Origin of the sequence: Micromonospora sp. NPDC047187 (assembly GCF_040643355.1) — a bacterium.
In the GTDB taxonomy this organism is placed as follows: Bacteria; Actinomycetota; Actinomycetes; order Mycobacteriales; family Micromonosporaceae; genus Micromonospora; species Micromonospora salmantinae.
Genome location: NZ_JBEYUF010000005.1, coordinates 160,793 through 214,795, shown reverse-complemented (window position 1 = coordinate 214,795; position 54,003 = coordinate 160,793). Strand labels below are relative to the sequence as shown.

At 70.5% G+C, this 54,003-nt stretch carries 59 protein-coding genes and 1 pseudogene (2 of these 60 only partly in view); 28 read left to right on the top strand and 32 right to left on the bottom strand.

Features of this window, described 5'->3' with window-relative positions:
* Positions 1-701: the end of an aldehyde dehydrogenase family protein gene (locus ABZ794_RS12035; RefSeq protein WP_357515489.1), read on the top strand. 733 nt of this gene lie to the left of the window's left edge; 701 of the gene's 1,434 nt are visible here — the last part of the coding sequence; the start codon falls outside the window, past its left edge; it ends in the stop codon at positions 699-701.
* Between the two features lie 70 nt (positions 702-771).
* Here the strand turns inward: ABZ794_RS12035 and ABZ794_RS12030 are convergent, their stop codons facing one another.
* Entirely contained in the window at positions 772-1,173 is a 402-nt protein-coding gene (locus ABZ794_RS12030) for a ChaB family protein (RefSeq protein ID WP_210785235.1), read from the bottom strand.
* A gap of 176 nt (positions 1,174-1,349) precedes the next feature.
* Here ABZ794_RS12030 and ABZ794_RS12025 point away from each other — a divergent pair, with 176 nt between their 5' ends.
* The 4 genes from ABZ794_RS12025 to ABZ794_RS12010 all read left to right on the top strand — a co-directional run bounded on the left by ABZ794_RS12025 (position 1,350) and on the right by ABZ794_RS12010 (position 3,721).
* Positions 1,350-2,336 carry a YihY/virulence factor BrkB family protein gene (locus ABZ794_RS12025; RefSeq protein WP_357515488.1) on the top strand — a complete coding sequence of 329 codons (987 nt, stop codon included), beginning with the start codon at positions 1,350-1,352 and terminating at the stop codon, positions 2,334-2,336.
* A gap of 99 nt (positions 2,337-2,435) precedes the next feature.
* Positions 2,436-2,852 (top strand): DUF2795 domain-containing protein, encoded by a 417-nt coding sequence (locus tag ABZ794_RS12020; RefSeq protein WP_088947320.1) that lies wholly within the window; start codon positions 2,436-2,438, stop codon positions 2,850-2,852.
* Positions 2,853-2,904: 52 nt separating this feature from the next.
* Complete coding sequence (locus ABZ794_RS12015; RefSeq protein WP_030334984.1) at positions 2,905-3,366, top strand: SRPBCC family protein; 462 nt, start codon at positions 2,905-2,907, stop codon at positions 3,364-3,366.
* 94 nt (positions 3,367-3,460) lie between these two features.
* Positions 3,461-3,721, top strand: coding sequence for a hypothetical protein (locus ABZ794_RS12010; protein WP_210787341.1), 261 nt, complete (start codon positions 3,461-3,463; stop codon positions 3,719-3,721).
* Here the strand turns inward: ABZ794_RS12010 and ABZ794_RS12005 are convergent.
* Positions 3,679-4,986, bottom strand: a complete 1,308-nt coding sequence (locus tag ABZ794_RS12005; RefSeq protein WP_210787343.1) for an MFS transporter — start codon at positions 4,984-4,986, stop codon at positions 3,679-3,681. The two genes, ABZ794_RS12010 and ABZ794_RS12005, sit on opposite strands and share 43 nt — an antisense overlap.
* 119 nt (positions 4,987-5,105) lie before the next feature.
* Between ABZ794_RS12005 and ABZ794_RS12000 the strand changes: the two genes are divergently transcribed.
* Positions 5,106-5,354 carry a hypothetical protein gene (locus tag ABZ794_RS12000; protein ID WP_357515485.1) on the top strand — a complete coding sequence of 83 codons (249 nt, stop codon included), beginning with the start codon at positions 5,106-5,108 and terminating at the stop codon, positions 5,352-5,354.
* Here the strand turns inward: ABZ794_RS12000 and ABZ794_RS11995 are convergent.
* Positions 5,351-5,800, bottom strand: a complete 450-nt coding sequence (locus ABZ794_RS11995) for a hypothetical protein (protein ID WP_210787348.1) — start codon at positions 5,798-5,800, stop codon at positions 5,351-5,353. The two genes, ABZ794_RS12000 and ABZ794_RS11995, sit on opposite strands and share 4 nt — an antisense overlap.
* Before the next feature lie 162 nt (positions 5,801-5,962).
* On the opposite strand from ABZ794_RS11995, the gene ABZ794_RS11990 reads away from it, so the two are divergent.
* A complete protein-coding gene (locus ABZ794_RS11990; protein ID WP_210787351.1) occupies positions 5,963-6,316 on the top strand; it encodes a DUF6401 family natural product biosynthesis protein in 354 nt (117 codons plus the stop codon).
* A 67-nt stretch (positions 6,317-6,383) separates the two neighbouring features.
* On the opposite strand, the gene ABZ794_RS11985 is transcribed toward ABZ794_RS11990, so the two are convergent.
* Positions 6,384-7,193, bottom strand: coding sequence for a hypothetical protein (locus tag ABZ794_RS11985; protein ID WP_210787353.1), 810 nt, complete (start codon positions 7,191-7,193; stop codon positions 6,384-6,386).
* Positions 7,194-7,391: 198 nt separating this feature from the next.
* Between ABZ794_RS11985 and ABZ794_RS11980 the strand changes: the two genes are divergently transcribed.
* From ABZ794_RS11980 to ABZ794_RS11970, 3 genes are all read left to right on the top strand, one after another.
* Positions 7,392-9,530, top strand: coding sequence for a SpoIIE family protein phosphatase (locus ABZ794_RS11980; RefSeq protein ID WP_357515481.1), 2,139 nt, complete (start codon positions 7,392-7,394; stop codon positions 9,528-9,530).
* Between the two features lie 25 nt (positions 9,531-9,555).
* Positions 9,556-10,233, top strand: coding sequence for an HAD family hydrolase (locus ABZ794_RS11975; protein WP_210787359.1), 678 nt, complete (start codon positions 9,556-9,558; stop codon positions 10,231-10,233).
* Positions 10,234-10,340: 107 nt separating this feature from the next.
* On the top strand, positions 10,341-11,636 hold the full coding sequence (locus ABZ794_RS11970; protein WP_210787360.1) for a cation:proton antiporter: 1,296 nt from the start codon (positions 10,341-10,343) through the stop codon (positions 11,634-11,636).
* A gap of 9 nt (positions 11,637-11,645) precedes the next feature.
* On the opposite strand, the gene ABZ794_RS11965 is transcribed toward ABZ794_RS11970, so the two are convergent.
* On the bottom strand, positions 11,646-12,584 hold the full coding sequence (locus ABZ794_RS11965; protein WP_210787362.1) for an FAD-dependent oxidoreductase: 939 nt from the start codon (positions 12,582-12,584) through the stop codon (positions 11,646-11,648).
* A 107-nt stretch (positions 12,585-12,691) separates the two neighbouring features.
* Between ABZ794_RS11965 and ABZ794_RS11960 the strand changes: the two genes are divergently transcribed.
* Positions 12,692-12,907, top strand: coding sequence for a DUF3072 domain-containing protein (locus ABZ794_RS11960; protein ID WP_210787361.1), 216 nt, complete (start codon positions 12,692-12,694; stop codon positions 12,905-12,907).
* Positions 12,908-13,032: 125 nt separating this feature from the next.
* Here the strand turns inward: ABZ794_RS11960 and ABZ794_RS11955 are convergent, their stop codons facing one another.
* The 3 genes from ABZ794_RS11955 to ABZ794_RS11945 all read right to left on the bottom strand — a co-directional run bounded on the left by ABZ794_RS11955 (position 13,033) and on the right by ABZ794_RS11945 (position 18,524).
* Positions 13,033-13,533 carry a YfcE family phosphodiesterase gene (locus tag ABZ794_RS11955; RefSeq protein WP_357515478.1) on the bottom strand — a complete coding sequence of 167 codons (501 nt, stop codon included), beginning with the start codon at positions 13,531-13,533 and terminating at the stop codon, positions 13,033-13,035.
* A gap of 128 nt (positions 13,534-13,661) precedes the next feature.
* Positions 13,662-16,538 (bottom strand): ricin-type beta-trefoil lectin domain protein, encoded by a 2,877-nt coding sequence (locus ABZ794_RS11950; protein ID WP_210781395.1) that lies wholly within the window; start codon positions 16,536-16,538, stop codon positions 13,662-13,664.
* A 153-nt stretch (positions 16,539-16,691) separates the two neighbouring features.
* Positions 16,692-18,524, bottom strand: a complete 1,833-nt coding sequence (locus ABZ794_RS11945; RefSeq protein ID WP_357515476.1) for a glycoside hydrolase family 15 protein — start codon at positions 18,522-18,524, stop codon at positions 16,692-16,694.
* A gap of 111 nt (positions 18,525-18,635) precedes the next feature.
* Here ABZ794_RS11945 and ABZ794_RS11940 point away from each other — a divergent pair, with 111 nt between their 5' ends.
* Complete coding sequence (locus tag ABZ794_RS11940; RefSeq protein ID WP_357515475.1) at positions 18,636-19,223, top strand: general stress protein; 588 nt, start codon at positions 18,636-18,638, stop codon at positions 19,221-19,223.
* 55 nt (positions 19,224-19,278) lie between these two features.
* Here ABZ794_RS11940 and ABZ794_RS11935 read toward each other — a convergent pair whose 3' ends face one another.
* On the bottom strand, positions 19,279-19,866 hold the full coding sequence (locus tag ABZ794_RS11935; RefSeq protein ID WP_357515473.1) for a DUF1684 domain-containing protein: 588 nt from the start codon (positions 19,864-19,866) through the stop codon (positions 19,279-19,281).
* Between the two features lie 33 nt (positions 19,867-19,899).
* The gene (locus ABZ794_RS11930; RefSeq protein WP_112678031.1) at positions 19,900-20,469 is read right to left on the bottom strand and encodes a TetR/AcrR family transcriptional regulator; all 570 of its coding nucleotides are present in this window, start codon (positions 20,467-20,469) and stop codon (positions 19,900-19,902) included.
* Positions 20,470-20,529: 60 nt separating this feature from the next.
* On the opposite strand from ABZ794_RS11930, the gene ABZ794_RS11925 reads away from it, so the two are divergent.
* Entirely contained in the window at positions 20,530-21,018 is a 489-nt protein-coding gene (locus tag ABZ794_RS11925) for an FBP domain-containing protein (protein ID WP_210781391.1), read from the top strand.
* Between the two features lie 61 nt (positions 21,019-21,079).
* Here ABZ794_RS11925 and ABZ794_RS11920 read toward each other — a convergent pair whose 3' ends face one another.
* On the bottom strand, positions 21,080-21,613 hold the full coding sequence (locus ABZ794_RS11920; RefSeq protein WP_238688448.1) for a GNAT family protein: 534 nt from the start codon (positions 21,611-21,613) through the stop codon (positions 21,080-21,082).
* 156 nt (positions 21,614-21,769) lie between these two features.
* On the opposite strand from ABZ794_RS11920, the gene ABZ794_RS11915 reads away from it, so the two are divergent.
* Both ABZ794_RS11915 and ABZ794_RS11910 read left to right on the top strand, forming a co-directional pair.
* Positions 21,770-22,252, top strand: coding sequence for a MarR family transcriptional regulator (locus ABZ794_RS11915; protein WP_112583452.1), 483 nt, complete (start codon positions 21,770-21,772; stop codon positions 22,250-22,252).
* 10 nt (positions 22,253-22,262) lie between these two features.
* Positions 22,263-23,249, top strand: a complete 987-nt coding sequence (locus ABZ794_RS11910) for a pirin family protein (RefSeq protein WP_210781389.1) — start codon at positions 22,263-22,265, stop codon at positions 23,247-23,249.
* A 64-nt stretch (positions 23,250-23,313) separates the two neighbouring features.
* Here ABZ794_RS11910 and ABZ794_RS11905 read toward each other — a convergent pair whose 3' ends face one another.
* Entirely contained in the window at positions 23,314-23,442 is a 129-nt protein-coding gene (locus ABZ794_RS11905; protein WP_255750115.1) for a hypothetical protein, read from the bottom strand.
* Between the two features lie 134 nt (positions 23,443-23,576).
* Here ABZ794_RS11905 and ABZ794_RS11900 point away from each other — a divergent pair, with 134 nt between their 5' ends.
* Positions 23,577-25,166 (top strand): phospholipase D-like domain-containing protein, encoded by a 1,590-nt coding sequence (locus ABZ794_RS11900; protein ID WP_357515468.1) that lies wholly within the window; start codon positions 23,577-23,579, stop codon positions 25,164-25,166.
* Here the strand turns inward: ABZ794_RS11900 and ABZ794_RS11895 are convergent.
* Positions 25,115-25,864, bottom strand: coding sequence for a hypothetical protein (locus ABZ794_RS11895; RefSeq protein WP_357515466.1), 750 nt, complete (start codon positions 25,862-25,864; stop codon positions 25,115-25,117). The genes ABZ794_RS11900 and ABZ794_RS11895 overlap by 52 nt on opposite strands.
* A 377-nt stretch (positions 25,865-26,241) precedes the next feature.
* Here ABZ794_RS11895 and ABZ794_RS11890 point away from each other — a divergent pair, with 377 nt between their 5' ends.
* Entirely contained in the window at positions 26,242-27,066 is an 825-nt protein-coding gene (locus ABZ794_RS11890) for a SigB/SigF/SigG family RNA polymerase sigma factor (protein WP_210781386.1), read from the top strand.
* Positions 27,067-27,172: 106 nt separating this feature from the next.
* Here the strand turns inward: ABZ794_RS11890 and ABZ794_RS11885 are convergent, their stop codons facing one another.
* From ABZ794_RS11885 to ABZ794_RS11875, 3 genes are read right to left on the bottom strand one after another with little or no spacing between them, the layout of a single operon-like run.
* Complete coding sequence (locus ABZ794_RS11885) at positions 27,173-27,763, bottom strand: GNAT family N-acetyltransferase (protein WP_210781385.1); 591 nt, start codon at positions 27,761-27,763, stop codon at positions 27,173-27,175.
* Positions 27,760-29,271 carry an APC family permease gene (locus ABZ794_RS11880; RefSeq protein ID WP_210781384.1) on the bottom strand — a complete coding sequence of 504 codons (1,512 nt, stop codon included), beginning with the start codon at positions 29,269-29,271 and terminating at the stop codon, positions 27,760-27,762. Before ABZ794_RS11880 ends, ABZ794_RS11885 begins: the two co-directional genes overlap by 4 nt.
* A gap of 49 nt (positions 29,272-29,320) precedes the next feature.
* Positions 29,321-29,947 carry a GPP34 family phosphoprotein gene (locus ABZ794_RS11875; protein ID WP_210781383.1) on the bottom strand — a complete coding sequence of 209 codons (627 nt, stop codon included), beginning with the start codon at positions 29,945-29,947 and terminating at the stop codon, positions 29,321-29,323.
* Between the two features lie 183 nt (positions 29,948-30,130).
* Here ABZ794_RS11875 and ABZ794_RS11870 point away from each other — a divergent pair, with 183 nt between their 5' ends.
* From ABZ794_RS11870 to hrpB, 3 genes are read left to right on the top strand one after another with little or no spacing between them, the layout of a single operon-like run.
* Positions 30,131-30,955, top strand: a complete 825-nt coding sequence (locus tag ABZ794_RS11870; RefSeq protein ID WP_307850448.1) for a helix-turn-helix transcriptional regulator — start codon at positions 30,131-30,133, stop codon at positions 30,953-30,955.
* A gap of 41 nt (positions 30,956-30,996) precedes the next feature.
* A complete protein-coding gene (locus ABZ794_RS11865; RefSeq protein WP_210781382.1) occupies positions 30,997-31,197 on the top strand; it encodes a DUF397 domain-containing protein in 201 nt (66 codons plus the stop codon).
* 28 nt (positions 31,198-31,225) lie between these two features.
* The gene (gene hrpB / locus ABZ794_RS11860; RefSeq protein WP_238688092.1) at positions 31,226-33,766 is read left to right on the top strand and encodes an ATP-dependent helicase HrpB; all 2,541 of its coding nucleotides are present in this window, start codon (positions 31,226-31,228) and stop codon (positions 33,764-33,766) included.
* 8 nt (positions 33,767-33,774) lie between these two features.
* Here the strand turns inward: hrpB and ABZ794_RS11855 are convergent, their stop codons facing one another.
* The gene (locus ABZ794_RS11855) at positions 33,775-34,500 is read right to left on the bottom strand and encodes a protein phosphatase 2C domain-containing protein (protein WP_210781380.1); all 726 of its coding nucleotides are present in this window, start codon (positions 34,498-34,500) and stop codon (positions 33,775-33,777) included.
* Between the two features lie 275 nt (positions 34,501-34,775).
* On the opposite strand from ABZ794_RS11855, the gene ABZ794_RS11850 reads away from it, so the two are divergent.
* Entirely contained in the window at positions 34,776-37,385 is a 2,610-nt protein-coding gene (locus ABZ794_RS11850; RefSeq protein WP_357515462.1) for a glycoside hydrolase family 9 protein, read from the top strand.
* Positions 37,386-37,451: 66 nt separating this feature from the next.
* Here ABZ794_RS11850 and ABZ794_RS11845 read toward each other — a convergent pair whose 3' ends face one another.
* Entirely contained in the window at positions 37,452-38,108 is a 657-nt protein-coding gene (locus tag ABZ794_RS11845; RefSeq protein ID WP_357515460.1) for an HAD family hydrolase, read from the bottom strand.
* A 272-nt stretch (positions 38,109-38,380) separates the two neighbouring features.
* Here ABZ794_RS11845 and ABZ794_RS11840 point away from each other — a divergent pair, with 272 nt between their 5' ends.
* Complete coding sequence (locus tag ABZ794_RS11840; RefSeq protein ID WP_357515459.1) at positions 38,381-39,295, top strand: hypothetical protein; 915 nt, start codon at positions 38,381-38,383, stop codon at positions 39,293-39,295.
* Between the two features lie 114 nt (positions 39,296-39,409).
* Here ABZ794_RS11840 and ABZ794_RS11835 read toward each other — a convergent pair whose 3' ends face one another.
* Genes ABZ794_RS11835 through ABZ794_RS11815 form a run of 5 tightly spaced genes read right to left on the bottom strand, consistent with a single transcriptional unit; the run spans position 39,410 to position 43,976 of the window.
* A complete protein-coding gene (locus ABZ794_RS11835; protein WP_091401591.1) occupies positions 39,410-39,667 on the bottom strand; it encodes a UBP-type zinc finger domain-containing protein in 258 nt (85 codons plus the stop codon).
* Positions 39,664-41,235, bottom strand: a complete 1,572-nt coding sequence (locus ABZ794_RS11830; protein ID WP_357515457.1) for a Na+/H+ antiporter — start codon at positions 41,233-41,235, stop codon at positions 39,664-39,666. The genes ABZ794_RS11835 and ABZ794_RS11830 overlap by 4 nt, the downstream gene beginning before the upstream one ends.
* A gap of 31 nt (positions 41,236-41,266) precedes the next feature.
* Positions 41,267-42,232: a TIGR03885 family FMN-dependent LLM class oxidoreductase gene (locus tag ABZ794_RS11825; RefSeq protein WP_210781375.1), complete on the bottom strand. Its 966-nt coding sequence runs from the start codon at positions 42,230-42,232 to the stop codon at positions 41,267-41,269.
* A 52-nt stretch (positions 42,233-42,284) separates the two neighbouring features.
* A complete protein-coding gene (locus tag ABZ794_RS11820; protein ID WP_357515455.1) occupies positions 42,285-43,700 on the bottom strand; it encodes an NADP-dependent succinic semialdehyde dehydrogenase in 1,416 nt (471 codons plus the stop codon).
* A gap of 12 nt (positions 43,701-43,712) precedes the next feature.
* Positions 43,713-43,976 carry a DUF6343 family protein gene (locus tag ABZ794_RS11815; protein ID WP_091401582.1) on the bottom strand — a complete coding sequence of 88 codons (264 nt, stop codon included), beginning with the start codon at positions 43,974-43,976 and terminating at the stop codon, positions 43,713-43,715.
* A gap of 122 nt (positions 43,977-44,098) precedes the next feature.
* Between ABZ794_RS11815 and ABZ794_RS11810 the strand changes: the two genes are divergently transcribed.
* A complete protein-coding gene (locus tag ABZ794_RS11810) occupies positions 44,099-44,692 on the top strand; it encodes an antibiotic biosynthesis monooxygenase (RefSeq protein ID WP_210781373.1) in 594 nt (197 codons plus the stop codon).
* A 120-nt stretch (positions 44,693-44,812) separates the two neighbouring features.
* Positions 44,813-45,664 carry a GDSL-type esterase/lipase family protein gene (locus ABZ794_RS11805; protein ID WP_357515452.1) on the top strand — a complete coding sequence of 284 codons (852 nt, stop codon included), beginning with the start codon at positions 44,813-44,815 and terminating at the stop codon, positions 45,662-45,664.
* A gap of 18 nt (positions 45,665-45,682) precedes the next feature.
* Here ABZ794_RS11805 and ABZ794_RS11800 read toward each other — a convergent pair whose 3' ends face one another.
* From ABZ794_RS11800 to ABZ794_RS11790, 3 genes are all read right to left on the bottom strand, one after another.
* Positions 45,683-46,438, bottom strand: a complete 756-nt coding sequence (locus ABZ794_RS11800; RefSeq protein ID WP_357515450.1) for an EcsC family protein — start codon at positions 46,436-46,438, stop codon at positions 45,683-45,685.
* Between the two features lie 49 nt (positions 46,439-46,487).
* On the bottom strand, positions 46,488-46,634 hold the full coding sequence (locus ABZ794_RS11795) for a hypothetical protein (protein ID WP_167493040.1): 147 nt from the start codon (positions 46,632-46,634) through the stop codon (positions 46,488-46,490).
* A 106-nt stretch (positions 46,635-46,740) separates the two neighbouring features.
* Entirely contained in the window at positions 46,741-47,601 is an 861-nt protein-coding gene (locus tag ABZ794_RS11790) for a peptidase M23 (protein ID WP_210781370.1), read from the bottom strand.
* Positions 47,602-48,021: 420 nt separating this feature from the next.
* On the opposite strand from ABZ794_RS11790, the gene ABZ794_RS11785 reads away from it, so the two are divergent.
* The 4 genes and pseudogenes from ABZ794_RS11785 (at position 48,022) to ABZ794_RS11770 (ending at position 51,156) form a co-directional block, all read left to right on the top strand.
* A complete protein-coding gene (locus tag ABZ794_RS11785; protein ID WP_210781369.1) occupies positions 48,022-48,942 on the top strand; it encodes a PAC2 family protein in 921 nt (306 codons plus the stop codon).
* Between the two features lie 37 nt (positions 48,943-48,979).
* Complete coding sequence (locus tag ABZ794_RS11780; RefSeq protein ID WP_238688090.1) at positions 48,980-49,777, top strand: exodeoxyribonuclease III; 798 nt, start codon at positions 48,980-48,982, stop codon at positions 49,775-49,777.
* A gap of 17 nt (positions 49,778-49,794) precedes the next feature.
* Positions 49,795-49,968, top strand: a pseudogene (locus ABZ794_RS11775) (antibiotic biosynthesis monooxygenase); the annotation flags it as partial.
* A gap of 948 nt (positions 49,969-50,916) precedes the next feature.
* The gene (locus ABZ794_RS11770) at positions 50,917-51,156 is read left to right on the top strand and encodes a winged helix-turn-helix domain-containing protein (protein ID WP_357515446.1); all 240 of its coding nucleotides are present in this window, start codon (positions 50,917-50,919) and stop codon (positions 51,154-51,156) included.
* Positions 51,157-51,226: 70 nt separating this feature from the next.
* Here ABZ794_RS11770 and ABZ794_RS11765 read toward each other — a convergent pair whose 3' ends face one another.
* The 6 genes from ABZ794_RS11765 to ABZ794_RS11740 form a co-directional block, all read right to left on the bottom strand.
* Positions 51,227-52,573, bottom strand: a complete 1,347-nt coding sequence (locus ABZ794_RS11765; protein WP_357515444.1) for a pentapeptide repeat-containing protein — start codon at positions 52,571-52,573, stop codon at positions 51,227-51,229.
* Between the two features lie 33 nt (positions 52,574-52,606).
* Positions 52,607-52,822 (bottom strand): hypothetical protein, encoded by a 216-nt coding sequence (locus ABZ794_RS11760; protein ID WP_357515442.1) that lies wholly within the window; start codon positions 52,820-52,822, stop codon positions 52,607-52,609.
* Positions 52,819-53,103: a hypothetical protein gene (locus ABZ794_RS11755; protein WP_357515440.1), complete on the bottom strand. Its 285-nt coding sequence runs from the start codon at positions 53,101-53,103 to the stop codon at positions 52,819-52,821. The genes ABZ794_RS11760 and ABZ794_RS11755 overlap by 4 nt, the downstream gene beginning before the upstream one ends.
* A 123-nt stretch (positions 53,104-53,226) precedes the next feature.
* Positions 53,227-53,634, bottom strand: a complete 408-nt coding sequence (locus tag ABZ794_RS11750; RefSeq protein ID WP_357515438.1) for a hypothetical protein — start codon at positions 53,632-53,634, stop codon at positions 53,227-53,229.
* A complete protein-coding gene (locus ABZ794_RS11745) occupies positions 53,631-53,783 on the bottom strand; it encodes a sigma factor-like helix-turn-helix DNA-binding protein (protein ID WP_357515436.1) in 153 nt (50 codons plus the stop codon). Before ABZ794_RS11745 ends, ABZ794_RS11750 begins: the two co-directional genes overlap by 4 nt.
* Positions 53,783-54,003, bottom strand: partial view of an AAA family ATPase gene (locus tag ABZ794_RS11740; RefSeq protein WP_357515434.1) — the end only. 718 nt of this gene lie beyond the right edge of the window; the window shows 221 of its 939 coding nt (coding positions 719-939); the start codon falls outside the window, past its right edge — the gene reads right to left on this strand; the stop codon is at positions 53,783-53,785. Before ABZ794_RS11740 ends, ABZ794_RS11745 begins: the two co-directional genes overlap by 1 nt.

Here is a 54,003-nt window from a genome sequence, read left to right as displayed (position 1 = left end):
ACGGCGGCAGTGACCCGTTGATCGTGGACGCGGGCGTGGACCCGGAGTGGGCGGCGGAGCAGGCCGCGCTCGGCGCGTTCGCCAACGCCGGGCAGATCTGCGTGGCGGTGGAGCGGCTCTACGTGCACCGGGAGGTGGCCGACGACTTCGTGGCCGCGCTGGTGAGGCGCGCCGGAGCACTGCGGGTCGGGCCGGGTCGGGACCCGGGCACCGAGCTGGGCCCGCTGGTCGACCGGCGGCACCGGGACCACGTGCACGGGCAGGTGGCGGCCGCGGTGGCGGACGGCGCGCGGATTCGGGTGGGCGGCGAGGTGCCGGACGGGCCGGGGGCGTTCTACCCGGCCACCGTTGTCACCGACTGCCGCCACGACATGCCGCTGGTGCGGGAGGAGACCTTCGGGCCGGTCGCCCCGGTGGTGGTCGTCGACTCGTTCGACGAGGCGCTGCGCTGCGCTGCGGACTCCCCGTACGGGCTGGCCGCCACGGTGTTGACCTCGTCGATGAGTCACGCGCAGCGGGCGTGGCGGGAGCTGCCGGTAGGCACGGTCAAGGTCAACGCGGTGTTCGGGGGGGCGCCGGGGGGTGCCGCGCATCCGCGCCGGGGCAGCGGGCAGGGCTTCGGGTACGGCCCGGAGTTGCTGGACGAGTTCACCGCCACGAAGGCGGTGCACATCGAGGCGCCGGGGGGCGGGCACTGGTGAACGGCGCGGGCGGACGCAGGGGTGGCGCGCCCGCCCGTACCGCGTCGGTTGTGCTCCGGTGCGGCAGCGGTCAGTCGCCGCGGGCCTTGCGGGTGGCGCGGTCGTTGGCCTTCTCGATGGCCGTGACCAGCTCCGGTTTGGTCATGCTGGACCGCCCGGGCACGTCGAGTTTGCGGGCCACCGACATCAGGTGGTCCTTTGTGGCGTTGGCGTCCACGCCACCAGCGGTGGGAGCCCGTCGCTCCGGCCCGCCACCGGCGGCCTGCTGGTCGCTGGGGCCCTTGCGGCCCTTCGGCTCCCAGTGGTCGCCCACCTTCTCGAACTGATGTTTCACGGCGGCGAAGGCGGTACGGTGCGACCGCTCCCCCTCGCCGTAGGTCTCGACTGCCGAGTCGTGCGTCTTCTCCCAGGTGCGCTGCGCCTTCTCCGGGGAGCGTCGCAGCGTGCTGGGCAGGTCTTCGCGCCCGGGCATCTCGTCCTCCTCCGTGTCGACACTGTCACTGTGTCGGTTCCCCGGTGACCGGGCGGCAAACCATAGCGATGCCGGCCGGGCAACGGGTGGGTTTGTCGATTTCACCATCCGGGTACCGCCGGGCCAGGCCAGACCGGACGACCGGTCATCCGGTGGCCGGGGCGCAGGGAGCGGGCATGACGACCACGGAGCCCGGTACGACGCTCGACGGCACACCGGGCACCCGGGTGCCCCGACGGATGCGGCAGTTGAGCTGGCGGACCTGGCGCGGGGTGCTGGTCCGCAGCGTGCAGAACTTCGTCAACGACAACTGCGCCGACTGGGCTGCCGCGCTGACCTACTACGGGGTGCTGGCGCTCTTTCCGTCCGCCATCGTGGTGGTGGCGCTGGTCGGTCTGGTCTCCGACGGGGAGCGGACCCTCGACACGGTGGTCGACCTGGCCAACCAGGTGGGCGCCGGTTCGGTGCTGACCAACGACGAGGGCGGCGTGGTCGGGGTGATCCGGACCGTGGTGCTCGACCAGAGCAACCCCAAGCTGCTGCTGAGCTTCGGCCTGCTCGGCGCGCTGTGGTCCGCGTCGGGTTTCATCGGCGCGTTCACCCGCGCCTCCAATGCCGTCTACGGGGTGACCGAGGGCCGCCCGGTATGGAAGCTTCGGCCGCTACAGATCGGCCTGGCGGCGGTCACCCTGGTGCTGCTCGCGGTGGTCGCCCTCGGCCTGATCGTCAGTGGGCCGGTCACCGATGCGGTCGGCGACCTGATCAACGCCGGCGGCCTGGCCCGCACGACGTGGAGCGTGGCGAAGTGGCCAGTCCTCGCCATGATCATGATGGTGCTGCTGTCCCTGCTGTTCTGGATCGCGCCGAACGTGCGCCAGCCCCGGTTCCGCTGGCTCACGCCGGGCGGCGCGGTGGCCCTGATCTCCTGGGCGGCGGCCTCCTTCGGCTTCGGCCTCTACGTGGCCAACTTCGGCTCGTACAACACCACCTACGGCAGCCTCGGGGCGGCCATCGCGTTCCTGGTCTGGCTCTACCTGTCCAACTCGGCGCTGATGCTGGGTGTGCAGATCAACTCCGAGGTGCAACGCGGGCGGCAGTTGCAGGCCGGCGACCCGGACCCGGACGAGCCGGTGCTACCGCCCCGCAAGCCCGCCGACGAGTGAGCCCCGTTCGGCCGCGGTGTCCGGTTCGCCGCCGGGCCGAGGGCCGGTTCGTGGCCCGGTGCCGGTTTATCGGGTGGGGTGCCGGGTAGCGCAGAAGGCATGGAGCGTGGCAACAGCAAGCACGGACCGAGGATCGACGAACAGATGAGTCAGGAGGTCAGCGGTCTCGTACAGGGGCCGGGGACCGGTGGCTCTCGGGTCGACGAGTCGCGGGTGCCGGAACCGGCTGGCGAGGACCAGCCGGAGACGACCACCGCCCCGGCCGGCGACCTGCGCACCGGCACCCCGCAGGGCATGAGCTCTACGGACGTCGAGCAGCGCAGCCGGCTCGGCCGGTTCATCTCGATGAGCGCGCTGCCGGGCGACCGTCTGGTGCTCATTGCCAGCGCCCGTGAGAACGAGGCGCCGGACGACATCGTGGCGGCGCTGGAACGGCTGCCCGAGGGCACCGTCTACCAGACGGTCTCCGAGGTGTGGGCGGCGCTGGGCAACAAGAACGAGACAACTCGCTGGTGACCAGGATCGCCCCCGATCCGGCAATCCACCGGCGGCTGAAGGAGGTTCCCCGATGAGTGGCGTTACCGAACATGTGGACGTGTCCGTACCCGTACGCACCGCGTACGACCAGTGGACGCAGTTCGAGGAGTTCCCCGAGTTCATGGAGGGTGTGCAGGAGGTCCGGCAGCTCTCCGACACGATGACCCACTGGACGGTGGACATCGCCGGGGTGAAGCGCGAGTTCGACGCCGAGATCACCGAACAGCTCCCCGACGAGCGGGTCGCCTGGCGCTCCACCGGCGGCACCCAGCAGGCCGGCGTGGTGACCTTCCACCGGCTCGACGAGGACAAGACCCGGGTCACCCTGCAGCTCGAGTTCGAGCCGCACGGCGTGGTCGAGCAGGCCGGCGACAAGCTCGGCATCGTCGACCGACGGGCCAAGGGCGACCTGGAGCGGTTCAAGACCTACATCGAGCGGCGTGGTCAGGAGACCGGCGCCTGGCGCGGGCAGGTGGACCGTCCGCAGCCCTGACCTGAGCAGTGACACCGATGGCCGCCGGAATCCCGGCGGCCATCGCCGTATCCGAGCCCGTTTGCGATCATCACGCCCGGGTACGGCTGAAGGTATGACCGACGACAACATCAGGGTGTGGCGGGACGAGGAGCGGCTTCCGTTGGAGGAGTTGGAGCGCGCGGTGTCGGGCTCCAGCCTCGACGGGCAGGCCGACGACGTGACGGGTAACGACGCCGGCGAGGAGGCCGCGTTCGGGCACGGACCGGCCGCGTCGGACCGAGACGGTACGGTCCGGGGCAACAGCCGGGAGGACACCGACCCGCAGCGCGCCTACCGCCCGTCCACCACCGGCCGTACCGGGCCCGACGTCTGAGGATCGCTTCCGGGCTGGGCGGGCACCGCCGGCACGGGAGGCGTGGCAGCCGGCCGGCGCGCGCCCCACTCGTAGAGCGCGATCAGCGCCAGCGCGAGCACCAGCAGGGCCGAGCCCAGCACCTGCACCGACGTGTTGCCGATCAGCACGCCCAGCCCGGCCGGGACGAGCGCCGCGCCGACCCCTGCGGCACCGATCTGGAGGCCGATGGCGCGGTCCGCGTGCGCCGCGCCGACCCGGTCGGCGGTGGTGAGGGTGAGCAGCGGAAAAACCGGTGCGGCGGCGAACCCGACAACGACCAGGCCGAGCACCGCCAGGACGGCCGGCCCGGGAACGGCGATCAGGGCCGCGCCGACGGCCATTCCGGCCAGGCTCGCGCGCAACACCAACCCCGCTCCCAGGCGCTCGGCCACCAGACCCTGCACGACCCGACCGACGAACAGACTGCCCCAGTACGCGGAGACGCAGCCGCCGGCCAACGCCGCACTGAGCCCGCGCCCCTCGGTCAGCAGCAGGAACGCCCACAGCCCGGCGGACACCTCGATCGCCACGTACAGCACGAAGGCGAGCGTCCCCGACCAGACCGCCGGCAGCCGCAGCGTGTCCCGAACCGGAACCTGGACTGTCGACGCCGGCCCGGAATCCGTGGCGGCGGGCATGCCCTGGACAGCCGCACCCGCCTCGGTGCCGGCCGGCGCGGCACGGCGCCAGGCCCGAACGGTGAGCGCGAACGCGGCGGCGAGGACGAGTTGGGCGGCGGCCACGATGCCGTACCCCCAGCGCCAGGCGAGCCCGGCGCTCAGCACCGCGGTCATGATCAGCGGACCGATGGCCACGCCGAGGCCGAAGAAGGCGTGCAACCAGTTCATGTGGCGGGGCCCGAAGGCCCCGGCGGCGTACGCGTTGAGCCCGGAGTCGACAGCGCCGGAGCCGAGCCCGAGCAGCAGCGCACAGCCCACCAGCACCGCCAGCACGGGGCTCACCGAGTAACCGGTCAACGCCAGGCTGGCCAGCAGGGTGCTGCCGGCGAGCAGGGCGCCCACGCCGACCCGGGCCAGCGTGAAGCCGGCCAGCACGCTGGAGGTGAGATAGCCGACGGTGCCGGCGGTGAGCACCCACCCGACGGCCTCGGTCGGTACGTCGAAGTCGCCCCGGATCGAGGGCCAGCTGACGCCGAGCAGGCCGTCGGGCAGGCCGAGACTGACGAACGCGAGGTAGGACAGCAGGAGCAGTGCGGCGCGGGGACGCGCGGGCGCGGTGGACACGAGACACCATCCTGCCGCAGGGGCACCCTAGCGCCGTCGGCACCCGATCGCTCGCGGCGTGAAGAAGTCGTGTCCGTACGGTCGAGAAAACGGACAGCTCATCCAGAATCGGCCGATCGGTGGACGGCAAGCCGGCCGGTTCGCGTAAGAATTTCGGGATGCATCAAGGCTCCGGAATCCTCTCCACGCGTCAGCGCAAACTCGCCTGGCTCGGCTTCCTGCTCGCCGCGCTTCAGGCACCCGTGTCCGCCTGGCTCGTCGCCGACGAGTCGTGGCTGTTCAGCCTGTGCGTCGCGTTGATGGTGGCCACCGTGATCATCGCTGACGACGCGGCACGGCGTCGCCCGGCCGACGCGACAAGCGACTAGCCTCCGCCGCCCGGCCGGGCCTCGTGGCCCGGCCGGCCCCGGCTCCGGCGGCGTTCCTTCATCTCGGCCTCGTAGAGGTGGCGCCGCCCACCCACCAACTCGTCGCGGGCCTGCTGGTCCAACTCCCGGAACAGCGCGTGGTAGCCGTCGTCGAAGTCCTCGACGATCTGAAACGTCCACCGTCCGGCGATGACGTTGCGGCCGCGCAGCTCCGTGGCGATCCGGTCGGCGAGGTGCGGATGCCCGGCGGCGCGAAACTGCTCCACCGCGTCGTCGAGCATCAGGTCGGCGTGGCCGATCAACTGGTGCATCGAGTAGAGGTGCCCCCGGGCCCGCTCCACACACTCCAGCGCCTCGCTGAGCTTGCCGAGCGCGGCGACCGTCGCGCCGCTGACGCCGTCCGGCCGCCGGTGCCGCTCGTCGGGTCCGTCCGCCTGCTGTCCCATCCGTGCCTCCGTGCCGGGTGCCGTCATTCCTGGGTGTTCTCCTGCTGCCCAGTCTGTGCCGGATCAATCCCCCGGGTCAGCGGCAACCGCCCCAGTGGCGCAGCCGACATCCGCCGAGCGGACGAGGTCGACACGGTCACTGGTCGGTTAGCCTCGGTCACCATGCGTGTGCCGTTCAACCGGGTCGCCTCCCGTACCGCCGTCGACTCGGCGCGGTCCACCCTGGCCGCCCTCACCGTCTCCGTGGGCACTGTCGGGCTCGCCGCCGCCGCCGCGCGACCCGGGCTGCTGGCCCTCGTCGACCAGCACGCGGCGGCCGTCCGGGACAGCCTCGACGGGGACCGCACGCCGCTGAGCGCCGCGGCGCTCGCCGGCTACGCCGAGGGGGTGCGCGCCGCCGCCCTGGAGCACGGGTGGACGCCGCCCAGCGGGCCGGTGGACTGGAGCCACCCGGAGTGGCTGCTCACCCGGCTGGTAGCGGTCTGCGCGCTGGCTCGCGCACTCGACCGGCACTGACACGCGAGGGGAGGGCACCCCGCGTCGTACGCGGAACACCCTCCCACCCGTCGTGCCGTTCCGCCCGCTACGAGCGGTACTGCTGGGGTTCGTCCACCCGAGGCATGGCCTGGGTGCGGTCACCCCCGCGGTCGGCCATCTGCCGCTCCACGTCGCTACGCCCGGCCGACGCGGCCTGACGTTGCTGCTGCACCGCCCGGGCCTCCTGGGCCGCCCGCTGCAGCCAGCCGTCCCAGCGGTTCTGCATCGGCTTCACGAGACCACCGCCGACGCCGACGATCAGGATGCCGGCCACCGTGGCGAGCACCGCGATCAGCACCGGAGTGGTCACCGTGGTGGCGATACCCACCTGGTTCAGGGCGGCGATCACACCGAGCGCGATGATGAAGATCGCCGTCAGGTCGGCCAGGACCTTGCCGTACGAGAGCCCTCCCAGCGCCCCGGTGACCAGATCCCGGACAGCGTTGGCGATCGCGGCCGCCACCACCACGATGACGATCGCGATGAACGCACGCGGCAGCCAGGCCACCACGCCGCTGATCAGGTCACTGATCGCGTTGGGCCCCCAGACTCCGAAGGCGAACTGCAGCGTGAACAGCAGTACGGCGTAGTACGCCAGTCTGGCCAGAATGTCGCTGGCGTCGTACTTCGTTCTCTCCAGGGCCCGTTTGATGCCACCGCGTTCGACCGCCTGGTCGAAACGCACCCGTTCCAGCACCGTATCCACGATCTTGAGGACGGCTCTGGCGATGAGCCAGCCGACCACGAGGATGACGATGAAGGCCACTGCCTTCGGGATGAAGAGCAGCACCGACCTCCAGGTGTCGGCGATGGCATCGCCGATGTCGGCCTGCCGGACCGCGAGGGTTTTCAGCATGATGTCCCTCCTGTCGCATGGACTGCGCCGGGCGCATACCCGGCAACCGGTCCGGCACTCCGCGCAGCGCGCGGCGTTTTTCCCGACAGACCTCCGGACAGGGGCTCTGAACTGCCCGAACGGCCACCGCGACGGACTCGGCGACGGCCCGCCGCCGTGGTCGGATGTCTTTTCCGGTCGGCCGACTAGGCTGCGAACATGCCAGGAACGGTCGGGCGGGTCCCCACGCCAGCAACTCCGGGCCCGGGCGCACCCACCGGGTCCGGCCCGGCCGTCGGCGTGCTCGCCCACGACTGGGCCAACACCCCGCTGGGCCCGGCCGACGACTGGGACGTCGCCCTCCAAGCCGTGGTGGAGCTGGTCCTCGCCTCGCCGATGCCGATGGCCCTGGCGTACGGCGACGATCTCGTCCTGCTCTACAACGCCGGCTATGCCGAGCTGCTGGGCACCAAGCACCCCAGCGCCCTCGGCCGCCCGGCCGCCGAGGTGTTCGCGGAGATCTGGGCGCTGCCCGGCGTCGGTGCGGTGATCGAGCGCTGCTACCGGCAGGGCGAGCCCTTCCTGGAGAAGGAGTCCACCCTGCCGCTGGTCCGTGGGCACTCCGCGACGGTGGAGCAGGCGGTCTTCACCCGGGGCTACTCACCGGTGCGCGACAGCGCCGGGCAGATCGTCGGCGTGCTGACGGTCGCGGCCGAGACCACCCACGTCACCGAGCAGTTGCAGAGCCTCAGCGAGGTGGCCGCGGCGCTCGCCGGCACCCTCACCCTCGACGACGTCGCCCGGGTGGCGCTGCGGTACGCGATCACCACGTTCGACCCCGACCAGGCCTCGTTCGCCGTCGACGAGGGCGGCGGCGGCTGGCGCATGGTGCGTCGGGTCCGTGGCGAGTTGTTGGACGAGGCCGACGAGCGGCTTCCCCCGCTCTGGCGGCGCGCGCCGGCGGACTGGTCGGCCCCGGTGGTGCAGGCGGCCCGCTCCGGCGGCCCGTCGTTCACCCGCGACGGGCAGCCGCTGCGGGACACCGCCGTGGACCGCCACGACCAAAAGGTCCGCGCGATGGCGGCCCTGCCGCTGGGCACCTCGGTGGTCCGCGGCGGGCTGGCGGTCGGCTACCAGGTTCCGCACACCTGGTCTCCCGCCGAGCGGGCGTTGCTGGCCGCCTCGGCCGAGCTGATCGGCCAGGCCGCCGAGCGGGCCCGCCGGTTCGAGACCCAGCACGGCACTGCCCAACTGCTGCAACGCAGCATGTTGCCGGAGCACCTGCCGGATCTGCCCCGGTTGCGGATCGCGGCCCGCTACGACCCGGGCGTGGACGGCAACGCGGCCGGCGGTGACTTCTACGACGCGTTCCTGCTGCCCAACGGCTCGCTCGGCGTGGTGCTGGGCGACGTCGCCGGGCACGACGTGCAGGCCGCCGCGCGGATGGGGCAGGTCCGGGCCGCGCTGCGCGCTCTGGCCCTGGCCGACCCGACGCCCGCCGCGGTCCTGGGCGGCCTGGACCGGCTGGTGACCAGCCTCGGCGTGGAGGCTGGCACCCACGAGCTGTTCGTCACAGTGGCGTTCGGGGTGATCGACGCGGAGCGGCGGGAGCTGACCCTGTCCAGCGCCGGTCACCCCGCGCCGTTGATCCGCCGCGGCGACCCGGATGGTCGGTTCCACGCCGAGTACGTCGACGTCCCGGCCGGGCCGCCGCTGGGGCTGGGCGGCCGGCCGGGCACCACGACCGTCCCGTTCCGCCGCGGTGACACCCTGCTGCTGTTCAGCGACGGGGTGGTGGAGCGCCGCCGGCAGAGCCTGAGCGCCGGGCTGGCCACCCTGAGCGACGCCATTGCCAAGGCCGGCAGCGGCGACCCCCGCGCGCTCTGCGCGGTGGCCACCGCGGCGGTCCCGGGTGGCACGGAGGACGACGTGGCCGTGCTGGCGGTCGAGCACGCGCTCAAACCGAGTCGTTCGGCGAGCATGGAGGTGCCCGCCGAGCCGACCGCGCCAAGCCGGGTCCGGCACTGGCTGACCGGCCAGCTCACCGAGTGGCAGGTGCCCGAGTCGGTGATCGGGGCGGCGGTGCTCTGCACCAGCGAGCTGACCACCAACGCGTTGCTGCACGCCGGCACGGCCGCCCGGGTGGAGATCGACCTCAGCGCCGAGCGGCTGCTCGTCTCGGTAGCGGATTCCGGCACCCGGGGCACCGTGACCCGGGCCCGTACCGACACGTTGAGCAGTCGCGGGCGCGGCCTCGGCCTGATCGAGGAGCTCAGCGACGCCTGGGGCACCGACCCGTCGGTCCGGGGCTCCACGGTCTGGTTCGAGATCCTCACGCCGCCGGCCGCGCATCCCTGAGCCGCCCGAGGGTAGGAGGACGCCCATGGCTACCGACCGGCCCGCCGGGGTCCTCTTCGATGTCGACGGCACCCTGGTCGACACCACCTACCTGCACACGGTGAGCTGGTGGGAGGCATTACGCCAGACCGATCAGCCGGTGCCGATGGCGGTGGTGCACCGTTCGATCGGGATGGGGTCGGACAAACTCCTGGATCATCTCCTCGGCCCGGAGCGGGACCGCGACGCCGACTCGAAGCTGCGCGACGCGCACGACACCCTCTACGCCGAGTACTGGGAACGGCTCACGCCGCTACCCCGGGCGGCCGACCTGTTGCGGGCCTGCGCCGAGCGGGGGTTGCGGGTCGTGCTGGCCACCTCCGCCTCGGAACCCGAGGTGGGCGCGCTTCGTCGGGCGCTGGCCGCCGACGACGTGATCGACACGGTCACCTCCTCCGCGGACGCCCAGCAGAGCAAGCCGGCACCGGACATCCTGGTCGCCGCGTTGGAGCAGTCCGGGTTGACCGCCGAGCGGGTGGTCTTCGTCGGCGACTCGGTGTGGGACGTCGCCGCGGCCGGGAAGTTGAACATCCCGTGTGTGGGCCTGACCTGCGGTGGCACCAGCCGCGGCGAGCTCGCCGGCGCGGGTGCCGTGGCGGTGTACGACGACCCGGCCGCGCTGTTGCACGAGTTGGCGAACTCGCCGCTCACCCGGCCCCGCTGAGGATCACTCGGGTCCACCGGCACGGATGCGCATAGCCGGAGCCCTTGCGGGGCAAGGACTGTCACCACCTGCCCGCACCTCGCGGGTGCGGGCAGAAGGGTGGTGCCGTGGAGCCGGTAGATGTGGCGTTCGCGCTGGTGGGCCTGGGCGCGCTGCTCGCGGGCATCCTGCCGCGGGTGCTGGAGCGGCGCCCGCTGTCCATGCCGATCGCCTTCCTCGCCCTCGGCATGCTGGTGTTCCTGCTGCCGGTCGGGCTGCCGTCACCGGACCCCCTGGCCCACCCGGAGCTGACCACCCACCTCACCGAGATCGGGGTGATCGTCGCGCTGATGGGTGCCGGGCTGAAGATCGACCGACCGTTGAGTTGGCGGCGGTGGTCGTCCACCTGGCGGCTGCTGGCGATCGCTATGCCCCTGTGCATCGCGGCGGTGGCCCTGCTCGGCTGGTGGTGGGCGGGGCTGGTGCCGGCCGCCGCGCTGTTGTTGGGCGCCGCGCTCGCGCCCACCGACCCGGTGCTCGCCGCCGACGTGCAGGTCGGCGAGCCCACCGACGTGGAGGATTCCGAGGACGAGGTCCGATTCGCGTTGACCTCCGAGGCCGGCCTGAACGACGGGCTGGCGTTCCCGTTCGTCTACGCGGCCATCGCGATCGCCTCGACCAGCCTCGCGCCGAGCGACTGGGTGGCCGAGTGGTTCACGGTGGACGTGCTCTGGAAGATCAGCGTCGGCGTCGGCGGTGGCCTGCTCATCGGATGGCTGCTCGGCAAGCTGTTCTTCCGCGCTCCCAGCGAGCTGCGGCTGGCCCGGCACGCCGAGGGCTTCCTGGTACTGGCCGCCACGTTCCTGGCGTACGGGCTGGTGGAGGTGGTCGGCGGGTACGGCTTCCTGGCGGTGTTCGTGGCCGCCCGGGCCATTCGGGCCGCCGAACGGACCCACGAGTTCCACTCGGTGCTGCACGACTTCGCCGAGCAGGTCGAACGGCTGCTCACCCTGGTGCTGTTGCTGCTGCTCGGCGGCGCGATCGTGGGTGGTCTGCTGGGCCCGCTGACCTGGCCGGCGGCCGCCGTCGGGCTGGCGCTGGTGTTCCTGGTACGGCCGCTGATCGGCTGGTTGTCGTTGCGCGGCGCTCCCGGACGCCCGGCCGAGCACTGGGTCATCTCGTTGTTCGGCATCCGCGGCGTCGGCTCGTTCTACTACCTCGCCTACGCCACCACCAAGGCCGACTTTCCGCAGGCCGAGCTGCTCTGGGCGACCGTCGGGCTGGTGGTGCTCGTCTCCGTGGTGGTGCACGGCATCACCGCGACCCCGGTCATGCAGTTGCTGGACCGGGAGGGAGAGCGGACCTCCGACCCGGCCGAGCGGGACGCCGACGCTCGGCCCGTCGCGGCAGCCGGTCACGCCTGAGCGGATGGCTCAGGCCAGCCTGGCGGCCAGCGCACGGCCCAGGTCCCGGCCGGAGCGCCAGGCGCTCTGCACCCGGGGCTTGCCGAACGCGTCGCCGGCCAGCCCGATCCCGTCGGCGTCGAGGTGGTGGGTGGCGCCGCCGGCGTCGCTGGTCGGCTTCGCGTACGTCCAGCGGTGCACGTGCACGTCGACGGCCTGCTCGGGAAGCCCGAGCAGGTCCCGGACGGCCTGTTCGATCGCCGGGCCGGCCCCGGTGGGTTGGGCCAGGTGCCCGGCCGCGAACTCCGGCACGGTGTGCGCGACCAGCACCGGCGCGCCGTCACCGCGCCGGTCGCCGTCGTCGCAGACGAGGTTGAGGACCGGGTGCTCGTTGACGAACGCGCCCCGAAAGTCCGGCCAGCGCCGGGTCGGGAAGCGCAGTACCGCGGCCAGCGACGGCGACCAGCGTTGCGCCTGCACGACCCGGGTGGCGTCGGTCAGGGCCGGGTCGAGCAGAAGGGCGGCCTGCGGACCCGGCATGGCCAGGGCGACCGCCGCACACGGCTGCCCGTCGACGACCGGGCCGGGTTCCACTGTGAGCACCAGCCGGTCGACTGTCACCGGCACCTCGCCTGCCAGGTGCTCGACCAACGAACGCAGCCCACGGGGGGCGGCGAAGCGCATCGGCCCGGGCACCTCGTGGTTCCCACTCCGGTCGTACGCCTGGAAGGTGTCTGTCCATTCGCGGACCAGCCCGGCGGCGCGCCACTGCTCGACCAGCGCGGCGAAGTCCGGGTCGGTGGCGGTGAAGTAGGCGGCGCCGATGTCCGCGGGCCGGCCCTGGAAGCGTTTGCTGGCCATCCGGCCACCGCGGACGTGCCCCCGCTCCCGGACCTGCACCGGCACCCCGGCCCGGGTCAACTCGACAGCACAGGCCACCCCGGCGATGCCCGCCCCGACCACCACCACGCTCGACCGGTCCTCCGTCATCCGATGATCGTAGGTGGCGGCGTTCGGGCATGAACCACCGACGATCGGGGTACTGGCACACCTGTTCGAAAGAAAGGGTGATGAGGATGACTGACCGCCGCACCGAGCAGGCCGACCAGAATGCCGCGATCAAGGACCCGGACGAGTGGGTCACCGGGGACGAGCCGCCGACGGCGGCGCAGGAGTCCTACCTGAACACGCTGGCCCGGGAGGCCCACACCGACCTCCCGGACGACCTGACCAAGGCCGAGGCGTCCAAGCGCATCGACGAACTCCAGGCCGAAACGGGCCGAGGCCAGTAGCCCCAACCCCCTCCGCGCGATCTTGCACTTTCTGTCGCGACAAAAGAACACACAAGGCGCAAATCAACGACAGCAAGTGCAAGATCGCGGTGAAGGGGGCGGGGCAGGGCGGGTGGGGTGGGGCGTCAGGGGCGGGGCAGGTGGTGTAGGTGGACCTTGGTGAGGGCGCCGGTGTGCACCTCGGCGGTGAGGTAGGTGGCGTGGGGTTGGGAGCGGCGGTCGGTGGGTGAGCCGGGGTTGAGCAGGCGCAGCCCAGAGGCCGCCTCGGTGTCCCAGGGGATGTGCGAATGCCCGAACACCAGCAGGTCGACGTCGGGAAAGCGGGCCGCGCACCGCTTCTCACGGCCGGTCCGTTGACCGGTCTCGTGCACCACCGCCATCCGCAGGCCGTCGAGCTCGACCCGGGCCACCTCCGGCAGCCGGGCGCGCAGCGCCGGGCCGTCGTTGTTGCCGTACACCCCGATCAGTCGGCGTGACCGCGCGGTCATGGCGTCGAGCAGGGCCTCGTCCACCCAGTCGCCGGCGTGCACCACCACGTCGGCCGCCTCGATGGCCGCCCAGAGGGGCCCGGGTAGGTCCCGGGCCCGCTTCGGTACGTGGGTGTCCGCCGTGAGCACCAGCCGCATCCCGACATCCTCCCCCAACCTCACGATCACTTGATGCTGAGTAGCTGTTGGAGCCTTCCCACAACTACTCAGCATCAAGTGATCAAGGAGCAACGTGCCGCGGCATCTCCGAGCCGGTCAGGGGGCGGTCACGGCAGGGTCCAGCGTTGCGCCCCGGTGCCGTTGCAGGTCCAGATCCGCAGTTGCCGACCGTCGGTGAGGTCCGAGTTGGGGATGTCCAGGCACCGCCCGGACTGGGGGTTGCGCAGGCTGCCGTCCGACTGGGCGGCCCACTGCTGGGCCCCGCTGCCGTTGCAGTCGTAGAGCTGCACGAGGGTGCCGTCGGTGGTCCCGCTCGCCTTCACGTCCAGGCACTTGGCGAGCCCCCGCACCGTGCCGTCGCCGGGCAGGCTCCACCGCTGGGCTGCGGTGCCGTTGCAGGTCCAGGTCTGCACCTTGGTGCCGTTCGCGGTCTGGCTGGAGGCGATGTCCGCGCACTTGCCGAGGGCCTTGACCTCACCGGTGCGCGCCCCGCCGGTGCCGACGCCCGGGCCGGTGAAGGTGTAGCTGTCCACGTCCAGCAACGCCCCGCTGCCGCCGGTGACGACCAGGTACAGGTCGTGGGTGCCGTCGTCGGGCTTGGTCACCGTGGCGCTCAGCTCGGTGTAGTTGTCCCAGCCGCCGGTGTTCGGCACCGCGATCCGGGCGACCTCGGTGCCGGTCGGTGAGTCGTACCGGAAGGAGAGGGTGCCGCCGGGGCCGCCGGAGGAGACCCGGGCCCGGACGCCGGTGATCCCCTTGAGGCTCACCGCGTGGTGCCGCACGCTCTCGCCGTTCTGGACGTCGCCCAGCCGCTTGCCACCCTCGGCCGCCGCCTGGTCGATCACCTTGGGGCCGTTGAGCTGGACGAAGTGCTCAGCCTGCCACTGTTTCGGGTAGAGGCTGATCTCCTGCTCACCGGTGAGCGCGGCCGAGCCGGTCGCGCCGCGATCGGTGTAGCTGCCCCGCAGGACGAAGAACAGCACCGAGTCGGGGCCGGCGTGCACCGGGCCGGTGTTGAAGGTCGCGCCGCAGCCGGTCCCCTCCCCCTCCTCGTGGGCGTGCTCCTGGTGGCCCAGCGCGGCCCGGACGACCACCGCCGAGCAGGCCGGCGTGCCGTCCTGCGGGTCACTGGCCGTGGCGCCCACCGCCAGGTCCTGCCCCCAGTCGAAGAGCCCGCCGGCGGGCAGGCCGGTCAACGTGACAGTCGGCCGGTTGTTGCCGACCACCACCGACACCACTGTGGTGGCGCTGCGGCCGGTGCCGTCGTTGACTGTGAGCCGGGCGCTGTAGGTGCCGTTGGCGGAGTACGTGAAGGACGGGTTCGCGGCTGTCGAGTCGGTGCTGCCGTTGTTGGTGAAGTCCCACGCGTACGTCAGCGGGTCGCCGTCCGGGTCCGAGCTGCCGGCGCTGGAGAAGGTCACCGAGAGGGGGGCCAGGCCGTTGTCCCGGTTGACGGTGGCCTTGGCTTCCGGCGACCGGCCACCCTGGACATAGTTGATTTTGTAGAGACCGGCGTCTACCGCGCCGGAGAAGTAGCCGCTGCCGTACTCCAGCAGGTAGAGCGAACCGTCCGGGCCGAACTGCCAGTCGATCGGATGGACGAGCTTCATGCCGGCGAGCACCGGCTCGATGACGGTCGGCGTGCCGGTGGACGGGTTGCCGTTGTCGAACTGGACCTCCTTGATCCAGTTGCGGCAGTACTCGGAGATCAACCACTTGTTGTCGTAGTAGGCCGGCCACTTCACGTCCGAGACGAGATTCGGGTCGTAGTGGTAGACCTCGACGTGGTTGGGCGACCCGCACCCACCCGGGTTGTCCAGCGCCGGCCAGTCCTCACTGCCGCCGTGCTGTTCCCAGACCAGTGCCGGTTTCGTCGGCGGAAGCTGCTGGACACCCGTGTTGCGGGGTGAGTTGTTGACCGGGCCGGTCGAGCCGCCGCAGGGGAACCAGCCGCGCGGTGTGGCGGTGGCGAAGTCCCAGTCGTTGTAGGCGACGTTGGGGCCGCCACAGTACGGCCAACCGTAGTTGCCGGGCCCGTTGGCCCGGTTGAACTCGTCGTAGGCCGCCGGGCCACGGTTGGCGAGGTCGGCGCCGGCATCCGGGCCGACCTCACCCCAGTAGAGGGTGTTGTTGGCCTTGCGGTCCACCCAGATCCGGTACGGGTTGCGCACGCCCATCACGTAGATCTCCGGGCGCGTTCGGGCGGTGCCGGCGGCGAAGATGTTGCCGGCGGGGACGGTGTAGCTGCCGTCGTTCTCCGGGTGGATCCGGTTGATCTTGCCGCGCAGGTCGTTGGTGTTGCCAGAGGTGCGTTGGGCGTCGTACTGCGCGTTGCGGTTCGTCCGCTCGTCGATCGGGGCCATTCCGGCGGAGTCGCCGCCGGAGTTGGTGTTGTCGCCGACGGCGAAGTACAGGTTGCCGGCGGTGTCCCAGCTCATCGAACCGGCCGAGTGGCAGCAGAGATCGCGTTCGGTGGGCCACTCGATCAGCACGTCCTCGCTGCCCGGGTCGAGCAGCAGCGTGGACGGGTTGAAGGTGAACCGGCTGATCCGGTTGACCAGTGGGGTGACCTTCGGCGAGTAGAAGAGGTAGACCCAGCGGTTGCTCGCGAAGCTCGGGTGCAGGGTGATGCCGATCAGGCCGTCCTCGAAGCGGGCGTCCAGCGCCAGGGTGAGGGCCACGGTGGTGGACCTGGTCGCCGGGTTGTAGAGGCGGACCTGGCCACCGGCGCTGCTGGTGCCCCGGTTGATGTAGAAGACCTTGCCGTCGGGTGCGACGGCCAGTTCGATCGGTTCGCCCATGGAGAGGCCACCGTCGAGGGCGACCTTCTCGAACCCGATGGTGGCGGGCGGGGCGAGGGCGGCGGCCTGGGCCGGGGACGCGGCGGCCGGTAGAACGCTTGCCTGCGGGACGAGGCAGAGGGTGACCAGGACGGTGAGCAGAGTGGTGGCGCTGACGAGCCGTCGACGCAGAGTGCGGGACACGAGACCTCCAGCTGTCCGGGGGATCTCGGTGCCGCTCCCGCCGACTGGAGGAGCACCGCGGTGTTTCCCGGACATTAACGTCTTTCACTGGAAGGCGATAGAACTTCGCGTCATCGGATCGAAAGTTGTCAAGATTTATACGAAAGTACGGGCTCAGCTACGCGTCGGGGTGAAGTGCGCCGGGGGCATCGCGCAATTGCGCAACGTCAGGTCCTGCTCGACGTCGGTGAGCACACCTGCGGCATTGATGAGACCGATGTGCGAGAACGCCTGCGGGAAGTTGCCCAACTGCTCCCCGGTCTGCTGGTCGATCTGCTCGGCGAACAGGCCCAGGTCGTTGACCCGACCAGCCAGATCGCGAAACAACTCGTGTGCCCGGTCCCGCTCGCCGGCCAACGCCAGGCAACTCACCAGCCAGAACGAACAGATGACGAAGCCCGCCGGGTCGCCGTCCCAGCGCCGCAGCAGGCCGTCGTGCGACAGCCGCCGCTCCACCGCGCGGACCGTCGAGCGCATCCGAGGGTCGTCGGCCCGCAGAAAACCCACCAGCGGCATCACCAGCACCGACGCGTCCAGCTCGTCGGAATCAAAAATCCCGGTGTACGACTGGAGCCGGTCGCTCCACCCCCGCTCGAGGATCGCCGCGCGCACCTCGTCCCGGGCCGCCGTCCAGCGAGCCAGGTCCTGCGGCTCGCCGAGCTGGTCGCCGAAGCGGACCGCCCGGTCCAGCGCCACCCAGCACTCCACCTTCGAGGACACGTGGTGGTGTTGCACTCCACGCTCCTCCCACATCCCCGCGTCCGGCTGTTTCCAGTCCTGCTCGGCCTGATCGGCGAGCACCCGGAGCAGGTGGTAGACGTCCGGGTCGAACGGTTCGAGCTGGTCGCGCATCAGCCAGGCGGCGTCCATCGCCGCGCCGTAGATGTCGTTCTGCCGCTGCCGCCACGCGTCGTTGCCGGTCACCACCGGCGGGCTGTCGCGGTAACCGCCGAGCTGGTCCAGCCGATGCTCGGTGAGGTCCCGCTCCCCCAGCACCCCGTACATGATGGGTACCGGCTGGTCGCCGATTCGGCCCATCGCCCGGCCCAACCAGGCGAACTGCCGCCGCACCTCGTCGAAGCACGCCGACCGCCACAGCGCCCGCAGGGTGTGGCTGAAGTCGCGCACCCAGACGTAGCGGTAGTCGTAGTTACGGTCCCCGCCGAGCTTCTCCGGCAGCGAGGTGGTCACCGAGGCCACCACCGCGCCGCTGGGCCGGTACGTCATGCCCTGCACCACCAGCCCGCTGCGCCGCACCTCCTCGGCGTAGAGGCCCTTATAGTCGTGCTCGTCGGCCCAGGACCGCCAGCCGGCGACGGTGTCGGCGATCGTCTGGTCCGCGTCCGGCACCTCCGGCAGTGGCGCGTCGTAGGTCGGGGCGTACCCGAGACTGAAGTTGTGGGTCGTGCCGGCGCGGACGGTGAACGTCGCCGCGGCATCGCCATCGTCGCCGCACGCCAACCGCACGCTGCTGCGGAAGGTGAGCCGCGCGGCCCCGGCGATGGCCTCGAGCATGTCCTCACGCTCGACCAGGTATGCGATGGTGCGCCCGTACTCGAAGCGCGGACGGTAGTGCACCCGCACCGGCACCGCACCGGAGAGTCCCTGCACGCTGCGGACCAGCACCTGCGGTGGGTGCATGCCGATGTCGTGACCTCGCGAGCCGGGCTCGAAGGCGAGCGCGTCGGTGAGCGCGACCTCCCCTTGCGCGGTGCGGAAGATGGTCCGCAACACCAGGGTGTGCTCCAGGTAGCTCCGTTCGACAGTGAAATCGACCTCCGGTCGGATCGACCAGTGCCCCGCGCCGTCGTCGAGCAGCCGCCCGAACACCGACGGGGCGTCGAACCGCCCCGGGCACCACCAGTTCACCGAGCCCGAGGCGTCCACCAGCGCCGCGCTGCGGCCGTCGGCGAGGAAACCGTAGTCGCTGATCTGTCCGCTCTCCACCTGACTGCCTACCCGGGCAGTCCGCGCCCATTCCCCTCCTGCCCGACGGTGGAGACCGCGTTACCGGTCGGCCTGGACGGGAACCCGGCGGGCTGACGAGGGAGGATGCTCATGACGTCAGCTTCGGGGCCGACCGCCGCGTGGCGGCCCGGCACACAGGGTGGCGACCTGCTTCCATCCGGGCCGGCCGGCCGCCTGTCGACACCGGCCGGGGACGGCCACGGGCCGGAGACCGGCCCGCCGACCGTGACGATCGGCTCGTACCCGGACTATCCGACCGCGCAGCGGGTCGTCGACTACCTGGCCGACAACCGCTTTCCGGTGGAGCACAGCGCCATCGTCGGCACCAACCTCACCCTGGTGGAGACGGTGCTCGGGCGTATGACCACCGGTCGCGCCGGCCTGCTCGGCGCCGGTACCGGCGCCTGGTTCGGGCTCTTCATCGGCCTGTTGTTCGGCATCTTCACCGTCGGCAACTGGCTGGCGGTGATCCTGGTCGGGTTGGTCATCGGGGCGATCTGGGGTGCCGTGTTCGGCGCGGTCGCACACGCCATGACCGGCGGGCAGCGCGACTTCACCTCGGCCAGCTCACTGCGCGCCGGCCAGTACGCGGTGACAGTCGACGCGCAGCTCGCCGACCAGGCGCGACAGCTGCTCGGTCGGATGCGGATGTCCAGCTCGACGCAGAACGCCCGCTGAGCGACGACCGACCGCCCGTCCCGGCAGCACTCGGGGCGGGCGGCCGCGTCGTCGTTCAGTCGTGATACGCCAGCTCGCCGGCCCGCAGCGGCACGTCGACCCGGTTCTCCGGTGGCGCCAGCGGGCAGGCCCAGCGGTCGTCGTAGGCACAGCTCGGGTTGTAGAGGTAGTTGGCGTCCAGCCGGACCCGGTCGCCGGGCAGCAGCTCGACGCCCCGGCCGAAGGTGCCCTTCACCGTGTCGGTGAGGTACCGGCCTCCGCCGTAGCTCTCCCGCCCGCAGGTGCCGTCGCGCAGCGGAACGAACAGCCCGCCCCCGTACGCCTCGATCCACCACAGGGTCAGCGGCCCCCACGGCGTCTCGGCCACCGCGATTCGCCGGTAAGCGACCACCCCGTCCGGGCCACCGGTGTCGATGCGCAGCTCGCCGCTGGCCGCGCGCAGAGGCGCCTCGACCACGGCCTCCGGGTTGGGTGGGAAGTAGCGCACCCCGGCGAAGTCGGGCCGCTCCGCCACGGGGATCGGGCTCTGCGGGTGGGTGGCGAAGAGTTCGTCGCGGCCGGCGCGGAAGCCGGCCAGGTCGACCTCGGACAGGTACAGCCGGGCCACCCGCTCCCGCCAGTCGGCCAACTCCAGATCATCCACGTCACCGAGCCTATGCCGTGGCTCTGCGGCAGCTCAGCGCGACGGCCAGTTGGTCAGGACGGCGTCGAGGGCGTCCAGGGTGCGCGACCAGGAGTCGTCGGTGGGGCGCGGGGTGTGCCGGAAGCCGCCGGTCTTCTCCAGGCTCACGAACCCGTGGAACGTGCTGTGCATCATCCGCACCGCGTCGGTCTGGTCGGGCTCGGAGAGCCGGTAGCCGCGCAGGATCGCCCGGGTCATCTCGGCGTGCCGGACGCCCGCGCTCGCGGCGGCGGTCTCCGGGTCGAGGTCGATCTGCATGGCCGCGTAGCGGCCCGGGTGCTCTCGCGCGTAGTCGCGGTAGGCGTTGGCGAACGCCACCAGCGCGTCCTTGCCGGCCCGGCCGGCGAGCGCGGCGGCGACCCGGTCGGCCAGCTCCGCCAGTGCCAGCAGGGCGATCCTGACCCGCAGTTCGTGCGCGTTCCTCAGGTGGAAGTACAGGCTGGCGTCCTTCACCCCGAACTGGCGCGCGAGCGCGGCAACAGTGACGTTCTCGACGCCCACCTCGTCGGCCAGCTCGGCTGCGGCCAGCGTCAGGCGCTCGACGGTCACCCCGGCACGTGCCATGCAGCACACTCCAAACCTAGCCGTAATAATCGCTTGCCTAAGACGGCTAGGCTACTACCTATGTTGGCCCTAACCGAATCCGTCATCCGCGCGTCCTTCGTCAATTGCAGCAAGGGCGAGGCGAAGCGGCTGACCGTACCGAACGATCTTGAAGTGCGTCAGTGGGACGACCTCGACTTTCTCGGCTGGCGGGATCCCTCCGCGCCGCAGCGGGCCTACCTGGTCGCCGAGACCGACGGCGAGCTGGCCGGGGTGGTGCTGCGGGCCGCGGCGCACCAGACGGGGCGTGTGCGGCACAGCATGTGCTCGTTCTGCCTGACCACCCACCTCGGCGGTGGCGTCTCGCTGATGACCGCCCCCAAGGCCGGTCCGAGCGGACGCCAGGGCGACTCGGTGGGCACGTACCTGTGCTCCGACCTGGCCTGCTCGCTGTACCTGCGGGGGAAGAAGCACGCCGGGCCTCCCGCGCCCGAGCCGTTGCCCCTGCCGGAGCGGATCGACCGCGTCAGGACCGCCCTCGCGACATTCCTCCGCAAGGTCACCGAGTGACGGTTCGAGACGGCCTGCGCGGCCGGGGCCGGAGCGCGTTCGGGCCCCGGTCCGCCTCCGCCTAGCGGTCGGTGGCCAGGCGGGCGTGCAGGTGCTCGTCGTAGCGGCGACCGTCGCCGTACCGGTACGACTCGCGCAGGGTGCCCTCGGCCGGGTAGCCGGCGCGGTCGGCGACCCGGCAGGACGCCGGGTTGGCCACCGCGTGACACAGCTCCACCCGGTGCAGCCCGAGATCCGCGAACGCCCAGTCGGTGAGCCGGACGACGGCGCGGACCGCCACCTGACGCCCCCGTGCCGCGGGCACCGTCCAGTAGCCGATGGACGCGTCGCCGTCGTGGATGCGGTGCAGCGACACCGAGCCGAGCAGTTCGCCGTCGGCCGCCGCGGTGACCGCCATCGAGGCGTGGCCACCGGTGGACCAGTCGGCCCGGCGACGCACCCAGAGCAGCGCGACCTCGTCGTCGATCGGGCCGCCACCCTGCGGGTTCCACTGGGCGATCGCCGGATCCCGGAGCGCGTCGCGCACCGCCGGGGCGTCCTCGTCCCGCCAGGGGCGCAGCAACAGGTCGGCGGCGGCGAGTTCCACGTGTTCCACGAGGCCGGAGTCTGGCACAACCCCCGGCCTCCGCGCCGCCGGATTAACGCGGCTTTCCTTCAAAGCTGCACGATCCGGCAGCCAGAGCGTGAGGAAGTGACCCAGGCAACGCTCAACGACGTTACTTAAATTTTGAAAGAGTGCTACTGTCGTGGCATGACCGAGAGCCTGGACAGCACCCGAGAGGCCGCCTGGCGCGCCTACATCGAGGCCAGCCAGCGTCTCTACACCCAGTTGGAAGAGGATCTACGGGTCGACAGCGACCTCAGCTTCGCCGACTACCACGTGCTGGTCCTGCTCTCCGAGGCACCCGGGCAGCGGCTACGGATGGGCGAGCTGGCCAGCCGGTTGATCTTCTCGCCCAGCCGCCTCACCTACCAGGTCTCCTCCATGCAGCGTCGTGGCCTGGTCAGCAAAGAGCCCTGCCCGGACGACCGGCGTGGCAGCGAGGCGGTGCTCACCGCCGCCGGGCTGCTCGCCCTGCGGGAAGCCGCACCCCACCACCTGGCGTCGGTGCGTACCCATCTCATGGACGACCTCGACGATGCCGAGGTCGCCTGCCTCACCCGGGTCTTCGACCGGCTCGGCGAGCGCCTGCGGGCATCGCGGGTCAGCTCGACCACCCCCGCCTCACGCTAGGAGCCTCGACATGCCCGCGATCACCGTCGACAACGTTCTCGTCCTGCCCCGCCTGCCCCAGCTCGACGAGGCCACCACGATCCGCCCGGTCCGCACCGTGACCACGGCGCCCAGCGGCTTCGAGGGTGAGGGCTTCCCGGTCCGTCGCGCCTTCGCCGGGGTGTCGACCACCGACCTGGACCCGTTCATCCACCTCGACCAGATGGGCGAGGTCGACTACGCGCCGGGCGAGCCCAAGGGCACGCCGTGGCACCCGCACCGCGGCTTCGAGACCGTCACGTACATCATCGACGGCGTCTTCGACCACCAGGACTCCAACGGTGGTGGCGGCACCATCACCGACGGCGACACCCAGTGGATGACGGCGGGCAGCGGCCTGCTGCACATCGAGGCGCCGCCGGAGCACCTGGTGATGAGCGGCGGGCTCTTCCACGGCACCCAACTGTGGGTCAACCTGCCCCGCTCGGCCAAGATGAACCCGCCCCGCTACCAGGACATCCGGGGTCGGGAGTCGGCGCTGCTCACCACGCCCGACGGCGGCGCGCTGATCCGGGTCATCGCCGGCGAGGTCGCCGGGCACCGCGGCCCGGGTTCGACCTTCACCCCGATCACCATCACGCACGTCACGGTGCAGCCGGGCGCGCAGGTCGACCTGCCCTGGCGGCCCGACTTCAACGCCCTGGTGTACGTGCTGGGCGGTCGCGGCACGGTCGGCACCGACCGGCGGCCGGTGCGTACCGGCCAGCTCGCGGTGCACGGCCCGGGTGACGCGCTGCGGTTCAGCGCCGCCACCTCGCAGGACAGCAACACCCCCGCACTGGACCTCTACATCATGGGCGGTCAGCCGATCCGGGAGCCGGTGGCACAGTACGGCCCGTTCGTGATGAACACCCGGGACGAGCTGCTCAAGGCGTTCGAGGACTTCCAGGCCGGTCGCCTCGGCGTGATCCCCACCGAGCGGCTCCCGCACACCGGCGGCCAGGGCACCCGGCCCTGACCACGCTCGACCGCTGAGTTCGGCGCCGACGCCTCCGGTTCACCCCGGGGGCGTCGGCGCCGCCTCAGGAGACCGCAAAGATCCCGGCAACGCCCAGAATCACCATCAGCAACACCGCTACCAGCGCACCCCGTTCGCTCTCCACCGCCGGCTCGCGGTTCTCGGTCACGGGATTCGTCGTGTCGCGGGGCATGGTGTGGCCTCCTCGGCTGTTGTCGCGTCGCTTCCGATGGCGTTGGCCAGGTCACCGGTCTGGGGTCCTGGCGTGCGGACCCGCGTCGGGGGTCCTACCGTGAGGACGTTGCCGACCTCCAGGGGGGCTGGACGGTGCCGTTGCAGGACTGGTTCCTCACCGCTGAGGAACGCGCCAACCCGGTCTCTGGCTTACCCGTGTGGACCACGGGAAACCTCGCCGAGCCGTTGATTCACGGTGCCGCGTACTTCGACCGACTGGTCCACGAGGTCGAGGCCCTGGGCTCCGGCGACCACCTGTTCTTCACCGACTGGCGGGGTGACCCGGACCAGCGACTGCGCCCGGACGGTCCGACAGTGGCCCAACTCTTCGCCCAGGCCGCGCAGCGCGGTGTGGTGGTGAAGGGGTTGATCTGGCGCTCGCACCTCGACGTCGTGGCGTACAGCGAGGCCGAGAACCGCGACCTCAGCGAGACGATCTCGGCCGCCGGTGGCGAGGTGCTGCTGGACCAGCGGGTCCGGCGCGGCGGCTCGCACCACCAGAAGCTCGTGGTGCTGCGGCACCAGGGCGCGCCCGAGCGGGACGTCGCCTTCGCCGGCGGGATCGACCTGTGCCACAGCCGCCGCGACGACGCCGCGCACCACGGCGATCCGCAACCGGTGCAGATGTCCCCCCGGTACGGACCCAATCCGCCCTGGCACGACGTGCAGCTCGCGGTGCGCGGTCCGGTGGTCGGCGCGTTGGACACCCTGTTCCGGGAACGCTGGACCGACCCGATGCCGCTGGACTCGGAGAACCCGCTGGCCTACCTGCGGGACCGGCTGCGCGGCTCGGATTTGCGCCCCGACCCGCTGCCCGAGCAGCCGGCCGACCCGCCGCCCTGCGGTCCGCACCAGATCCAGGTGCTGCGCACCTACCCCGCCGTCCGTCCCCGCTACTCGTTCGCACCGGACGGGGAGCGGACCGTGGCCCGGGGCTACACCAAGGCGGTACGCCGGGCCCGCCGGCTGATCTACCTGGAGGATCAGTACCTCTGGTCGGCCGAGGTCGCGGACCTGTTCGCGCACGCGCTGCGGGACAACCCGGACCTGCACCTGATCGCCGTCGTCCCCCGCCACCCGGACGTGGACGGCAAGCTGGCGTTGCCGCCGAACATGGTCGGGCGCGAGCAGGCGCTGTCACTGTGTGAGCGGGCCGCACCGGACCGGGTGCACGTGTTCGACGTGGAGAACCACGCCGGCGAGCCGGTCTACGTGCACGCGAAGGTCTGCGTGGTCGACGACGTCTGGGCCAGCGTGGGCAGCGACAACTTCAACCGGCGGTCCTGGACGCACGACAGCGAGTTGTCCTGCGCGGTGCTCGACGACACCCCGGACCAGCGGGAGCCCACCGACCCCGCCGGGCGGGGCGACGGCGCGCGGAGCTTCGCCCGGGACCTGCGCCTGCGGCTGTGGCGCGAGCACCTGGACCGCGACCCGGACGGCGCTGACGACGCCGACCTGTTGGACCCGGCGGACGCCGTCGCGGCCGTCACGGCCGCCGCCGACGCGCTACAGCAGTGGTACGACGACGGCCAGGTGGGAGAACGGCCGCCCGGGCGGCTGCGCCCGCACCGCCCCGAGCGGCTGCCGTGGTACACCCGGGCCTGGGCGCTGCCGATGTACCGGCTGGTCTACGACCCGGACGGCAGGCCGCTGCGGGCGAGGCTGGCCGGCACCTGGTGATGCGGTCGGGCCGGCTCCGGTGCGGCGACCGCGTGCACGTTCAGCCCGCCGGGGTAGGCGAACGACGAGCGCGGTGAGTAGTAGCCGAAGCCGATGGTCAGCGGGTTGGCCGGGCGCAGCGCGTACATCGGGTGGCCGGGCTGGAGGAACTCCACCGACTCGATCTCGAACGGGGCGACCGGCTCGGCGACGAACGGGTAGGCCGAGCTGAGCAACTGGCCGTCGCGCCGGGTGAAGTAGCGGTGGTGCCCGCTGCTGATCACGTGACCGGTCTCCCCCACCCGACACCGGGCCCGGACCAACGGCGTGCCGTCGATCTCCGTCTCGGAGAGCAGGTCCTCGCCGTTCACGTCGATCCGGGTGCGCCCGGCGAGCACCGGGGCGCCGCGAGCGAGGGCGTACTCACGGACCCGCCGGCTGGAGGCCACGTAGTGGGTCCACCAGCCACCGGCGTTGAGGCCGCCCGGCGCGTCGACGCCCAGCAGCGAGACGCCGAGGTAGGTCAGCGAGTACGCGCCGAAGCCGGAGGTCTGCGTCTCGTCGTCGACGATGTACTGGTTGAGGAAGACCTGCCGGTCGGGGCGGGGGCAGAGCCCCGGCGGGACCAGCGCGGCGACCGCGTCGGGGTCCGCCGGCAGCCAGCTGAAGTAGAGGGTGCGACTGTTCACGACAAGCTGGGGAGCGGCTGGATCGAGCACGGTGCCTCCGAACCGGGTGTGTACACGCGACGCTACGGCCGGTCCCACCAGCGGGACAAGGACGGATAGTCGACACTCCTGGCGACTTGTCGGATTTCATGTTGACCAGTCGGCGCGACCCGTGGGCCGATCGGCCGGACCGGCCAGCCGACCGGGTACCGGATCGCAGCGGGAACAACGGGTAAGGATCCTCACAACCATCCCGACTTCCGCGCCATTTGCCCCTTTTATTGCTCAACACACCTTAAGTACATCAACCTTTCGGCTAGATTTCTGGGAGACGATCAGGTTAAGGTGACTCCCGAACGGCCTATTGGAAGCTAAACCAAAGCGTCACGTCTTTCTTGTCAGCGGACGAGGTGCAGGGAGGACCACCCATGACCGCGCCAACGATCACCGAGCAGCCGAGCGTCGCCGCCAAGGCCACCACCAAGCTCGACCCGCGCGCTCTCACCGACAGCGCCGCCAACCTGCTCAACGCGATGGCCGCGCTGCCCGCCAACCACCCGTCGCGCGCCGCTCTGCGGGACCGGGCGATCGAGGCCTGGCTGCCGCTCGCCAACCACCTGGCCCACCGCTACAGCGGGCGCGGCGAGCCGAACGACGACCTGGCGCAGACCGCCGCGATCGGCCTGATCAAGGCCATCGACAAGTTCGACCCCGAGCGCGGTGTCGACTTCGCCGGTTACGCGATCCCCACCATCATCGGTGAGCTCAAGCGGCACTTCCGGGACCGCACCTGGGACATCCGGGTGCCCCGCCGGCTCCAGGAGCTGCGGCTGGCCATCTCCGACGCCAACAGCTCGCTCCTGCAGACCCTCGGCCGCTCGCCGACGGTCGCCGACATCGCCGCGCACCTCAAGCTCACCGAGGAAGAGGTGCTGGAGGGCCTGGAAGGCGCCCGCGCGTACAACGCGGTGTCGCTGTCCACCCCGACCGGCGACGGCGAGCGCGCCACCGAGCTGGGCGACATGCTCGGCGGCGAGGACAGCGAGTTCGAGCTGGCTGAGCTGCGGGTCGCCCTCGGCCCGGCGCTGGCCACCCTCGACGAGCGCGAGCAGAAGATCCTCACGCTGCGCTTCTACGGCAACCTGACCCAGTCGCAGATCGCCGACCAGATCGGCGTCTCGCAGATGCACGTCTCGCGACTGCTGACCCGGGCACTGACCAAGCTGCGTGGCCAGCTCGACGGCACGTACTGACCGGTTGACGACAGGAGGGCCGGGTCCATGGACCCGGCCCTCCTGCGTGCCCGCATTGTCACGTGGGCGTGACAGTGCGACAGCTGAGCGCGGCGGTGAGGTCGGGTCAGGAGCTGACCGGCTCCCGCCACATCGGCCAGAACGGCGTCCCGTCGGGCACCCGGAACGGCTCGCCGGCCAGGTAGCCGTGCTTCGCGTACAGATCCCGACTGCGTGGGCTGCTCGCCTCCAGGTACGCCGGCATCCCGTTGGCGTCCAGCCAGGCGTGGTGGTGGCGCATCAGCGCGCTCCCCAAGCCCTGCCCCTGCCGGCCGGGCCGGGTCGCCAGGAACGCGAGGTGGTGGTGATCCGGATGCGGGTGGTTCGCCGCGAACAGCTCGTCGAGGTGCTGGAACCGGTCGGTCCACTCGCCGCAGGCGGCGGCCAGTCGGGCGTCGTAGTCCGTCGGCGGCGGCGCCGGCTCACCGACCGACGGCAACCAGACCGCGACCGAGGCCCGGTCCGCGGTCGAGTGGACGATGCCGTGCCGCATCGCGTGCCCGACCAGGATCTCGAAGTCGCCGGCCAGTACCGCCTCCCGCTTACTCGGGTCGGGGACCAACCAGTTCGTCACCTCCAGGACGGTGAACGCCTCGGCGATGCGACCCGCCACGAGGGTGGTCTCCTCCGGCCCGAGTTGCTCGATGACCACGCTCATCGGGTCACCTCCACGGCGGCCGGGGCCTCCGGCTTGACGGCGGCCGCGGCGCTCGCCGCCCCGAGGCCGATCCGGGCGTACGTGTCCGGGCGGTTGCTGCGCAGCAGCAGGGCCCAGCCGACGCCCAGCAGGGCGGCTACCGGGTACGCGGCGGGCAGCGCCCAGCGCAGCGTCGAGTCCGGCGCGACGCCGAGCAGGTTGGCGAAGTTCGACACGGCCAACCAGATGATCACGAAGAGCGCGATGGTGGCCAGGCCGGGCGCGATGGCCCGTCGCCAGAGGTTCTCGCCCCCGGCGGAGCGGGCGAAGTAGGCGATCACCGCCACCGAGGTGGTGGCGATCAGCAGCAGGACACCGAAGCCACCGGTGGTGCCGACCCAGAAGAAGAGCTGCACCACCGGATCCCAGCCGTTGATCGCGTACAGCAGGATGACGAGCAGTCCGAGGACGCTCTGCGCCACCGAGGCGGCCCGCGGCGCACCGGTACGGGCCGAGGTCTGCCCGAACACCGCCGGCAGCACCCGCTCCCGACCGAGCGCGAAGGTGTAGCGGGCCGTGGTGTTGTGGAACGAGATCATCGCGGCGAGCACCGAGGTCAGGAAGAGCACCTGCCCGATGGTGACCGCGGTGTCGCCGAGGTGCGCGGCGGCCAGGTTGAAGATGAGCCCTACGCTCTGCTCGCCGGCCTCGGCGACGATCTGGTCCTGCCCGACCGCGACGGTCATGGTCCACGACGACAGCGCGTACAGCCCGGCGATGATCGCCACCGAGAGGTAGGTGGCCAGCGGCACCGTCCGCTTCGGGTCCTTGCTCTCCTCGCTGAAGACCACCGCCGACTCGAAGCCGACGAAGCCGAGGACGGCGAGCACCAGCACCGCGCCGACGCCCGGCACGAAGAGGTTGTCCGGGGAGAACGAGGCGAAGCTGACCCCACCGTCGGCCGGGTTGCCGAGCTGTCCCAGGTCGAAGACGAGGACCACCACGATCTCGGCGACCAGCAGCGCGGCCAGGACCATGCCGTTGAGGTCGACCCGGAGGAGGCCGAGCAGGCCGACCAACGCCCACGCCACCAGGGCCACGACGGCCCAGTGCGGGTGCCCGCCGAAGAGCCGGTCGAGCACCGGCTCGGCCGCCACGCCGATGGTGCCGTACAGCCCGACCTGCAACGCGTTGTACGCGATCAGCGCGACCCAGGCGGCGCCCACGCCGGCCGGTCGGCCCAGGCCACGGGAGACGTAGGCGTAGAAGGCGCCGGCGTTCTCCACCCGGCGGGACATCGCCACGTAACCCACCGAGAAGAGCGCGAGCACCGCGGCGATCAGCAGGAAGGCCAGCGGGATGCCGGTCACGCCGATGACGCCGTAGCCGGTGGTGACGACGCCGGCCACCACGGTCAGCGGCGCGGCGGCGGAGAGGACGAAGAAGATCACCGAGGGGATGCCGAGACGGCCCCGGGCCAGGGCTTCGGAGACGTTGCTGGGTCGGTCGACTGTCGATGTCGGGGGCATACGACTACTCCGATTGTCGAGGGGAGGGTTGGGGGTTACCGGGGGGGGATCAGGGAATGCCGCGCAGCACGGCGGCGCCGACGGCGGCCTCGGTGTGCCCGACGAGTTCCTTGAGTGGCGCCGGCAGCGCGGGGATGAGGACGTTCAGCCGGTGGTGCGCGCGGGGGCCGGCGCTCCACAGCACCTCGCGGGTCAGCCCCGCGGCCACGACCAGGCCGAGCAGCAGGGCGTCCGGCACGCCCGGCGGGTCCGGCCGGTCCAGCAGGGCCCGTAGCCGGGTGGCCGGCCAGGCCACCGCGTTGAGGTCGATCGGCAGGTAGCTGACCGAGGTACGCAACAGCCGGCGGCTCTCCTGGCGGCGCAGCACCCCGGCGCGGGCCAACCGCTCCCCCACCGAGGTCGTGGCGCTCTGGGCCAGGAAGCTCAGCCAGGTGCGCAGCTCCCGGTGCTGGGACTCACCGACCAACTGGTCCAGCACCGTGTGCGCCAGGGCGTCGGCCGGCGGACGCCGGTCGATGACGGTGATCTGCCCGGCCGCGACTGTGACATGTCCATAAAGGATCAGCTCGCCGAGGAGCCCGCCGGCCAGCCCGAGCCCGGTCGCCGCCGGGTGCAGTTTGGCCTTGCCGCGACTGTCGTTGTGTGCGATCAGGAAGAACTCGTCGGCGATGAGCAACGGTCCTCCCGCACAGGTGTGTCCACAGTGATCGCGACCGGGAAAGGATGCACCGACAGCTACTGCAACGCAACTCCCAGATTTGAAAGTTGCACTCCGTACATCTGCGACCTGCGGATCTTGTCGTGGCAGACTCGGACGGTGACCGCCACTCCCACCATCCGACCCGCCCCCAGCCCGACCGTGCGGCGACGCCGCATCGCCCGGGAACTCCGCCAGCTTCGGGAACGCGCGGGCATGACCCTCGATGTGGCCGCCCGTCAGCTCGACATGTCGAAGAGCAACCTCTCCCGGATCGAGACCGCGCAGATCGGCATCAAACCGCGCGACGTCCGGGCCGCTCTCGCGCTGTACCAGGTGACCGGTTCGGACGCCGAGGCGCTGATCGAGATCGCCCGGGGGGCACAGCAGCGCGGCTGGTGGCAGAACTACAGCGACGTGCTCCCCGAGTGGTTCGAGTTCTACGTCGGGCTGGAGGCCGAGGCCGCGGCGCTGCGCACGTACGAGGCCGAGTCGGTGCCCGGACTGCTGCAGACCGAGGCGTACGCCCGGGAGATATTCCGGCGCACCGCCGGCGAGGACGGTCTGGAGCGAAAGATCGCCGCCCGACTGCGCCGGCAGGAGGTGCTGCGCCGCGAGGACCCGGTCGATCTGTCGGTGATCCTCAACGAGGCGGTGCTCCTGCGCCCGGTCGGCGGCGCCGCGGTGATGGCCGAACAACTGGTCCACATGAGCCGGATCGCGCAGCTACCCAACGTGACAATCCAGGTACTGCCCTTCACCGCTGGCGGGCATCCCGCGATGAGCACCCCGTACGTGATCCTCAACTTCGCCGATGCCGCCGACGCGTCAGTGGTTTACCTGGATAACCTCACGATGGGGCTGGCTCTGGAGGGAGCCGATCATGTGCTCGGGTATAGCCTTCTGCACGAGGAGCTGTGCCGGATGGCGCTCGATCCGACGGCGTCGTTGACCCGTCTTGAGCATGCTTCTCGTAACTTTGCGTGACCGCTTCTGCGGCACGCCGACGCAGACGAGAGGTACCGCGGATGACGGCGTACGACCTGACCCGAGCGGACTGGCGCACCAGCACGCGCAGCAGCGGCAACGGCAACTGCGTGGAGGTCGCGACAGTCGACGGTCAGGTCGCCGTCCGGGACAGCAAGGACCGCTCCGGCCCGGTGCTCGCCTTCGGTGCGACGGCCTGGCGGGCCTTCGTGCTCGGCGTCGCCGAGGTCCGTCGCTCCTGACGCACCCGTCCCGGTGCGAGACTGGGCCGTGCTCTCCGACGTAACACTTGACCTGCCGGTCCGTCCGGTGCTGCCGGCGCTGGTCGCGGCACTCGACGCGGCCGGCGCCGGTGTGCTGGTGGCCCCGCCGGGCACCGGCAAGACCACCCTCGCGCCGCTGGCCGTGGCCGACCGGGTGTCCGGTCGGGTGGTGATCGCCCAACCCCGCCGGGTGGCGGCCCGTGCCGCCGCCCGGCGCATGGCCGAGCTGCTCGGCGAGCGGGTCGGTGAGCGGGTCGGCTACGCGGTACGCGGCGAGCGCCGGGTCGGCCCGGCCACCCGGATCGAGGTGGTCACCACCGGTCTGCTGGTCCGCCGGCTGCACCACGACCCGGAGCTGCCCGGCACGGGTGCCGTGCTGCTCGACGAGTGCCACGAACGCCAACTCGACGCCGACCTCGCGCTCGCCTTCACAGTGGAGGCGCGCGCCACCCTCCGGCCGGACCTGTGGCTACTGGCGATGTCGGCGACCCCGGACACCGACCGGTTCGCCGCGCTGCTGGGCGGGCCCACCCCAGCGCCTGTGGTACGGGCCGACTCGGCGTTGCACCCGGTGGAGCGGATCTGGGCGCCACCGGCGCGCCGGATCGCCCCGCCCGGGGCCGGGCCGGTGGACCGGGCCCTGCTCGACCACGTGGCCGCCACCGTCCGCCGGGCGCTGCGCGAGCACGACGGCGACGTGCTCGTCTTCCTGCCCGGGGCCGGCGAGATCGCGGCGGTCACCGGCCGGCTGGCCGACCTGCGGGACGCGGTCGCGCTGCTGCCGCTGCACGGCCGTCAACGCGGCGCCGAGCAGGACGCCGCGCTGCGTCGCGCGGACCGACGGCGGGTGGTGCTGGCGACCGCGCTGGCCGAGACCAGTCTGACCGTCCCGGGTGTGCGGATCGTGGTGGACGCCGGGCTGTCCCGGGTGCCCCGGATCGACCTGGCCCGCGGGCTGGGCGCGCTGGTCACCGTGCCGGTCTCCCGCGCCGCCGCCACCCAACGGGCCGGCCGGGCCGGCCGGGAGGCCCCCGGGTACGTCTACCGCTGCTGGTCGGCGGCGACCCACGAGCGGCTTCCCGCCCGTGCCGAGCCGGAGATCGCCACCGCCGACCTGACCGGCTTCGCGTTGGAGCTGGCCGCCTGGGGCCGACCGGACGGCGTCGGGCTCGCGTTGCCCGACGCGCCGCCGGCCGCCGCGATGACGGTGGCCCGGGACACCCTGGAGACCCTGGGCGCTGTCGACGCCGACGGTCGGATCACGGCGCGGGGGCGGTCGATCGCCGCCGCCGGGGCGCACCCACGGCTGGCCCGTGCGCTGCTCGACGGCGCCGGCCGGGTCGGCGCCGACCGGGCCGCCGAGGTGGTCGCCCTGCTCGCCGAGGAGAGCGCGGCCGGCCCCGGTGACGATCTGGTCGCCGGTTGGCGTCGGCTGCGCACCGGCGTGGACGCGGGCGCGACAGCCCGCTGGCGCACCGAGGTACGCCGGCTGCGGGCCGCGCTGCCCGCCGGCGCCCCGCCGAAGGGCCACGCCGACGCCACCGGCCGCACCGGCTCGGGTGGACTGAGCGACGATCTCGCCGCCGGGCTGCTCGTCGGTCTGGCGTACCCGGAACGGCTGGCCCGGGTGCGGCGGCCGGGCGGTTCGGCGTACCTGATGACCGGCGGCACCGCCGCGGAGCTGGCGGCCGGCTCGGGGCTGACCGGGTCCGACTGGCTGGCGGTGGCGGTCGCGGACCGCACCCCCGGCGCGCCGTCGGCCCGCATCCGCCGGGCCTCCCCGGTGGACGAGGCGACGGCCCGGGAGGCGGCCGGTCCGTTACTGCGCACCGGCCGCGAGGTCGGCTGGTCCGACGGGGACGTGGTGGCCCGGGAGGTGACCCGGCTGGGCGCGATCGAGTTGGTCCAGCGGCGGCTGGACCGGCCGGACCGGGCGGAGGTGGCCGCCGCGTTGCTGAGCGGCCTGCGCCAGGACGGGCTGGGCCTGTTGCCCTGGACGCCGGCGGCTCGGGCGCTGCGCGAGCGGCTCGCGTTCCTCCGGCACCACCTGGGCGAGCCGTGGCCGGAGGTCGGCGACGACTCGTTGCTCGACACCGCGCCGACGTGGTTGGGCCCGGAGCTGGCCGCCGCGCGACGCCGCGCCGACCTGGCGCGGGTCGACGTGTCGTCGGCGCTGCGTCGGCTGCTGCCCTGGGCGCAGGCCGCCCGCCTCGACGAGCTGGCCCCGGAGCGGATCGAGGTGCCGAGTGGTTCTCGGATCCGGCTGGACTACGGCGACCCGGCCGCGCCGGTGCTCGCCGTGAAGCTCCAGGAGACGTTCGGCTGGCCGGCGGCCCCCCGCATCGCCGACGGTCGGGTGCCGGTGCTGCTGCACCTGCTCTCCCCCGCCGGCCGGCCGGTGGCGGTCACCGCCGACCTGGCGTCGTTCTGGCGTACCGGCTATCCGCAGGTCCGCTCCGAGCTGCGCGGGCGCTATCCGCGGCACCCGTGGCCGGAGGATCCGGGAACGGCGAAACCCACCCGGCACGCCACGCCACGTCGGCGCTGAGCGCCGGCCTACTCCTCGACGACGTCGGCCACCACGACTGTGACGTTGTCCGGCGCGCCGGCGTGCAGGGCCAGGTCGATCAGCTTGGCGGCGCAGGCGTCCCGGTCCGGATAGCCGCTGAGCACCTCGGTGAGGGTGTCCGGGCGGACCACGTTGGAGAGGCCGTCGCTGCACAGCAGCCACCGGTCGCCGGCCCGGGGCACCATCGTCGCGTACGACGGGGAGACCTCGTCACCCTGCAACGCCTGGGTGACCACGGCCCGGCGCGGGTGGCTGCTGGCCTGGTCGGCGGTGATCACGCCCTGATCCACCAGCATCTGGACGAACGTGTCGTCCCTGGTGACCTGCTTGAGCACGCCCTCGCGGTACAGGTAGGCCCGGGAGTCGCCGACGTGCGCGAGCGCCAGGCAGCTGCCGGTACGGGCGAAGAGCAGGGCGGTCAGCGTGGTGCCCATGCCCTGGCGCTCGGGATCCTCGGCGACCGCCTGCCGGATCCGGGAGGTGGCCAGCGCGATGCCGCCCTCGAGCGCGGCCACCAGGGCGTCCTCGGGTGTCTCCACGTCCAGCGGGACGACCGCGTCGATGGTGAGGGCACTGGCCAGGTCGCCGGCGGCCATTCCGCCCATGCCGTCGGCGACGGCGACGAGCCAGGTGCCGGCGTGCAGGGCGTCCTGGTTTCCGCTGCGGATCAGCCCACGGTCGCTCGTTCCCACGGAACGCAGCTTCAGGGTCATGGGAGGCAGCCTGCCAGGCGAAGGGCGCAGTTGTCTCTAGGAGATCAGGACGACGGCGCGTGGCGCGGCCAATCTCACGTCCGGGTGGCGGCGCGTCGGAGAGCGCCGCTCAGGCTGACCGCCCTCGTCGGATGCTGAAACCCATCCAACCAGATCAATTGACATGGCGTACCGGCACTGGAAACATCGAGCCGATACCTGGGAGCGCTCCCAGCTTCCCTTCGCATCACAGTGCCACCACCACCGTCCCACTTTCCGTCCCGGAAGGACTCCCCGTGACGCCATCCCGACGCCGCCTCCTGTTGGCTGCGGCGACCACTCTGGCCCTCACCGGCGCGGGCGCCGGCGCGGCCCACGCCGACCCACCACCGGACGCCCCCGAGCAGATCGACAACGGCGACTTCAGCGCGGGGGTGAGCCCCTGGTTCTCCTTCGGCACAGGCGCGCTGGCGGTCACCGACGGCCAGCTCTGCACCACAGTCGCGGGCGGGCTGGCCAATCCGTGGGACGCCGGCATCGGCCAGGACGGCGTGCCGCTGATCGCCGGCGCCGAATACACCCTCGGCTTCGCGGTCTCCGCCACCCCCGGCGCCGCGGTGAAGGCCGTGTTGCAGCTCGGCAGCGCCCCGTACACCACGTACGCGGCAGTGGACGCCACCGCGACCGGCACCCTCCAGCGGGTCGAGCAGACCTTCACCGTCCCGGACGACAACCCCAGCGCCCAGCTGATCTTCCAGGTCGGCGGTTCCGCCCAGGCACAGACCATCTGCCTGGACGACGTCTCGCTGCGCGGCGGCGAGCCGCCCGAGCCGTACGAGCCGGACACCGGGCCACGGGTGCGCGTCAACCAGGTCGGCTACCTTCCCGGCGGCCCGAAGAACGCCACTGTCGTCACCGAGGCCACCGAAGCGCTGCCCTGGCAGCTGCGCAGCGCCGCCGGCGCCGTCGTGGCCAGTGGCACCACCACCGCTCGCGGTGTCGACGCCGCCTCCGGGCAGAACGTGCAGACTGTCGACTTCTCCAGCTACCGCACCCCCGGCACCGGGCTCACGCTCACCGTGGACGGCGAGACCAGCCACCCGTTCGACATCTCCGGCGCCCTCTACGACCAGCTACGCTCCGACTCGCTGCAGTTCTTCTACGCCCAGCGCAGCGGCATCGCCATCGACGGTGACCTGATCGGCGACGAGTACGCCCGACCCGCCGGCCACCTCGGCGTCGCACCCAACCAGGGCGACACCAACGTGCCCTGCCAGCCGGGTGTCTGCGACTACTCGCTGGACGTGCGCGGCGGTTGGTACGACGCCGGCGACCACGGCAAGTACGTGGTCAACGGCGGCATCGCCACCTACCAGCTGCTGAGCACCTTCGAGCGGACCAAGACGGCGGCCACCGCCAACGGCGGCGCGGAACTCGCCGACGGCACGCTGCGGGTGCCCGAGCGTGACAACGGGGTGCCGGACATCCTCGACGAGGCGCGCTGGGAGCTGGAGTTCCTGCTGCGCATGCAGGTGCCCGCCGGCAAGCCGCTCGCCGGCATGGTCCACCACAAGATCCACGATCAGAACTGGACCGGGCTGCCCCTCTCGCCGCAGGACGACCCGCAGCCGCGCGAGCTGCACCCGCCGTCGACCGCTGCCACCCTCAACCTGGCCGCGACCGCCGCCCAGTGCGCCCGGCTCTTCGCCCCGTACGACGCGGCGTTCGCGACCCGCTGCGGCACTGCCGCGAAGACCGCCTACGCCGCGGCCAAGGCCCACCCGGCGGTGTACGCCAGCCCGACCGACGGCACCGGCGGCGGCGCGTACGACGACAGCAACGTCACCGACGAGTTCTACTGGGCGGCGGCCGAGCTGTACCTGACCACCGGGGCGCAGAACTACCTGGCCGACCTGACCGCCTCACCGCACCACACCGGAAACGTCTTCGACGCACGTGGCTTCGGCTGGCAGAGCGTGGCCGCGCTGGGCCGCCTCGACCTGGCCACCGTGCCGAACGGGCTACCCGCCGCCGACCTGGCCCGGGTCCGCGCCTCGGTCACCGCCGCCGCCGACACGTACCTCGCCGAGCTGCGTCGGCAGGCGTACGGGCTGCCGATGCCCGGTGACGCCAACAGCTACTTCTGGGGCGGCAACAGCAACGTCATCAACAACGCCGTGGTGCTGGCCACCGCGTTCGACCTGACCCGCAACCCCGTCTACCGCGACGGCGCCGTACAGGCCATGGACTACATCCTCGGTCGCAACGCCCTGAACATCTCCTACGTCACCGGCTGGGGAGAGCACGCGGCGCAGAACCAGCACAGCCGGATCTTCGGCCACCAGCTCGACCCGAACCTGCCCCGACCGCCTGCCGGCTCCCTCGCCGGTGGCCCGAACGCGGCCCTCCAGGACCCGTTCGTGGCACAACTCCTCGCCGGCTGCGAGCCGATGTTCTGCTACGTCGACGACATCAACTCGTACTCGACGAACGAGGTGGCGATCAACTGGAACTCGGCGCTGACCTGGATCTCCTCGTTCCTGGCCGACCAGGGTGACGCCGGCGCGGTGCCGGCCACCACCTGCACGGCGCGCTACACCAACTACGGCGCCTGGCAGGGCGGCACCGGGTTCACCGGGCAGCTGACCATCCAGAACACGGGCACCGCGGCCATCAACGGCTGGAGCGTGCGCTTCGCGTTCACCGGTGACCAGCGGGTACGCGAGGCGTGGCTGGCGAAGGTCGCCCAGTCCGGCGCGACGGTGACCGCGCGCAACGAGTCGTACAACGCCAAGATCGCACCCGGCGGCACTGTGACGTTCGGCTTCAACGCGACGACGGGCGGCGGCGCCAACCCGAGCCCCGGCCTGGTCACTGTCAACGGAGCGGCCTGCTCGCTGACCTGACCGACGTCCTGGTGCCCGCCCGGGGAGGGGCGGTCACCAGGACGGCACGATGGCGCGGCCGGCGGGTCAACCGCCGGCCGCGTTGTGCTTCGCCACCAGGCTCGGGAGTTCGCCCAGCGAGTCGATCCGGAACAGGCACCGCTCGGCCACTGTGGAGGGGTCGAGGATGTGCCCCCACGGACCGCGTCGGATCAGGCACGTCTTCATGCCCGCCTCCAGGGCCGGGCGCACGTCGTTGTCGGGCCGGTCGCCGACGTACAGGATCGACGACGCGACACCACCACCGGCGGCGACGACCCGCTCGAAGAACATCGGTGACGGCTTCGCCACACCCCACCCGTGCGACGTGCCGATCACGTCCACCGGAAGGTCGAGAGCGCGCAGGGTGGCCTCCGCATGAGCTGGCTGGTTACCGGCCAGGCCGACGAACAGGCCCTGGTCCTTCAAGGACTCCAGGCACCCCCGCGCGTCCGGGTAGAGATCCTCCTCGGCGAACGACTCCGGCTGGCCGGCAGCCTCCCGACGCTCCAGCTCGATGGTGAGATCGAAGTCGGGCCGGAAGACCCGGAACGTCTCCTGATAGTCCAGACCCCGGGCGATCACCGCACCGAAGACCGCCGAGAAGGTGTGCCGGGGCACGCCGAGCCAGTCGGCCCAGGCAGCGAACTCGTGGGACTCGTCGAGAATGGTCCCACCAACATCGAAGATGACAGTGTCAATCATGTCCGTCCCCCGTTTGACGCTCGCACCGTCGGTGAAGCATAGACGGGGTTCAACTGACCACCGGACCTCCATGATCACTTGATGTTGGGTAGCTGGATCGCCGAGATTTCCGCTACTGACCATCAAGTGATCGAGGGCAGGCGGCGGTGCGCCGACCGCCCGGGGCGGGCGGGTGCCTCCGGCTAACGCTGTCGAGCTGATGACGTGAACGAATCACCGGGCATGCCGCAAAACCGATGGATCGGTCGCGCCGAGTGAGCCATGGTGACGCCATGGATGGCGACGAACTGCCGGGCGCGGAGCGTCGGGTGTGGGCGGCGATGCCGGCCGGGACGCGGAGCGCGTTGGCCGGCCTCTCCGGCGCGGACCTACGTACTCTGCTGTTGGGCGTGGCCCGCGACCGGGCGGCGATCGTACGCCCACCCGAGGTGGTACGCCGCTGGGGCCAGGACCGCTTCGTCCGCCCGGCCCGTGCCGACCCGCGCGTGCTCGCGCGGGTGGAGGCCCGGATGTGGCAACTGTTGCCCGCCGACGTCGCCGGAGTGGAACTGTCGCCGGTCGTACCGGTCGGCACCTGCTCGGCGGTCGCACCGGTCAGCCAGAACAGGACCGTCACCACGATGCGCGCCAGCGAGGTGCTGAGCGACCCCACCAACGCCCTCGCCATCGAGGCGGCCGTACGTCGGCGCCGACAGAGCGAGGTGCACCTGGCCGCCGCCCACCGGGTGCTGCGGGCGCAGGACTTCGGCAGCGGCGCGTCGGCGCACTTCCGGCTCTTCGCCCTGGTGTCCAGCGCCCGGGACACCGGCTCGGGCGGCACGCAGGCCCGACTGCTGGTCCGACACCTCACCTACTGGCGGACCGTTCTGGCCGAACTGGCACCGGCCGCCGCGCCACAGCTGCACGTCACCACCTTCGACAACAGGGTCATCCGGGAGCGGCTGGCCGACACCGTCCGACCGGCGCTCGCCGGCGATGTGGTGCCGCTGGTGGACGAACCGGAGCGGTCTCGCGGTCGCGGCTACTACACGGGGTGCGCCCTGCGGATCACCGCCCTGGGCGGCGGCCTGGAGATCGGCGACGGCGGCCTCACCGACTGGACCGCCCGGCTGAGCGGCGACGCAAAGGAACGATGCCTCGTCTCCTGCCTCGCCACCGAACGTCTCGTCGACGGCCTCAGCCGCTGAACCGGGCCCGGCGACGACCGTCCTGCGCACCGTCCGAGTGCCCACTCGTCGCCGCCGCAAGCAACTGAACTCGGCTCGCCAACCGAGCCACGCCGACTCGACTTCGGCCGACGATCAGCCGATCTCCTCGTCGACGAAGCACCAGCGCCATGCCTCGCCCGGCTGCGCCGAACGGATCACCGGGTGCCCGGTGGACGCGAAGTGCTTGCTCGCGTGCTGGTTCGGCGACGAGTCACAGCAGCCGACCTGCCCGCAGCTCAGACAGGTGCGCAGGTGCACCCAGTAGGTGTCGCCGATGGCGACGCAGTCCGCGCACTCGTCGGGGGTACGCGGCTCGGCGGCACCGGCCTCGGTCAGGTGCTGACAGCTCACTTCTCAACCTCTCGCAGCAACGACTCTTCCAGGTCCAGGTCACGGTAGGCCCGCACCAACACTTCCTCAGGAATCCGACCGGAGTCCCGGGCCGCCCGGAACACATCCCGCTCGGCGTCGATCATCTCCTGCCGCAGCCGACCGTACGCCTGCGACGGGGTCTCCCGCTCGTCGCCGCCGAGCCGTTCCCAGGCCATGTTGGTGCGGTCCTCCACCGCTCGGCGCAGCCGGTCCACCACCGCATCCGGTGCGCTGTCGGCCAACTCGTCGAGGCGGTCCTGGGCGGCCTTGCCGGCCTGCTGCTGCACCGCGGCCGCGGAGAGCGCGTCCTGCACCGGGTCGTCCTGCGGCAGCTTCAACCGGCGGGCGACCAGCGGCAGGGTGGCGCCCTGACCGACCAGGGTGAAAACGATCACGGCGAAGGCCAGCCAGATCAACAACGCCCTGGGGTACAGCTCGTCGCCGGCCAGGGTCAGCGGCAGGGCCAGCGCGGCGGCCAGGGTCACCACGCCGCGCATGCCGGCCCAGCCGATGATGATCGGGAACTTCGGCGACGGCCGGTCGTCACGGCGGCGGACCCGGGGGACCAACCGGGCCAGGTAGGTGGCCGGGAAGAGCCAGACGAACCGGGTCAGGAAGACGGTGGCGAGCACCGCGAAGGTGATCAGGATGAGCGAGCCGATCGGCTCGTCGAGGTCGCGCAGCACCTCCCGCAGTTGCAGCCCGACCAGCAAGAAGACCAGACCCTCCAGCAGGAAACGGAACAGCCGCCAGAACGCCCCGATCTGCAACCGGGACGCCGCCGACAGCAACTGGGGCAGCTTGTGCCCGAGCACCAGGCCGGTGACGACCACGGCGACCACTCCGGAGGCGTGCAGGTGTTCGGCGGCGAACACCACAGCGAACGGGATGATCAGCGACAGGGCGTTGTCCAGCAGCGGGTCGGTGATCCGCCGATGCAGGAAGCCGAACACCAGCGCCCCGAGCGCCCCGATCAGGATGCCGCCGCCGGTGGACCGCAGCACCTCGATGGCGATCTTGTCGGCGCCGACGGCCGAGCCGACGGTGGCCATCGTCGCGACCCGCAGCAGCACGAGCGCTGTCGCGTCGTTGACCAGGCTTTCGCCCTCCAGGATGGTGACGACCCGGCGGGGCAGCCCGACCCGGCGGGCGACGGCCGTGGCGGCCACCGCGTCCGGTGGGGCGACCACCGCGCCGAGGGCAAGGCAGATCGCGAACGGCAGTTGCGGCAACAGCAGGTGCAGCACCAACCCGACCACGAACGCGGTGAACAACACCAGGCCGACCGCGAGCAGCAGGATCGGCCGGATGTTGTTCTTGAACGCCGGCACCGAGGTCTCCAGCGCGGCCACGTAGAGCAGCGGCGGCAGGATGCCGACCAGCACCAACTCCGGGTCGAGTTCCACCTGCGGGAAGCCTGGCACGAACGAGAGCGCCAGGCCGAGGACGACCAGCACGATCGGCGCGAGCAGGCCGAGCCGGCGGGCCAACGCGGCGCCCAGGGTGGCGATCGCCAGGAAGACGACGACCGGAAACAGGCTTTCCATGGGGTACGAGCCTAGGGGTACGCCTGTTCGATCAGCCGCCCGGGCGCAGCTTCGGCAGCACCTCCGCGCCGAAGGCGTCGATGAAGCCGCGCTGTTCCTTCCCGACGTGGTGCAGGGCGATCTGGTCGAAGCCGAGCTGCGCGTACTCCTCCAGCCAGCCGACGTGCCGACCCAGGTCCGCCGACACGTTCACCACCTCGGCGATCCGCCGCGCCGGCACGTCGGCGGAGACCACGTCGAAGTGTTCGACGGTCTCCAGGTCCCAGCAGACCGGCGGGGCGAAGACGTTGCTGCGCCACTGGTCGTACGCGAGCGCCTCGGCCTGGGCCTGCTCCGGTGCCCAGGAGACGTGCACCTGGAGGTGCAGTGGTCCACGTCCGCCCGCGTCCCGGTACGCGTCGATCATCTCGCGCAGGTGCGCCACCGGGGCGTTCACGGTGATCAGCCCGTCCGCCCATTCGGCGCACCAGCGGGCGGTGGCCACGCTGACGGCGGCGCCGACCAGCGCGGGCGGCTGCTCGGGGCGGGTCCACAGCCGGGCCCGATCCACCCGGACCAGGCCGTCGTGGCTGACCTCCTCGCCGGCCAGCAGGGCCCGGATCACGTCCACGCACTCGCGCAGCCGGGCGGTGCGCACGTCCTTGCGCGGCCACGGGTCGCCGGTGATGTGCTCGTTGCTGGCCTCGCCGGTGCCCAGGGCTGCCCAGAACCGGCCCGGGTACATCGCGCCGAGGGTGCCGATCGCTTGCGCGATGATCGCCGGGTGGTACCGCTGGCCGGGCGCGTTGACCACGCCGAACGGCATGCCGGTGGCCTGCAACGCCGAGCCCAGCCAGGACCAGGCGAAGCCGGACTCGCCCTGCCGGGCGCTCCACGGGGAGAAGTGGTCGGAGCACATGGCGGCGTCGAAGCCGGCCCGCTCGGCGTGGATCACCGCCTCCAACAGGGCGCGTGGACCGATCTGCTCATGCGAGGCGTGAAACCCGAACGACGTCATGGGCACACTTCCTACCCACGACGGCACCGGCTGACGCGTGCCGCGCCCCGAACTACTCGGCGTGCGCGCCCGCGCCGGCCGACGCGGCGCCCTCGCCCACCCAGACCGTCTTGGTGTTGCAGAACTCCCGCATGCCCAGCGCCGACAGCTCCCGCCCGTACCCGGAGTTCTTCACACCGCCGAACGGCAACTCCGGGTACGAGGTGGTCATCCCGTTGATGAAGACGTTGCCGGCGTCCAGGTCGGTGGCGAAGCGCTCCTGCTCGGCCGGGTCCCGGGTCCAGGCGTTCGAGCCGAGCCCGAAGCTGGTGCCGTTGGCGACCTCGATCGCCTCCTCGTACGACGAGACCCGGAACAGGCCGGCGACCGGGCCGAAGACCTCCTCGGACCACATCCGCATCTGCGGGGTGAGGTCGGTGACCACGGTCGGCGGGTAGAACCAGCCGTCGCCGCTCGGCGGCTCGCCGCCGCAGAGCACTGTCGCGCCGTTGTCGACCGCGTCGCGGACCTGGGCGTGCACCTCGTCGCGGCCACGCTCGCTGGCCAGCGGCCCGACGTCGGTGTTCGGGTCCATCGGGTCGCCGACGCGCAGCGCGGCCATGTTGGCGGCGAACTTCTCGGCGAAGGCGTCGAACACGTCGGTGTGCACGATGAACCGCTTCGCGGCGATGCAGGACTGGCCGTTGTTCTGGCAGCGGGCGGTGGTGGCCACCTCGGCGGCCCGGTCCACGTCGGCCGAGGGCATCACCACGAAGGGGTCGCTGCCGCCGAGTTCGAGGACGGTCTTCTTCAGCTCCCGCCCGGCGATCTGCGCGATGGACCGGCCGGCGGGCTCGCTGCCGGTGAGCGTCGCGGCGCGTACCCGGGGGTCGCTGAGGATGTGGTCGACGGCCTCCGAGTCGACCAGCACTGTGGTGAAGGCCCCCTCGGGGAAGCCCGCTCGCCGGAACAGGTCCTCCAGCAGCAGCGCGGTCTGCGGCACGTTCGAGGCGTGCTTGAGCAGGCCGGTGTTGCCGGCCATCAGCGCCGGGGCGGCGAAGCGCATCACCTGCCAGAGCGGGAAGTTCCACGGCATCACCGCGAGCACCACGCCGATCGGCTGGTAGCGGATGAAGGCCCGGATGGCCTTCACGGCGTCGGCGTCGGCGGGCTCGTCGGCGAGGAACGCGGGGGCCTTGTCGGCGTAGAAGCGGGCGGCGGAGGCGCACTTGGTCACCTCGGCCTGTGCCGCGACGTACGTCTTGCCCATCTCCGTGGTCATGATCCGGGCGATCTCGTCGCGCTCGGCATCCAGCAGGTCGGCCGCGCCGTTCATCCACTGGGCGCGCTGGTCGACGGTCGTCGCCCGCAGCTGGTGGAACGCGAGGTCGGTGCGTTCGATGGCGTCGTCGAGTTGCTCGGTGGACATCGCCTCATAGGTCTTGAGCACCTGTCCGGTGGCGGGGTTGGTGGTGGCGATGTGGGGCATTCCGTCCTCCTGTCACTCGAACAACGAGTGTCGTACGCCCGGCTCCTCGCGACGGCGGGCGGCGCGGCGGCGCTGGATCACGACCAGGTCGACCACGGCGACCACCGCGAAGATCGCGCACAGTACGCCGAGCCAGGCGATGCCGGCCCAGAACGCCAGCACCGCGAAGAGCACCATGATCACCAGCCCGAAGCTGGCGAGGGTGAGCCGAAGGTTCAACGCGCTGTTCGCGTGGCCGACCGTGCCACGGGCACGCCGGGGCTGCGATCTCGTCATACCCACCGACCTACCCCCGATCGGCCGGATTAACCGGTGCCGAGCGCCTGCGCACCCGTACCCGTCGGTGTGCTCCGGCACATCCGTTCGCGCCGCGGCCTCGTCGACCGCAGGATGGGCGCATGTCAATGACCCTCGCCGTGCCGGTGACCGTCTCCATCGCCCGCCGCGTCGATCCCGGCCGGGCCAGCGAGATGGTGGCCTGGATGCGGGCCGGCACCGCGCTGGCCGAGGCGTTTCCCGGGTTTCTCGGCGCCGGCTGGGTGCAGAGCGGCCCCGGCTCGTCGGAGTGGCACATGCTCTACCGCTTCGCCGACGCCGAGACGCTGCGCCGGTGGGAGGAGTCGCCACAGCGGCACTGGTGGCTCAGCTCGGCGCAGGGCATCGTGGAGCACACCCGGGTCGAGCGGCGTACCGGGATCGAGGGCTGGTTCGACAGGCCGCTGGAGCACTCGGTGGACCTGGTGGAGCCGGCCCCGCCCGCGTCGCCGCCCCGCTGGAAGCAGGCGGTGACCATCTGGCTGGCGTTCTTCCCCCTGAGTCTGACCGCCACCCTGCTGACGAGCCGCTTCCTCGACGCGGTGCCGCTGGCGGCCCGGGTGCTGCTGATGACGCTCTGCCTGACCCCGCTGATGACCTATCTGGTGCTGCCCCGGATCACCAGGGCGTTGCACTGGTGGCTGCACGGTCAGCGGGCACCATGGCGGGACGCATAGCACCTCGACGGCTTCCGCGTCGGCACTTTGCCGCATACCCGACAGCGACTTCCCGGCCAACCACGTCCTACGCATAGAGTTACCGCGCTGTCGCTCTGTGCTGCGGGAACGGGAGACGTCATGCCTCGACGCTGGGTCGCCGCGCTGGCCTGTCTCGCGGCGCTGGTCGCACTGGCCTGTGAGGGTGGCAGCTCCGCGGAACCCCGCCCCACCACGAGCGCCAGGCCGTCGAGCGGGCCCGGCGGCATCGCCGCCCTCGGCGACTCGATCAGCACCGGCTTCGCCTCCTGCCTGGTGCTCACCTCCTGCGAGCGCAACTCCTGGTCGACCGGGGACGGGCTGCGGGTGCAGAGCCACTACCGCCGGCTGCTCGAACAGAACCCGGCGATCCGCGACCGGACGTACAACCATGCCCGTCCCGGCGCCCGCGCGGACGCCCTGGAGGGTCAGGCCCAGGCGGCGGTACGCGACCGCGCCGACTACGTGACAGTGCTGGTCGGCGCCAACGACGTCTGCCGGGGCGGGGTGGACGCGATGACGCCGGTGGCGCAGTTCCGGGCCGACGTCGACCGGGGGCTGCGGGTCCTGCGGACCGGCCGGCCGAAGGCCCGGGTGCTGGTGGTGAGCATCCCCGACCTGTACCGACTCTGGGAGGTCGGGCACGACGACGCCCGGGCGACCCGCGCGTGGCGGCGGGGCATCTGCCCGGCCCTGCTGGCCGAGGCGACCTCGACCGCACCCGCCGACCGGGCCCGCCGGGCCGCCGTCCGGGACCGGATCGACGCGTACAACGCCGAGTTGAAGGCGGCCTGCCGGGCGTACGGAGCACGGTGCCGGCACGACGGCGGCGCGTTGCACAAGGTCCGGTTCACCCTGGACCTGCTCAACCCGCTGGACTGGTTCCACCCCAACGCCACCGGCCAGGGCCGCATCGCCGAGGTGACCTGGCGCTCCTCCGGCCTGGCCAGCTGAACGACCCCGGACGGGCCGTCAGGGTCGGCGCGGCTCCGGGACGGCGTTGCCGCGGGAGCCGTAGAGGGCCCGGGATCGCTGGGCGAGGTCCTTTGTGGCTGACGAGTTGGCCCAGGTGCCGAGCACGATTGCCGCACCGGGGACGATCTTGGCGACCATCCGTTTCGCGGCCCGGACGCCGGCCATCTGGGCCAGCCGGATGCCGAGTTGCAGCATGACCCGACCGAGCGGACGCTGGCCGCCCAGGCCGAAGAGCGCGTCGGCGCGTTCCCGGCCGGCGGCCACGCCGAGCGCCAGCCGGGCGCTCTCGGCGACCTTGTGCACCCGCTGGAGCACCAGCAGGTCGGTGGCCCGGTCGTTGTGCAGGGGGTCGACGTCGTACGCGGCGGCGATGTGCAGCACCATCCGCGCCTGGGTCCAGGCCAGCACGCCCACGTCGATCACGGCGCCGGGCAGCCCGGCCGCGCCGGAGACCGCGCCGGACAGTCGGGCCAGGTTGACGAACTTGCGGGCCGCCTGGTCGGCCAGGACGTCGGCGGAGACCCCGGGCTGCTCGGCCCGGGCACGGGCGGCCCACTGCACGGCTTCCGGCCCGAGGCGGCGCACCGCCTCCAGGGCAAGGTGCTCCGGGGCGTACTGCGGGTCGTCACGCATCCGGTCCGAGAGCCGGGCCGGCGGACCCTCGGGGGCGTCCACCGGCCCGGCCGGCAGGTCGACGGACGGCTGCGGAGTAGGGGCGGCGGGCTGACCGCCGACGGGCGGAGTGTCGGTCACCAGGTCTCCCCAGGGGTGGAAACGGTGGACAGGGCGGCCGATGGAGCGGTCAGCGGCGGCGGTTGGACAGCCGAGCCGCCAACCCCTTCAGCTTCTGCTGGTTGCCCGGCTTGGCCATCTCGCGCCGGCCCCGGTCGACCAACTGCTGCCCCTTCGGTGATTTCAGAAACGCGCTGATCCGCTGCATCAGTGACATAACGTCCTCCTGTCGATGGTCCCGCACTCATGTGTACCCCGAACCCGCAACACATGTACCCGGGATGCGACAGCCTCAACCCTGACCGTCCATAGTGGGCGGTAGGTTACCGCCCCGCCGGCGCGATGGCGTCAACGACCCGGGTGGCTCGCCACTCGTGCTGCTGGTAGTGCTCGGGGTACGCGGAGACCTGCACCGCCTGGGCTGCGTCGGTGAGCCGCATCCGCTGCCAGCCGGGCACCTGCTCGAGCGCGCTGAGGAACTGCCGGGTGGCGAACTCGGGGTCCATCAGCCGCCCCACCGGGCCCCAGCCGCTGCTGGAACGCTGTTGGAACAACCCGACCGAGTCGTGGTCCCAGCCGACGCCCTGGTGCGGATAGTCCTGCGACTCGGGCAGTACACCGCTGGCCACGTTGTAGAGGTTGCTCTCCTGCATGGCGGTGGCCACCGCGATCACCAGGCCCCGGCGCGGCACACCCATCTTGCGGCCGGTACGGACGATCGCCTCGGCGTTCTCCATCTGGTCCTCGTCCAGCCCGGCGACGGGCGCCGGGTCGGTCGGGCGAGCCGGGGCGACCTTGCGGGCCGGCGCGCTGGTGTCCGGGTCGGCGGGGCTGGCCGCGGCGGACTGGGCGGCGGCGGAGGCGCTCGGGGCAGCCGTGCGGTCGAGGGAACGGGAGGCGCGCTGCTGCTCGGCGCGCTGCGCCAGCTCGGAGCTGGAGAGCGATCCACTCCGGGTAGCCGCGTCGGCGTCCTCGTCGCGAACCTGGACGACGGCGGTCAGACCGAGGCAGCACACCACACCGGTGGCCAGCGCGAGCTGTGCCCGGCGTCGACCGGTCAGGTCCCGGGCGTACGCCCGGAGCCGGCTCGCGGCGGTTGTCCGTTCGGTTGAGGTGCCATCCTCCGTATCGGCAGTGGGCCTGCTCGGGGCGTACGGGTCGTCGAGGGTGCCGTCGTCACGCATCAACCGAGGCTAGGCAGGTGGAAACCCTGATCACGCACGGTGATCACGTGGCGCTCGACACAGATCGGAGCCCTACTGGTGGACGACCTGGGCGGGGTGACCCGCCCGGGGAACGGACCTCGCGTACCGGATGAAGCTGGCACTGCACGCGGACCGGCACGGCCCACGACAGGACCGAACATTCCACCACCGAGCCTGACATGATCGACAAACTCGGCCTTTGGGCTGAACCATCCCTCGGCCGATCGGCCACGAGGCTCGGCCTGGTGGCGTAAACAGCCGATTAGTCCGGTCACGCCCACCACCCGGCCAACGGATCGCCCGACGCAGGAATGCACCAGGATGGCAGGTACGTTGCCCGAACGGGTGCCCTCCGTCGCGACGGCGCCCCGCAGGCACATTTCAGGGAGGTCCGCACCGGTGCTCGACCCACACGAGCTCTACCAGCTCACCGACGATCTGCCCGACCTCGGGCAGCCGGTCCTGATCCAGGCCCTCACCGGGTTCGTGGACGCCGGAAACGCCAGCCGACTGGCGCGTGAGCAGCTACTCACCTCGCTGGAGGGTCGGCCGATCGCCACGTTCGACGTCGACCAGCTCTTCGACTACCGATCGCGACGACCGGTGATGACCTTCGTCGAGGACCACTGGGAGAGCGTCGACGCGCCCAAGCTGGAGCTGCACCTGCTGCAGGACGACGACGAGACCCCGTTCCTGCTGCTCACCGGCCCCGAACCGGACCTGCAGTGGGAGCGTTTCGTGACCGCCGTGGCCGGGCTCGCCGCCCGGTTGGACGTCCGGCTCACAGTGGGGCTCAACTCGATCCCGATGGCGGTCCCGCACACCCGGCCGACCGGGGTGACAGCGCACGCCACCCGCCCCGAGCTGATCGCCGGCTACGAGCCCTGGTTGCAACGCGTCCAGGTGCCCGGCAGCGTCGGTCACCTGCTGGAGTTCCGCCTCGGCGAGCAGGGCCGCGACGCGCTGGGTTTCGCCGCCCACGTGCCGCACTACGTGGCGCAGACCGAGTACCCGGCGGCCGCCGAGGTGCTGCTCACCTCGGTGTCGCGCAGCACCGGGCTGCTGCTGCCCGGCGACGGGCTGCGCTCGGCCGCCGAGGTGGTCCGGGTGGAGATCGACCGGCAGGTCGCGCAGACCGAGGACGCCGCGGCCCTGGTCCAGGCCCTGGAGGAGCAGTACGACGCGTTCGCCCGAGGTCGGGGCGAGAAGAGCCTGCTCGCCCCCGACGCCGGCCCGCTGCCCACGGCCGACGAACTCGGCGCCGAACTGGAACGGTTCCTGGCCGAACAGACCCGTCCCGGCGACACCCCGGGCAGCTGACACGGCGTCGCGGCGGCGGATACGGCAGGCTGGGGGCATGCGCCTGGCGACCTGGAACGTCAACTCGGTGAAGGCCCGCCTACCCCGGCTGCTGGAGTGGCTGGCCGACACCGGGCCGGACGTCGTCTGCCTACAGGAGACCAAATGCCCCGACGGCGCCTTCCCGGTGACCGAGGTGGGCGCGCTGGGCTACACCGTTGCCAGCCACAGCGACGGCCGGTGGAACGGGGTGGCCATCCTGTCCCGGGTCGGGCTGGGCGACGTCCGGGTCGGGTTCGCCGACGAGCCCGGCTTCCCCGAGCCCGAGGCCCGGGCCATCTCCGCCACCTGCGACGGGGTGCGGGTCTGGTCGGTGTACGTGCCCAACGGCCGGACGCCGGACGACCCGCACTACGCGTACAAGTTGGCCTGGTTCGCGGCGCTGCGCGACGCGCTGGACGCGGAGCTGGCCGGCGGGTTGCCGCTGGCGGTCTGCGGCGACTTCAACGTCGCCCCGACCGACGCCGACGTCTGGGACCCGGCGGTCTTCACCCACTCCACGCACGTCACCCCGGCCGAGCGGGCAGCCCTCGCGGCGCTGCGCGACCTGGGCCTCAGTGACGTCGTGCCCACCCCGATGAAGGGCCCGCACCCCTTCACCTACTGGGACTACCGGGCCGGCATGTTCCACCAGAACAAGGGCATGAGAATCGACCTGGTGTACGCGTCCGCGCCGTTCGCCCGAGCGGTCCGCGCCGCGTACGTGGACCGGGAGGCCCGCAAGGGCAAGGGCCCCTCCGACCACGCGCCGATCGTGGTCGACGTGGACCTGGTCCCGGCGGTCGAGGCGTTCTGAGTGGCTAGGGTGGGCAGATGGCAGTCGTGAAGATCAACGCAATCGACGTCCCGGCCGGTGGCGGCGCGGAGCTGGAGAAGCGGTTCGCCGCCCGGGCCGGCACGGTGGAGAACTCCCCCGGCTTCCTCGGCTTCGAACTCCTCCGCCCGGTGGCCGGCGAGACCCGCTACTTCGTCTACACGAAGTGGGAATAAGACAGCTAGAGAAGTAACAACTCTGCGTCACTTCTGTTGATCATGATTACAGGCGCTCTGACCTGCTCTTATGCATGATCACTCAACACCTACTAATGATCTTCACAGGTTGCCCGTTCACAGCCTCGCAGGGGTACGTACCGGGTCTACCCCCACACCTCACGCCGCCAGGCAGACATGCCCGCAGCGTCGATCTGGTGCCAGCAGATGAGGCATAGAGCGGATGCCGACCGATGAGACAAACGAAGATCGCTCGACCCGAGAGTCAAGCGATCTTGGCATTCGTTATTTCATTGTTACATCTACAAACTTAACTATATTAAAGATCACTTCCACAGTGGATGGTGGGCGGTAGATCCCAGACTCAACGAGGGTCGACAAACTGAATTGATCTTGAAGAGTCGAAGATCAGCCCTTCTGCAACATGGTCGATGCGGCATCGGCAACGATGGTCAAAGACCAGTCGAGCTGAGGACAGTTGTTGCGACCTTGGCACTCTAGGCACCCCCCTACTCGCCACGGTTGGTCAAGTGCCCGAGTCCAGTGGTTGTCCAAAATCCTGTTAGCAATGAACAACTCTGTCGCCTTGGAGATCGGCTCATCGATCGGCACCGTGACCCCCGTTCGACCGGTACGACTGAGCCTTAGTCACGAACGGCTCTCGCAGTCGGGGGTACTCAGAGGCTCGCAGGTTCGCCCATCGTGGCCGTACGCGGCCTAGGCGCATCTTGACGCAGCCGATGTACGTCTCATGCCCACAGATGCACTCGGGCTCTCGCCACAGTCGGAGGATTCGTCTCTTCGGTCCGTGCTTACTGTGGTTTGCCATGCTTCCCGCTTCCTCGGGTTACCGGCTGGACACGAAGAGCTTATGTCAGACCTTGACTTAAGTCAGAGCTTGACTTAAGCGTGATCTTGTGATGCTTGATCCCTTAGACTTAAGTCATGCCGTACGAGCAAGCCGAGTATCGCCAGATCGCGGACGACCTCACGAACAAGATTCGTTCGGGAGAGTTGAAGCCTGGCGACAAGTTGCCGTCAACTGCTGAGTTGGCGGATCTTCGGCATGTCTCACCTGCAACAGTGAATCGTGCTTTCGGTCTTCTGCACGATCGCGGCCTGGTTGTTGGCAAGCAAGGAAAGGGCATTTACGTCAAGGGTGTGCCCGAGGTACCGGAGAGCTAAATCGGTGACGGAACTCTAACCGCCGTCATCGGGGATGCCTTCCATCAACACCCGCTCGTAAGCAGAGCAGCTACACCTCGTCTGATTCGGGATCACGAGGTGTCCTAACAGGAAGACTCCCAGCTGGTGGTGGCGGAAAGCGCAGCTTATACCTCTGTTCGGGATCGGCGTCTTTCAACTCTGATCCTACCCTGATCAAGTCGCCAATGTCTGCCGAATACCTATTCCTCTTGAGAGCATACCCATCCGGCCAATCGTGCTCGTAGATTCCACTAAGGGGAGCTGTCGCGCCTCGAAGTTCCGGCGGATCGCCAGAGATTTCCCGAAAGTCAACTTCGCCTCCAAATGCAACATTGTCAAACGATGCTCTGAGGATGAAGCGTGCACCTCGGAACGAGGCACCTCCACGAAATTTGGCACCGGGGCAACTAAAGATTCCCACTCTCACCGCGTAGAAAGACGCATTACCGTCGAACTGCGCACCGCTGCACAGTGCGGCAACCTCAGCGAACATCCCGGCAAAGTTCGAGGGACCAATCAACCGCGCTCTAGCCAAATCGAGAATTCGAGGCGAACAACGACTGAAATCGAAATCCACAAGAACAGCGTTGGTCAAATCGACATCCATTAACCGCCAGAATTGCGGCTTTCCAAGGGGCTCCAACTCGTCACCGTCCCCCGCAACTGAGTCATAATGCAAATGAGTAGCGATGATGCGCTGAGCAGTCGTCCTTACCTCAAGTTCATGGCGGCGCTTCAACTCATCATCGTCAAACTCGGGAATCTCGTCACCCTCCGGGGTTGGTTTTGGGGGAGTAAATGGCATACGGAGGTAGGAGCAAATCAGATTCATTACGGTTTGCCTGTGGTCGGGGTTGTCCTGCCCCAGCCTTTGCAATGCATACAGAGCCGCCATGCGAACTGGAGCTTTCTCCGAACCTAACTGCTCGGCAGCCTTCACGTAAAGCTCGGTCAGCCTCTTTTCTGCGGCGTCATGCTTCGTGTCGACTGCAATCATGTTCTTGTACTCTTGGTCCGCGTAGTCAACCCGTTCTTTGACGTACTGTCGACGCAGTGCCACGAATAGCGCAATCAAACCGCCGGCCCCGGCCCCCACGGCAAGGATGTTGCGGATAACATCGACACGTAATTGAGCAATACGCACCGCGAGGTCCGGCGAGTTAGCCAAACCCGCCGGAACCTGAGCAGCATTCAGCATAAACAGGGCCGCCACAGCGGTAATTACAAGCGCAACAACAGCAAGAACTAGCAGAGTCGCAAGGTGGATAGGTTTGTAGGTTCGGGGCTTTGAAGGTTTTTCGGGTTTATCTCGCTTCCTGGCCTTGCGCTCAGACCACTTCCTTTGAAGGAAGCGAACAGGCTTGATGCGCTTATACCACCTTGGGCGTTCGGGCATCCCTGGATTATCTCGCACGGATGCAACATCGGTCTACCCCTGACAGCTTTGCGCCTTACGCACATCGGCGCGGTACTTCTCGTATAGGTCTGGCCGCTCTCTTGCCGCCTCCGCTGAGGCATCAGCATAGGGAACGCCGGTCTTGACCTTCTCGGCTATCGCCGATTCAAAATCAGCAGGAGCACCCAACCTTTCCAGCCATCCCGCAGCCCAGTTGTCGAGTGCATCCGCCTCTGCTTTGTCCGTCATGAACAACCCTCCTTCTTGCGCTCGACAAATGTCATAAAGAAACCGTCGATAATCTCTCGGGCTTTCTGCCTCTCACCATGGGTATCTCCACCTGTGGCGGAATCCATTAATGTCGCCCACACCGCCGGAAGCGCCTCACAGATAAGTCTGTGCGACCGGGCGTAAGGGCTCTCGTTAGGGTGAAGCATTTCTTCGATTTCCAGGGCTTTACGGTGTTGAATCGTCTCAGGCGAAACGTCCAAGCCGTCCAGCTCACGAGCGATGAATTCATCATCGGTCACTGGGTCACCTCCTGGTCCCCATTGCCATGCGGACAAGCCACTAAAACCCGTTGGTAAATCCGACCCAAGAGACTTACCGGGTTGACAGAGTGGAGAAAGTCAACGGGGATACACCACTCATGGTCATTGCACAACGGTTCCATCTATCGTCCTTGACTCGTTGAAAATCGTGTCCCACTCGCCGCGATAATCGCCACTGACCTCGACGCTCACCGTCGGCGCATTCAAGCCAAGCAAGGTTGCATAGGCTTGCGCTGCCTTGATATACGCCTGCAAGTCACTATTTGACGGGGAATCCATGTACTTCTCATAGGCGAGGTTCTTAACACGCTCTATCTGTTCGAGATGGTGATTACGGCGCTCCCGAATGCTCTCCGCGGTTTCCTCTATCTTTGCGTTAAGAACTTTCATGACCCAAACATGACTGACGCCAACGCGTTCGGCGATCTGCCGATACGTCATATTCTCTTCGGTCCGCAACCGTAGGATTTCTGCATCTCTAACAAAACGGTCTAAGTCCTTTCCTTTCATTCGTTCACCTCAACTAACTTGCTGAAAATGTTTCCCACCATCACATGACTGATACCGACGGTTTCGGCAATCTGCCGGTAGGTCATATTCTCTTCAGTCCGCAAGCGTAGGATTTCCCGAATTAGGCTTTCCAAGTCCTTCCCCTCCACTAGTCCTCCCCCCACATCTTGTGCAGCCTGTAATGCAAAGCGTTGCCGTACTTGATTTCGGAAATGAAACCAGCGTCCACAAGTTCCCTGATCTTTGTGAAGTTGGCGGTACGGTCGCCTTTAATACTGCCGAGTAGCTTCCCTTTACCAGCGGTGAAAAGGCCACTGTGAGCTTTAATGACTTCGCAGATGTCTCGCTTGACGTGGTCGTCTTTGGTGA

Coding starts and splice junctions, on each gene's coding strand:
- ABZ794_RS12030 (WP_210785235.1), bottom strand. CDS start 1,173: ATGCCCGGGCGCGAAGACCTGCCCAGCACGCTGCGACGCTCCCCGGAG.
- ABZ794_RS12025 (WP_357515488.1), top strand. CDS start 1,350: ATGACGACCACGGAGCCCGGTACGACGCTCGACGGCACACCGGGCACC.
- ABZ794_RS12020 (WP_088947320.1), top strand. CDS start 2,436: ATGGAGCGTGGCAACAGCAAGCACGGACCGAGGATCGACGAACAGATG.
- ABZ794_RS12015 (WP_030334984.1), top strand. CDS start 2,905: ATGAGTGGCGTTACCGAACATGTGGACGTGTCCGTACCCGTACGCACC.
- ABZ794_RS12010 (WP_210787341.1), top strand. CDS start 3,461: ATGACCGACGACAACATCAGGGTGTGGCGGGACGAGGAGCGGCTTCCG.
- ABZ794_RS11995 (WP_210787348.1), bottom strand. CDS start 5,800: ATGGGACAGCAGGCGGACGGACCCGACGAGCGGCACCGGCGGCCGGAC.
- ABZ794_RS11990 (WP_210787351.1), top strand. CDS start 5,963: ATGCGTGTGCCGTTCAACCGGGTCGCCTCCCGTACCGCCGTCGACTCG.
- ABZ794_RS11985 (WP_210787353.1), bottom strand. CDS start 7,193: ATGCTGAAAACCCTCGCGGTCCGGCAGGCCGACATCGGCGATGCCATC.
- ABZ794_RS11980 (WP_357515481.1), top strand. CDS start 7,392: ATGCCAGGAACGGTCGGGCGGGTCCCCACGCCAGCAACTCCGGGCCCG.
- ABZ794_RS11975 (WP_210787359.1), top strand. CDS start 9,556: ATGGCTACCGACCGGCCCGCCGGGGTCCTCTTCGATGTCGACGGCACC.
- ABZ794_RS11960 (WP_210787361.1), top strand. CDS start 12,692: ATGACTGACCGCCGCACCGAGCAGGCCGACCAGAATGCCGCGATCAAG.
- ABZ794_RS11955 (WP_357515478.1), bottom strand. CDS start 13,533: ATGCGGCTGGTGCTCACGGCGGACACCCACGTACCGAAGCGGGCCCGG.
- ABZ794_RS11940 (WP_357515475.1), top strand. CDS start 18,636: ATGACGTCAGCTTCGGGGCCGACCGCCGCGTGGCGGCCCGGCACACAG.
- ABZ794_RS11930 (WP_112678031.1), bottom strand. CDS start 20,469: ATGGCACGTGCCGGGGTGACCGTCGAGCGCCTGACGCTGGCCGCAGCC.
- ABZ794_RS11925 (WP_210781391.1), top strand. CDS start 20,530: ATGTTGGCCCTAACCGAATCCGTCATCCGCGCGTCCTTCGTCAATTGC.
- ABZ794_RS11915 (WP_112583452.1), top strand. CDS start 21,770: ATGACCGAGAGCCTGGACAGCACCCGAGAGGCCGCCTGGCGCGCCTAC.
- ABZ794_RS11910 (WP_210781389.1), top strand. CDS start 22,263: ATGCCCGCGATCACCGTCGACAACGTTCTCGTCCTGCCCCGCCTGCCC.
- ABZ794_RS11905 (WP_255750115.1), bottom strand. CDS start 23,442: ATGCCCCGCGACACGACGAATCCCGTGACCGAGAACCGCGAGCCGGCG.
- ABZ794_RS11890 (WP_210781386.1), top strand. CDS start 26,242: ATGACCGCGCCAACGATCACCGAGCAGCCGAGCGTCGCCGCCAAGGCC.
- ABZ794_RS11885 (WP_210781385.1), bottom strand. CDS start 27,763: ATGAGCGTGGTCATCGAGCAACTCGGGCCGGAGGAGACCACCCTCGTG.
- ABZ794_RS11880 (WP_210781384.1), bottom strand. CDS start 29,271: ATGCCCCCGACATCGACAGTCGACCGACCCAGCAACGTCTCCGAAGCC.
- ABZ794_RS11865 (WP_210781382.1), top strand. CDS start 30,997: ATGACGGCGTACGACCTGACCCGAGCGGACTGGCGCACCAGCACGCGC.
- ABZ794_RS11855 (WP_210781380.1), bottom strand. CDS start 34,500: ATGACCCTGAAGCTGCGTTCCGTGGGAACGAGCGACCGTGGGCTGATC.
- ABZ794_RS11845 (WP_357515460.1), bottom strand. CDS start 38,108: ATGATTGACACTGTCATCTTCGATGTTGGTGGGACCATTCTCGACGAG.
- ABZ794_RS11840 (WP_357515459.1), top strand. CDS start 38,381: ATGGATGGCGACGAACTGCCGGGCGCGGAGCGTCGGGTGTGGGCGGCG.
- ABZ794_RS11830 (WP_357515457.1), bottom strand. CDS start 41,235: ATGGAAAGCCTGTTTCCGGTCGTCGTCTTCCTGGCGATCGCCACCCTG.
- ABZ794_RS11825 (WP_210781375.1), bottom strand. CDS start 42,232: ATGACGTCGTTCGGGTTTCACGCCTCGCATGAGCAGATCGGTCCACGC.
- ABZ794_RS11820 (WP_357515455.1), bottom strand. CDS start 43,700: ATGCCCCACATCGCCACCACCAACCCCGCCACCGGACAGGTGCTCAAG.
- ABZ794_RS11815 (WP_091401582.1), bottom strand. CDS start 43,976: ATGACGAGATCGCAGCCCCGGCGTGCCCGTGGCACGGTCGGCCACGCG.
- ABZ794_RS11810 (WP_210781373.1), top strand. CDS start 44,099: ATGTCAATGACCCTCGCCGTGCCGGTGACCGTCTCCATCGCCCGCCGC.
- ABZ794_RS11805 (WP_357515452.1), top strand. CDS start 44,813: ATGCCTCGACGCTGGGTCGCCGCGCTGGCCTGTCTCGCGGCGCTGGTC.
- ABZ794_RS11795 (WP_167493040.1), bottom strand. CDS start 46,634: ATGTCACTGATGCAGCGGATCAGCGCGTTTCTGAAATCACCGAAGGGG.
- ABZ794_RS11790 (WP_210781370.1), bottom strand. CDS start 47,601: ATGCGTGACGACGGCACCCTCGACGACCCGTACGCCCCGAGCAGGCCC.
- ABZ794_RS11780 (WP_238688090.1), top strand. CDS start 48,980: ATGCGCCTGGCGACCTGGAACGTCAACTCGGTGAAGGCCCGCCTACCC.
- ABZ794_RS11770 (WP_357515446.1), top strand. CDS start 50,917: ATGCCGTACGAGCAAGCCGAGTATCGCCAGATCGCGGACGACCTCACG.
- ABZ794_RS11765 (WP_357515444.1), bottom strand. CDS start 52,573: ATGCCCGAACGCCCAAGGTGGTATAAGCGCATCAAGCCTGTTCGCTTC.
- ABZ794_RS11760 (WP_357515442.1), bottom strand. CDS start 52,822: ATGACGGACAAAGCAGAGGCGGATGCACTCGACAACTGGGCTGCGGGA.
- ABZ794_RS11750 (WP_357515438.1), bottom strand. CDS start 53,634: ATGAAAGGAAAGGACTTAGACCGTTTTGTTAGAGATGCAGAAATCCTA.